Below are 57,671 nucleotides of genomic sequence, written 5' to 3' on the forward strand. Positions count from 1 at the left end.
ATCGTTGCCTGCAGACCCTGCTGTTACTGGCTATGGAAGATGAGCGTGATCCGTTGCAGTATCATCACGCTTTCCTGCGGATGTATGGTGAGAGCGCAATGGAAGCAGCCTCCGCCGCGATCAGTGGTGAGAATCCGTTTAACGGCCTTCAGGCTGTTGATGATGAGCTGCAGGCCTTCCCTGCCCATCAGTCGCTGCTTGCCGCCTACGAAAAACTGCAAAACGCCAAACGTCACTACTGGAAAAACGCGTAAGCCCTGACGCGTCAGACTGAAAGCAGACGGTTAAACATGGCACTGGATTTATCTGGTGCCATCCTTCCCCACTTTCTCTATGAAACATTAGCTACTTTAAAATTCCTTCCCATTACATCACATCATTTTAATTAACATATAAGCCATTAATTAATAACACAGGCTGAACTAAAAAAGTGGCGCATCACTTTATATTAAAATATTTTTGTATTTTTAAAATAAATTTATTTGTCTATATTCAGCTAGTTAACTCATTATTTTCTCATTAATTTGCGACCAGTGGGTTACCACCCTGGCAAACATGATCCATATCAATTACTGACCTATACTCCTTTGTTAGTATTTTTTCAGACAACTTCAGGAGTAAGTTAGTGTGAAAACTGACAACCCTTTTAATCTTTTATTACCCGCCGCGATGGCGAAAGTGGCCGAAGACGCGGGTATCTATAAAGCAACCAAACATCCTTTTACGACCTTCTTTCTGGCAATAAACGCCGGCGTATTTATCTCAATCGCATTCGTTTTTTATATTACAGCGACCACCGGTAGCGGCGCGATGCCATATGGCATAGCCAAACTGATTGGAGGTATCTGCTTTTCACTCGGCTTAATGCTGGTCGTGGTATGTGGTGCCGACCTTTTTACCTCTACTGTATTAATCGTTGTCGCCAAAGCCAGTGGCCGCATCAGCTGGGGACAGCTGGCCCGCAACTGGATTAACGTCTACGCCGGTAACCTTGCAGGTGCACTCTTCTTTGTCGCTCTGATGTGGTTTGCCGGACAGCACATGGTCGCGAATGGCGCCTGGGGATTGAATGTCCTGCAAACCGCCGATCACAAGATGCATCACACCTTCATAGAAGCGGTTTGTCTGGGTACATTGGCCAATCTGCTGGTCTGTCTCGCCGTCTGGATGAGTTACTCAGGCCGCACCCTGACCGATAAGCTGGTCGTGATGATTCTGCCTGTTGCGATGTTTGTCGCAAGCGGTTTCGAACACAGTATCGCCAACATGTTTCTTATACCCTATGCCATTGCTATTCGTGACTTCGCGACACCTGAATTCTGGCAGGCAGCTGGCACCACGGCGGCACAGTTTCACTCGCTGACCCTCAGTAACTTTATTATCGACAACCTGATTCCCGTGACCATCGGAAACATTATCGGCGGCGGCGTTCTGGTTGGGTTGACCTACTGGGTTATCTATCTCCGTAAAGGTGACCAGGTTCATTAAACGCATTTTTGACGGCACAGGAAGTTGGCTGTGCCCGACCGTAAAGTCTCCTCATATAAGGCAGGTATATTATGACCGAACTTAATGCAAAACTGGCTTCAGCATGGGAAGGATTTGCTGAAGGCGAATGGCAGAATAGCGTCAATGTGCGCGACTTCATTCAGAAAAACTACACCCCATATGAAGGTGACGAGTCATTCCTGGCGGGTGCCACCGAAGCGACCACCAAACTGTGGGAAAGCGTGCTGGAAGGCATCAAAATTGAGAACCGCACCCACGCGCCAGTCGACTTCGACACCGATCTCGCCTCAACCATTACCTCGCACGACGCGGGTTACATCATTAAGTCACTGGAAAAAATTGTCGGTCTGCAGACCGAAGCGCCATTAAAACGCGCCATCATTCCTTATGGCGGCATCAAAATGGTCGAAGGGTCATGCAAAGTGTATGGCCGTGAACTCGACCCTTCACTGAAAAAAATCTTCACCGAATACCGCAAAACGCACAACCAGGGCGTGTTCGATGTTTATACCCCGGACATTTTGCGCTGCCGTAAATCAGGTATCCTGACCGGCCTTCCTGATGCTTATGGCCGTGGCCGTATTATCGGTGACTATCGTCGTGTGGCGCTGTACGGCATCGATTTCCTGATGGCGGATAAATTCGCTCAGTTCGCCTCACTGCAGGAAGATTTAGAGAATGGCGTTAATCTGGAAGCGACCATTCGTCTGCGTGAAGAGATTTCTGACCAGCATCATGCGCTGGCCCAGATTAAAGAGATGGCAGCAAAATATGGCCATGACATCTCCGGTCCGGCTACCAATGCGGTTGAAGCAGTACAGTGGACTTACTATGGCTACCTGGCTGCAGTTAAATCACAAAACGGTGCTGCCATGTCATTTGGCCGCGTCTCAACCTTCCTTGATGTTTACATCGAACGTGACCTTAAAGCCGGCAAACTGACTGAAGAACAGGCACAGGAACTGATTGACCATCTGGTGATGAAACTGCGCATGGTTCGCTTCCTGCGCACACCTGAATATGATGAGCTGTTCTCAGGTGACCCAATCTGGGCAACGGAATCCCTGGCAGGTATGGGCGTTGATGGCCGTACTCTGGTCTCAAAAAGTACGTTCCGCTTCCTGAATACCCTCTACACCATGGGTCCTTCACCTGAGCCGAACATGACCATCCTGTGGTCAGAAAAACTGCCGATTAATTTCAAAAAATATGCCGCTAAAGTCTCTATCGATACCTCATCTTTGCAGTATGAGAACGATGACCTGATGCGTGCTGATTTCGACAATGATGACTACGCAATCGCCTGCTGCGTGAGCCCGATGATTGTCGGCAAACAAATGCAGTTCTTTGGCGCACGTGCCAACCTGGCGAAAACGCTGCTCTACGCAATCAACGGCGGCGTGGATGAAAAGCTGAAAATGCAGGTTGGACCGAAAGGCGACAAAATCAGCGACGACGTGCTGGATTTCGACACCGTCATGGAGCGTATGGATCACTTCATGGACTGGCTGGCAAAACAGTATGTGACTTCGCTGAACATCATTCACTACATGCATGATAAGTACAGCTACGAAGCGGCACTGATGGCCTTACATGATCGGGATGTCTACCGCACCATGGCCTGTGGTATCGCGGGTCTCTCCGTCGCTGCGGATTCACTTTCTGCCATTAAATATGCCAAAGTGAAACCGATTCGTGACGAAGATGGTCTGGCCATCGACTTCGACATTGAAGGCGAATATCCGCAGTTCGGTAACAACGACTCACGGGTAGATGACCTGGCCTGCGATCTGGTTGAACGCTTCATGAAGAAAATTCAGCAGCTGAACACCTATCGTAATGCCGTGCCGACGCAGTCTGTTCTGACCATTACCTCGAACGTGGTATATGGTAAGAAAACCGGTAACACACCAGATGGACGTCGCGCTGGCGCGCCGTTTGGACCAGGTGCTAACCCGATGCATGGTCGTGACCAGAAAGGTGCAGTTGCCTCACTGACTTCCGTCGCGAAACTGCCGTTTGCCTACGCGAAAGATGGTATCTCTTATACCTTCTCAATCGTACCAAACGCGCTGGGTAAAGATGATAACGTGCGGAAAACCAACCTTGCCGGTCTGATGGATGGTTACTTCCATCACGAAGCCAGCATCGAAGGCGGTCAGCACCTCAACGTTAACGTTATGAACCGTGAAATGCTGCTGGATGCGATGGAACATCCAGAGAAATATCCGCAGCTGACCATTCGCGTTTCCGGTTACGCTGTACGCTTTAACTCACTGACTAAAGAACAGCAGCAGGATGTGATTACCCGAACCTTCACTAAGTCACTGTAACTACTGCTCTACCCGATAAAAAAGGCTCCTCGCGGAGCCTTTTAATTAAAAGTCTGTTCTGGTGGTCATCTCCATCAAGGTTCCCACCAGAATCGATTTCCTGCCCTGAGCGCAACAGAGATTGCGCCGTCTGTCCCGGCAGACTCACTGGAGAAAACATCGCAATGTCAATTAACGGTCGTATCCACTCATTTGAATCCTGCGGCACCGTCGATGGTCCCGGTATCCGTTTTATCACCTTCTTCCAGGGCTGCCTGATGCGCTGCCTCTACTGTCACAACCGCGACACCTGGGATACGCACGGTGGCAAAGAGATCAGCGTCGAAGCGCTGATGGCGGATGTACTCTCCTATCGCCATTTTATGAACGCCTCTGGCGGCGGCGTCACGGCCTCAGGCGGTGAAGCCATTCTTCAGGCTGAATTTGTGCGCGACTGGTTCCGTGCCTGTAAGGCCGAAGGTATTCATACCTGTCTCGACACCAACGGCTTCGTACGCCGCTATGATCCGGTGATCGATGAACTGCTCGACGTTACCGACTTAGTGATGCTCGACCTGAAACAGATGAATGATGACGTCCATCAGATTCTGGTGGGTGTCTCTAATCACCGTACGCTGGACTTTGCCCGTTACCTGCAGAAAAAAGACAAACGGACATGGATCCGTTTTGTCGTGGTGCCCGGCTATTCCGACGATGATGACACCGCGCATCGCTTGGGTGAATTCACGCGTGACATGGAGAACGTTGAGAAGATTGAATTGCTGCCCTATCACGAGCTGGGTAAGCATAAATGGATTGCGATGGGTGAAGAGTACAAGCTGGACGGGGTGAAGCCACCGAGCAAAGAGACAATGGAGCGCGTGAAAAACATTCTCGCCAGCTATGGCCACGAAGTGATGTACTGAAGAATCTGCCACAAAAAAAGGGAGCTTAACGCTCCCTTTTTGCTGTTCAGCGATCAGGCATGTGCCACTGGCGTAGCCTGATGATTCGCTTTGCGCAGCAGCATCACCAGATAAATCAGCGCCACAGCAGCGATCATCACGAACAGTAGCTGGTCAGAATAATTCTGCATCAGAACAGAGGTCATTGCCGGTCCAGCCAGACTGCCCACGGTATAACTCATCAGCAGTGCCTGATTCATCGCTACCAGTTCATGATGTGCGACCGTCTCGCAAGCCCAGGACATCGCCACCGGATAGAGTGTGAAGCCTGCCAGTCCCAGAACAAATAGCGCTGGCGCCATCGCGGCATTGGTTAACATGGCCATCGCACCCAGGATAACCACAAATACCTGGACTCGCAGCACCAGCATGCGACCAAAACGATCGGCCAGACGGCCAATTGGCCACTGGCCCACAATGCCTGCGCTGACCAGCAACGCCATCCAGTAACCCACATTGGCATCACTCATTCCCTGATGTGACAGGTAAAGCGGCATCAGGCCATAAAGCGAGCCCAGAAGGATGCCAGAGATAATGCAGCCATTGATGCCCAGCCGTGAGCTACGGCGACGCAGCATCGGCCAGATGCGGGCCGGAGCGGCTTCTGTCGCTTCACCGCTGGCGGAGACGCGAGTAAAGACCAGCGGCAGCACGGCGCAGAAGACCAGTGACGTCACCCACGGAATCACGCTGAGTAATTCCGTAGACAGTTTGCTGACCAGCAACTGGCCTGTCACGGTGCCGATGTAATAGACAACCATATAGGCCGCCAGCAGCTGTCCCCGATTACGTACCGTTCCGCTGCACAGAAGTGCGCTCTCGACCACCACCCACATCAGCGCACAGCCGACACCGGCGATGAAACGCATTGAACTCCATGCCCAGAAACCCGACATCATCGCCAGGCACAGGGTTGCGACGGCAAACATCAAGGTAGCCAGGTAGTAGCTGCGGTTGAAGCCGTAATGCCTGATTAACCAGCCAGCCAGCAGAGTTCCTGCGAGATTACCGGTGTAATAGGAGGAGCTTACGATGCCCACCTGCCAGGTTGTCAGTAAGTCATGCGTCAGCCACAGTGGAACGAGCGTATTCAGCACGGCAATTGCGACAGTCATTAACATCAGGCCGCAAAGCAGCAATATCACGGGGCGTGACCAGGTTGACATAGGGGATAGAAACCAGAGCAAATGAAGGAAATTGCGCGCAGTTTGCCATTGGCTTTTTTAAAGTCAATGGGCGAATTTTAACGGCAGCACATTTTGCTGTGCGACAATTTAATTTACTAATCTTCAGTGGGTTACAATCGTAAGAAGCGGCAGGTCGCTAAATGCTATCTCTATGAAAAACTAGGTTTTTAGCCATTCCGGCCTGGCTGATATCGATAACGTTTATTTGTGATTAAAATGAGGCCTGACAGAACAGTTTTTCCGGAGCAATAACATAAAAAAACCCGGCCATGGCCGGGTTCAGAGAGTTACTGTTGCTTAGCCGATAATTTCGACGCCATTCATATAGGGGCGTAAAACCTCAGGCACAGTGATGCGGCCATCTTCCTGCTGATAATTTTCCAGCACCGCCACCAGGGTACGGCCTACGGCCAGCCCTGAGCCATTCAGGGTATGAACCAGACGCGGTTTCTTATCCTGTTTGTTGCGGCAACGCGCCTGCATACGACGCGCCTGGAAATCACCCATGTTGGAACAGGATGAAATTTCACGATAGGTATTCTGCGCCGGTAGCCAGACTTCCAGATCGTAAGTTTTAGTCGATCCAAAGCCCATATCGCCGGTGCAGAGTAAAACCTTACGATATGGCAGGTTCAGCAGCTGCAGCACTTTCTCAGCGTGCCCGGTCAGCTCTTCCAGGGCATCCATTGACTGCTCCGGCGTGACGATCTGCACCATTTCAACTTTGTCGAACTGGTGCATACGGATCAGGCCACGCGTGTCACGACCGTAAGAACCCGCTTCAGAACGGAAGCACGGCGTATGCGCGGTCAGTTTAACCGGCAGGCTATCCTCTTCGAGGATCTCATCGCGCACCAGGTTAGTCAGCGGCACTTCCGCAGTAGGAATCAACGCATAGTTGCTGCTGTCTGACTCCTCTTCCAGCGGACGGGTGTGGAACAGGTCTTCGCCAAACTTAGGCAGCTGTCCGGTACCGTAAAGCGTTTCGTGGTTAACCAGATAAGGCACGTAGGTTTCAAGGTAGCCATGCTGCTCGGTGTGCAGGTCAATCATAAACTGACTCAGTGCACGGTGCAGGCGGGCAATCTGCCCCTGCATGACCACAAAGCGTGAACCGGTCAGTTTCACGGCAGACGCAAAATCCAGGCCTTTAGCCGCTTCACCCAGCTCAACGTGATCTTTAACCTGGAAGCTGAACTCGCGCGGGGTACCCCAGCGGCTCACTTCCTGGTTTTCGCTGTCATCTTTGCCCAGCGGCACTTCATCGGCCGGAATGTTCGGCAGTGCCAGTGAGAAGTCACGGATTTGATTCTGCAGTTCATCCAGTTCTGCTTTTGCGGCATCCAGGCGTTCGCCCAGCGCGTTCACTTCCTGACGCAGCGGCTCGATGTCTTCCCCACGTGCTTTGGCCTGACCGATGGATTTGGATCGGGAGTTACGCTCTGCCTGCAGATTTTCTGTTTCCACCTGCAGCACTTTGCGACGCTCTTCAAGCGAACGCAGCGTTTCCACATCCAGTTTGTATCCCCGGCGTGCCAGTTTTTCTGCGACTGCGTCTGGCTCGTTACGCAGCAGATTGGGATCGAGCATGCTTATCCTGTGTATAAAAAGTTGGTTGAAAGAAGGGACGCATTCCAGCGGAATGCGTTGAAAACATTGCCCACATTACCGTAACGTCTGTTTCAGCGGTAGCGTTTTGTCGGGCTATTTTGATCCTGCTCAGCCAGCCAGCTTAGCTTTTCACCAATCTTGCCTTCAAGCCCGCGCTGGGTTGGGGTGTAATAGCGCGCGCTGGCCAGTTCCTGCGGAAAATAGACTTCACCCGCGGCATAGGCGTTGGTTTCATCATGGGCATAACGGTACTCTTTACCCAGGCCCATCTCTTTCATCAGCTTAGTCGGGGCATTGCGCAGATGTTCCGGCACATCGTAATCGGGATGGTCGCGCGCATCACGCATTGCGGCTTTAAACGCGTTGTAGACCGCATTACTTTTAGGCGCGCAAGCCAGATAAACAATGGCCTGGGCAATCGCACGCTCCCCTTCTGCCGGACCGACGCGCGTGAAGCAATCCCAGGCCGCAATCGCCACCTGCATACCGCGCGGATCGGCGTTGCCGACATCTTCGGAGGCGATTGCCAGCAACCGACGAGCCACATAGAGCGGATCGCCGCCCGCAGTGATAATGCGCGCATACCAGTAGAGCGCCGCATCCGGTGCCGAGCCGCGTACCGATTTGTGCAGTGCGGAAATCAGATCGTAAAAACGATCGCCTTTATTATCAAACCGCGCGGATCGCTCACCAGAGACTTCGTTAAGCAGCTGCGGCGTCAGTTCTCGCTGACCTGATGCGGTGATTTCGGCCATATCAGCCATCATTTCCAGCGTGTTCAGCGCCCGACGTGCATCACCATTAACCAGTTCAGCGATCATCCTGCGTGTGTTGTCCGGCAGCACGATGTCACTGTCGCCATAACCTCGCACTTTATCCTGCATCGCCTGATCCAGCACCTGTTCAATATCTTCCAGAGTCAGTGATTTCAGCAGGTAAACGCGGGCGCGTGACAGCAACGCTGAGTTAAGTTCAAAAGAGGGGTTTTCGGTGGTCGCACCAATAAAGGTAATGGTGCCATCTTCGATATGGGGCAGAAAGGCATCCTGCTGGCTCTTGTTGAACCGATGGACCTCGTCCACAAACAGGATCGTGCGCCGCCCGGCATGTTTATTCTGACGGGCCCGCTCAATCGCCTCACGGATCTCTTTTACGCCGGAGGTGACGGCCGAAATACGTTCCACATCGGCGTTACCGTAATGGGCAATGATCTCAGCCAGCGTGGTCTTGCCGGTCCCGGGAGGTCCCCACAGGATCATTGAATGCAGGTGCCCTGCTTCAATCGCGCGCGGCAGAGGTTTGCCTGCGCCCAGCAGATGTTGCTGACCAATGTACTGTTTCAATGTTTCTGGCCGCATACGCGCGGCCAGAGGTTTGAAATTTTCGGTGGAAAAATCCAGGGACAGGTTACTCACCGTGACCTCACTGACGTTGGTCGTCCACCGTCACGCCTTTTGGCGGTGTGAACGTGAATTTATCCGGGCTGATAGCGCCATTCTGCTGGCTTTTCAGCTGGTAATCGCTGCGCTGGCCATCCTGCTCGATAGCACTGAAGCGGTTGATGGTCCCGCTGGACGTCACCTGGATGGTGAACTGTTTCAGGTTGCCGTCGCTGTTCTTAGGTGTCAGTTCAAAATTGTTACCCTGCTGTTTGATATTGTACTGCTTCCAGTCATTTGACTGGTTGCGGGCAATCAGCATAAAGGGCGTGTTGCTGGTCGCATTCTGCAACAGGCTGACTGTCGCCTGCTCAACAAACGGGTTGTAGAACCACAGCGATTTACCGTCGGAGATGATGATGCTTTCGTCCGGCGCGGTCATGTGCCAGTTAAACAGGCTGGGACGTTTTACCCACAATTCGCCTTCGCCGTCCTGCACATTCGCGCCGCTGCTGTCGGTCACTTTTTGGGTGAAGCTGGCGTGGAAGCTGCTGACCTTGTTCAGGCGCTGTTGCAGATCACTGGAAGCATCAGCCAGAACGCTGGCTGAAGAAAAGGTGGCCAACAGGCCCAGAGCGATTACGCGTAATTTCATCTGCTTCAATTCCTTATTTAAACGTTCCCATCGATAACTGCATTAAGCCTGGCCGCCGTTCCGCCATCAGAACAGAGGAAAAAACCGAAAGCTGATTCAGATATGGGGTTTAACCGCATAAAAACAATGAGCCAGTCGGAACTGGCTCATTGCGTTGTGTTTCAAAACATTTAGCCACTACATATCGTGTGGCGGTGGCGACAGCACTTCACGGTTACCATTGTGTCCTGGTGCAGAAACGATGCCCTGCGCTTCCATCTGTTCAATGATACGTGCCGCGCGGTTATAGCCGATGCGGAACTGACGCTGAACACCTGAAATCGACGCACGGCGCTTATCGACCACAAAACCGACCGCCTGATCGAACAGCGGATCGAGCTCTTCATCACTGTCGATGCCACCGGCATTTTCGCTCTCTTCGCCCGCCGTAATGCTGTCGATATATTGCGGACGACCACGCGCTTTCCAGTCCTGAACCACTGCATGCACTTCCTGGTCACGAACAAACGCACCGTGAACACGAATCGGCAGCGAGGAGTTCGGCGGCATGTAGAGCATGTCACCCATACCCAGCAATGACTCCGCGCCGCCCTGATCGAGAATGGTACGTGAGTCAATTTTGCTGGAAACGGTAAAGGCGATACGCGTCGGAATGTTCGCTTTGATCAGGCCGGTAATGACATCCACAGATGGACGCTGTGTCGCCAGTACCAGATGGATACCGGCAGCACGGGCTTTCTGTGCCAGGCGGGCAATCAGCTCTTCCACCTTTTTACCGACTGCCATGATCAGGTCAGCAAACTCATCGACCATCACAACAATATAAGGCAGCTTCTCCAGAACCGGCGGCGTCATATCCATGCTGTCGCCCGGCTTCCAGAACGGATCGGGAATCGGACGACCCATCGCTTCGGCCTGTTCCACTTTTTCGTTGTAGCCCGCCAGATTACGCACGCCCAGCGCCGACATCAGCTTGTAGCGACGCTCCATTTCACCGACGCTCCAGCGCAGCGCATTGGCAGCATCCTTCATGTCTGTGACCACTTCGGTCAGCAGATGCGGAATACCTTCATAGACCGACAGCTCAAGCATTTTCGGGTCGATCATGATGAAGCGGACTTCTTCCGGCGTCGCCTTATACAGCATGCTGATAATCATGGCGTTCACGCCCACAGATTTACCGGAACCGGTGGTACCGGCGACCAGTAAGTGTGGCATTTTCGCCAGATCGGCCACCACCGGCTGACCGGCAATGTCTTTACCCAGCACGACGGCCAGTGGTGAAGGGTTGTCGCGGAATTTAGGGCAATCCAGCACTTCACGCAGATAGACGGTCTGACGATGCTTGTTTGGCAGTTCCAGACCTACGTAGGGTTTGCCTGGGATCACTTCCACCACACGAACCGCTACCGTCGACAGCGAACGCGCCAGATCGCGGGACAGATTGGAGATACGCGCCGCTTTCACGCCCGGTGCCAGGTCAAGTTCGAAACGGGTAATAACCGGGCCAGGCGAGATACCGACCACCTCCGCTTTGACGCGATAATCGCCTAAGCGCGACTCCACCAGACGGGCAGTCTGCTCCAGCGAGAACATATCAACCGGCTCTTCCTCTTCAGGCGGTGCGGTCAGCAGATCCAGCGAAGGCAGTGGCGTGGAAGGTTTTTCCAGCGGCTGCTCATGGCGCATCAGGAACGGATGAATCAGGCTGTCATGCAGTGAAGGTTTCGCCTCTTCCACCGGCTGAACCGGCGCTGCCGCTGGCGTGCCATAGGCAGGCGCAGCGTACGCCGGAGCCTGAGGAGCCGCAGGGGCACCATAAGCGGGCGCAGAGGTTGCCGCAGGCGCAGTATAGTCAGGTTCAGACGGTGCTGCCGGGGCGCTATAGGCAGGCTCTGTCGGGGCAAAGCTGGCTGGTGCAGGAACATGAGCCGGAGCCTGAGGTCTTGAAACCTCACTCACCTGCTGCCAGGGTTCGTGTGAAACCGCTGGAGCTTCAGGTTCTGGCGTCGCCGCAATGGTAAACAGCGGTTCAGAAGGACCGTCATCCACCAGATCTTTCATCGGTGAAAAATCAAACGCTGAGGCGGTATCAATATTGAATACCGGCTCTTTTTTCACTTCTGGCTCATAGCGCTGCTGTTGCTGCTCGGCGAACTGACGGGCCAGTGCATCTTGCTGCTGTGCATCCTGTTCATCTTCCTCGTCCTGCTGCCAGCTGGTGCCGTAACGCTGCTGCTGTTCAGACTGGAAAGCCTGTCGCAGTTCAGCCTGCTGCAGCGCCTCTTCAGCATCCGGAGCAGAGGAAACGGAGCCAGCACTAACCGGTTCGGTCTCTTCCGTTTTCGCTTTCTCTTCTGCCATGCGCTGAGAAGGCAGCTTAATGCCATAAGAGGCCAGCTCACGACGGGTTGGCAGTTTTACCGGGTTAGGACGCGGCAGTGCCGGACCGATACCTTGTTTAACCTGCGGATTGAGATTGGTTTCAGGGGCTAAATCAAAAACAGGCGCAGTACGCGTTGTTGCCTGGGCTGCCGTTGCAGCGGCTGCCGCTGCCGCCGATGCCGCAGGGATGGCTGACGTATCCCGCCAGTTACCCATTTTAGGTTCATCATCGTCGTAAGCACTGAACGACGGCGTAGCCGGAGCGTCGTCTGGCATTTCAAAATGATAAAGCGGTGGTGAGTCTGCGGGTGCAGAAGCACTCTGCGGCGGCGTCGGGGAATTCGCCACACTCTGCGGAGCTGGCGCGCTCTGTGCGTACGCAGGCGCAGGTTGTGCAGACGGCGATGCAGGAATGGATGTCGCTGACGCGGCAGGCGCCGAAGCTGAAACCACAGCAGCAGCAGATGCGGCGACAGGTGCAGGCGTCACCGTGGCTGCCGGGGCGAGGGTCACCTCGGCGGCTTCAGCGGTAGCCGCGACTGCCGCACTGGTGGCTGCTGCAGCTTTAGTCAGCAGCGGATCCTGTTGTGACGCCGCAGGCTCAGCAGCTGCACGTGGGGCAGAAAGCAGCACATCATCATCCTGATCGGCGGCATGAAGCTCAGGCACATCCGCGTATTCACGCGCGTCATCCTCTTCCTGCCAGGGTTCGTCGTGACGTGAGCGGTTGCTGGCAAACGTCAGTACGCCCATGACTACGCCACCAATTCTTTCTGCAATGGTGAGCCATGACCAGCCGGTGTAAAGGGTAATGCCCGCCGCCCAGACGCAGAGCAGCATCAGCGTGCCGCCAGCCGGACTGAACCAGGGTGCAATAGCATTACTGACCAGGCTGCCGATCACGCCGCCCGAGGCAAAGTACCAGATATCATCGGCATTCAGCGCCGCCATACCACAGGTTGTCACCACCAGCGCGAGGACGCCAATTAAGCGCAGCCCGACGGCAAAGTAGTCAAAGTAGTCCTGGCTGTCGCGCTGACGGAAAGCAATCCAGCACAGTCCCAGGATGACGGGCGGAATGGCATACGCCATCACACCAAAGATGAAGAGTAAGGTGTCAGCCAGCCAGGCACCGACGCTGCCGCCGATATTATGGATAGGTTCATGCCAGGCCGTTTGCGACCAGCTCGGGTCGGAAGGGTTAAAACTGACCAGAGAAACCATCAGGTAGATGGCAAACAGCGCCACCAGAATGAGCATTGCTTCCAGCAGACGACGTCCACTGCTCATCGATTGTAACGAAACGTCTTTATCTTCTGTATATTCCTGGCTCAAGAGGACTCTCCAGGTGCCTGTAAAGTAAGAAGCAACAGCGCCGGGCGAGCCCGACGCTGATCCTGTATGAATGCACAGGAGTGTACCGAAATCTCACAGGTTTTGCACCTGCCCCGCATCAGCGAGTTTTGATCACCAGCCGATTGCTCTGTTTAACCTCTTCCATCACCACATACGTACGCGTGTCGTTTACGCCCGGCAGGCGCAACAGGGTTTCACCCAGCAGCTTACGGTAGGCTGACATATCAGGTACGCGCGTTTTCAGCAGGTAGTCGAAATCGCCGGAAACGAGGTGACACTCTTGAGTTTCCTCAAGTTTTTGCACAGCGGCGTTAAATTGCTCAAACACATCCGGTGCACCACGATTCAGAGTAATCTCAACGAACACCAGCAGCGACGCATCCAGATAGTGCGGGTTCAACTGCGCGGTGTAGCCAAGAATAAATCCCTGACGTTCGAGACGACGCACGCGCTCAAGACATGGCGTAGGCGATAAGCCTACGCGTTTGGAAAGCTCTACGTTTGAAATGCGACCATCTTTCTGAAGTTCATTCAGAATGTTCCTGTCAATTCTGTCGAGGTCTTTCCCGGGGCGTTTCTTATTGTCTACCATTATTATTGTCTCTCTTAATTCCTTCCCTTTACCTGCCACGCCCTGAAAACGCTCATTGTTCGGGGTTCGGGGCATTTCTGAAGTGAGCTAACAGAGCCTGTGTTCTGACACCTATCGATATGACGCATGTTGTCTGTCCACATCATGCGTCATTATCCATATCAGGCTGCTTTTATTCGGCGTTACGTGCAAAACGGGCGATGAAAACCTGTTTTGTTCCGATAAATGTTATTCGCTTCTGATAATGTTTTCGCAAAAGCGCAGGCGATTGTCAAAGTAAAATCACCAAATTCAGGACAAGATGCCAGACAGTCCGCTGGGTATCTGTTTTTAAATGACTATTTTTCCACTATTGCACCCCTCTAACCCGAGTTTTGCCCCCTTTTGGCGCATTGGCCAGGCAAAACCGTCGCTCATCGTCTACGCCGTTTGCAGCTATCGTTAACAAAATTGCCTAAGCCTTGTCATTGTCGCCGGATATTCCCTACAATCGCAGGCTATGTCAGCCGAATGAAACTGAGGAACGCATGAGTACGGCCAAACACAGTAAGTTACTCATTCTGGGCTCCGGCCCAGCGGGTTATACCGCAGCCGTTTATGCTGCACGCGCCAACCTGAACCCGGTACTGATTACGGGTCTGGAAAAAGGCGGACAGCTGACCACTACCACCGAGGTGGAGAACTGGCCGGGCGACCCGCACGATCTGACAGGTCCATCGCTGATGGAGCGGATGCATGAGCATGCCGAAAAATTTAATACTGAGATCATTTTCGATCACATTCACACCGTCGATTTGCAGAACCGTCCGTTCCGCCTTACGGGTGACAGCGGCGAATACACGGCAGATGCCCTGATCATCGCCACCGGTGCGTCAGCGCGCTACCTCGGTCTGCCTTCCGAAGAGGCCTTTAAAGGCAAAGGCGTCTCTGCCTGTGCAACCTGTGACGGCTTCTTCTATCGCAACCAGAAAGTCGCGGTGATTGGCGGTGGCAACACGGCTGTGGAAGAGGCGCTCTACCTGGCGAATATTGCGGCTGAAGTGCACCTTATTCACCGTCGTGATAGCTTCCGCGCAGAGAAGATCCTGATCGACCGCCTGATGGAAAAAGTGCGCAATGGCAATATCGTGCTGCACACCCATCGCACGCTGGAAGAAGTGGTGGGCGATCAGATGGGTGTCACTGGTCTGACACTGCGTTCTACCCAGAACAGTGATGAGACAGAAGCGCTGGAGGTGGCGGGTCTTTTTGTTGCTATCGGACACAGTCCGAATACGGCCATTTTTGAGGGTCAGCTGGCGCTGGAGAACGGTTACATCAAAGTTCAGTCAGGTCTGCACGGCAACGCCACTCAGACCAGCATCCCTGGCGTCTTTGCGGCAGGCGATGTGATGGACCATATCTATCGTCAGGCGATCACCTCTGCGGGCACCGGCTGTATGGCCGCGTTAGACGCTGAGCGCTTTCTTGACGGACTGGTTAAAAACGATCAGTAAGTTGTTAACCCTCTGATCTCAAATGTTCCAGGCGACGGTTTTTCCGTCGCCTTTTTTATTGCTCTCATGCTAGATTCTTGCGCCTGAAGAGATGGAAATGTCTTTCCATTTTCACCCGTCATCGACATTCATCATGGTCTCGCATGGACAAATCGCGGCAGCAGCATCTTACCCGCTGGCTTCGTCAGCAACGTCATTTCGCCGGTCGCTGGTTGCGACTCAACACCCTGCTGGGCATGGCAAGTGCACTTCTGATCATTGCTCAGGCGGGTTTACTGGCCTCGCTGCTGCAGGCTCTGATTGTTGACCAGCAGCCGCGTGAATCTCTGACAGTCAGTATCCTGCTGTTACTGCTCTGCTTTGTGCTCCGCGCCCTGATTAACTATGCCCGTGAGCTGACCGGTTATCGTGCCGGACAGGCTATCCGTCAGGCTTTACGTCAGCAGGTATTAGATCGGTTATCTGATCTGGGGCCGGCTTGGATTCAGGGAAAGCCAGCCGGCAGCTGGGCGACGCTGCTGCTGGAGCAGATCGAAGAGATGCAGGAGTATTACGCGCGCTATCTGCCGCAGATGACCCTGGCGGTGCTGATCCCCTGCTGCATTCTGCTGACTATTTTTCCGCTCAACTGGACGGCGGGTCTGATCCTGTTTGCCACCGCGCCACTGATTCCGCTGTTTATGGCACTGGTCGGGATGGGTGCGGCCGAGGCCAACCGCCGGAACTTCCTGGTGCTGGCCCGCCTGAGCGGTAACTTTCTCGACCGCCTGCGCGGCAGAGAGACGCTGCGGCTGTTTCATCGTGGCGCAGCGGAGCAGCAGGCGGTTGCCGCCGCCACCACCGATTTTCGCCAGCGCACCATGGAAGTGCTGCGCTTAGCCTTTCTCTCCTCTGCCGTGCTGGAGTTTTTTGCCTCGCTGGCGATTGCCGTGGTGGCCGTCTACTTTGGTTTCTCCTATCTGGGCGAATTGCATTTCGGTGATTACGGCCAGGGCGTGACGCTGTTTGCCGGCTTTCTGGTGCTGATCCTCGCCCCGGAGTTTTTCCAGCCACTGCGCGATCTCGGCGCTTTCTATCACGCCAAAGCCCAGGCTGTAGGCGGTGCCGATGCCCTTGAAGCCTTTATGCAGGCGACGCCTGCCACCGCGCCGCAGGAAGGCCAGTTGCCCTTCACTGCCGATCGCTCAATCGCACTTACCGCCGAAGATCTGCGTGTCTGTGCGCCTGATGGTCAGGTGTTGTGCGGCCCGCTCTCTTTTACTGTCGCCCCTGGCGAACAGATTGCGCTGGTCGGTCAAAGCGGGGCCGGTAAAACGGCCCTGATGAACGCCCTGCTCGGTTTTCTGCCTTATCAGGGTTCGCTGAAAGCGAATGGCGTTGAACTTCGCGATATACGACGGAGTGACTGGCATCATCAGCTCAGTTGGGTAGGACAGAATCCTCAGTTACCGGCCGCCACCTTGCGCGACAATATCGTGATGAATGCGGCCTGGGATGACGAGCGTTTTGCGGCGCTGCTGGAGTCGTGCGGCATTAATGAGTTCCTGCCTCGTCTGCCCCAGGGCATTGACACCCTGCCAGGCGATGGCGGTAATCAGCTGTCGGTGGGTCAGGCGCAGCGGGTCGCGGTCGCGCGCGCACTCTATAAATCCTCGCATTTTTTGCTGCTCGATGAACCCGCAGCCAGCCTGGATGCGCTCAGTGAACGTCATGTGATGCTGGCACTTAACCAGGCGGCAGCCCGCCAGACCACGCTGATGATAACCCATCAGATTGATACGTTAAGTCACTGGCAGACCCTCTGGGTAATGGAAGCCGGTAAGCTGGTGCAACAGGGTAACTGGCAGCATCTGTCGCAACAGCCGGGTGCTTTCAGTGAGATGCTGAAGCATCGTCAACAGGAGATTCGTTGATGTCCGCCTTGCGTCCTTTTCTTCGTCTCTGGCTGCGCCACCCTTATCGCCTGGTGCTGGGCATCGTGCTGGCGATTGTTACCCTGCTGGCCAGCATCGGCCTGCTGACGCTTTCAGGCTGGTTTCTGGCCGCCTCGTCAGTGGCAGGCGTAGCCGGTCTCTATACCTTCAACTATATGCTGCCTGCGGCAGGCGTGCGTGGCGCCGCCATCATTCGCACTGCCGCACGCTATGCTGAACGGCTGGTCAGCCACGATGCAACATTCAGGGTTCTTCAGCATCTGCGTGTCCACACCTTCAGCCGCCTGATGGCCCTTTCGCCAGGCCAGCTTTCGCGGTTCCGGCAGGCGGACCTGCTCAACCGCTTCGTGGCCGATGTCGATACGCTGGATCACCTCTATCTGCGCGTCATCTCGCCGCTGATCGGCGCACTGGTGGTGATTGTCGTGGTTACCCTCGGAATGAGCTTCATCGATCTTCAGCTGGCACTGACGCTGGGCGGCATCATGCTGAGTACGCTGGTGGTGATGCCAGCGCTGTTTTACCGTCTGGGATCGCCCGCAGGCGGCGCGATTGCCCGTGGGCGCGCCCGCTGGCGCTTACAGCTGATGCAGTGGCTGGCGGCTCAGGCTGAACTCACCCTGTACGGTGCCTCGCGGGACTGGCGTCAGCAACTTGATGAAGATGAACAGCGCTGGCAGCAGGCTCAGAGCCAGCAACAGCGCTTGCAGGCTGCGGCACAGAGCCTGCTGCTGCTGATCAGCGGCGTAACCGTCACACTGTTGCTCTGGCTCAGTGCGGCGACAATCAGCCAGCAGCAGTTGCCCGGCTCGCTGATTGCCCTGGTGGTGTTTTGCGCGCTGGCTGCTTTCGAGGCGCTGGCACCGGTTGCAGGGGCCTTTCTGCCCATGTCGCAGGTGATAAATGCCGCTCAGCGGGTCAATGACATTATCGATCAGTCACCCGCTATCACCTTTCCGGCAGATTCAGATGCCCGGCCAGGACGTCTCGCAGTCGATATCGATCAGCTCGACTTCAGCTATCCCGACCGCCCGGATAAGGTGCTGAACCGCTTTACCCTTAAGGTGGCAGCCGGTGAACACATTGCACTGCTGGGGCCGACCGGCTGCGGCAAATCGACTCTGCTGGCGCTGTTGACCCGTAGCTGGGATAGCCAGCACGGTGTCATCAGCCTGAATGACCTGCCGATCACCGCATGGTCAGAGCCAGCGCTGCGTCAGCGCATCAGCGTGGTGACTCAGCGGGTTCATCTCTTCAGTCAGAGCCTGCGTGATAACTTACTGCTGGCCTGTCCCGATGCTACTGATGAGCAGTTACGCCGCGTGCTGAATGACGTCGGCCTGCAGCGCCTGCTTGAGAGCCCGGAAGGATTAAACGCCTGGATGGGAGAAGGCGGTCGCCCGCTGTCAGGCGGCGAACTGCGTCGGCTGGCGCTGGCGCGTGCGTTACTGCATGACGGCGATCTCTGGCTGCTGGATGAACCCACCGAAGGACTGGATGCCACAACCGAGCAGCATATCCTCACCCTGCTGCAGCGGCTGACCGCTGGCAAGACCGTAATAATGGTCACCCACCGTCTCAGCGGCCTGGAGCAGATGGATCGCATCTGCGTGATGGATAATGGCGTGATTGTGGAACAGGGAAGTCATGCCGAATTAATCTCAAAAGCGGGTCGGTACTGGCGTTTCCGACAGCGGATTGCGCTATAGTCTTAGCGAAATGCTGATAGGTAACAAAACGCGATGAGACTGGTACAACTGTCACGGGAATCTTTGCAATTTCCCCCACCGGAGATGGCGCTGCGCGAGCCAAACGGCCTGCTGGCCATGGGGGGTGATCTCTCCCCTGCCCGGTTACTTAACGCTTATCAGCGCGGCATCTTTCCGTGGTTTTCTTCTGGCGACCCGATTCTCTGGTGGTCGCCCGATCCCCGTGCAGTGCTGTTGCCTGAGCAGTTTCATCTCAGCCGGAGCATGAAGCGTTTCCACAGCCGTTCGCCCTATCGGGTGACGATGAATGAGTCATTTGCCGAGGTGATCGAGGGCTGTGCCACCGGTCGTGAGGAAGGCACCTGGATCACCTTTGAAATGAAGCGCGCCTGGTTGCGATTGTATGAACTGGGCCACGCCCACTCCATTGAAGTATGGGACGAACATCAGCTGGCAGGTGGCATGTATGGGCTGGCGATGGGGCAAATCTTCTGCGGCGAATCAATGTTCAGCCGTCAGCAGAATGCGTCAAAAACCGCACTTTGGGTATTTTGTCAGCATTTCCTCAGACATCAGGGCCGTCTGGTGGATTGTCAGGTACTTAACCCTCATACGGCCTCTTTGGGCGCGCAGGAGATCCCGCGCGCAGACTATCTGCAATATGTACAAAGCCTTGCGTGCCAGCCTGTCAGCGATGGCTGCTGGCAGACACAAACCCTTTTTTAGTCGCACAGAGATGTTTTGCACACATAAAGGCGTATTAAGTGGTATAATGGTCGAGTTTGGTATGTCGTCCGCGCTTCGCAATAACGAGCCGGAATTGCCAGGCTGGGAATCTCAACGCACTCTCGGAACTGTTTTCAATCGTGCGCGTGTAACCGGTTGATACAGATTCTTAGCCCGCTAATCCCCCGCAGACGTCACATAAACACCCTAATTTTACCGGATGCGCGCAACTGACGTGCACCCCGGCAAAGCGTTGGCAAAATCGCCGACGGTTCTTTACATAAATCGTTGAATTGGGCATTATCTTGCCGGTTCAACTGAAAGGTAGTACACCCAGAGGATTCGATGGCCAAAGAAGACAATATTGAAATGCAAGGTACCGTACTGGATACGTTACCTAACACCATGTTCCGCGTAGAACTTGAGAACGGACACGTGGTTACTGCTCATATCTCCGGTAAAATGCGCAAAAACTACATCCGCATCCTGACGGGTGATAAAGTGACCGTTGAGCTGACCCCGTACGACCTGAGCAAAGGCCGCATTGTCTTCCGTAGTCGCTAATTTGCAGTAATCTCATCGCTCTGCAATTTGCAGCGAAAAAAAAGGCCGGATTTTAATCCGGCCTTTTTCATATCTGCAGCAGGTGATTAATGCACAGTGCCTTCGGTTTTGCGTTTTTCAGCACTCAGGAAGTGATAGGTCAGTTCACCTTTCTCACGATCCAGCGCCACTGACACCGAGCCGCCATCCACCAGCGAACCAAACAGCAGTTCATTGGCTAACGGTTTCTTCAGGCTGTCCTGCACGGTGCGCGCCATCGGACGAGCGCCCATCGCTTTGTCATAGCCTTTCTCAGCAAGCCAGTCGCGTGCTTCATCGCTGACTTCCAGCGACACGCCTTTGGCATCCAGCTGCGCCTGCAACTCGACAATGAACTTGTCGACCACCTGATGGATCACCTCTGGTGACAGGTGACTGAACCAGATAATGTTGTCGAGACGGTTACGAAACTCTGGAGAAAACATCTTTTTGATCTCTTCCATGGCATCGGTGCTGTTGTCCTGATGAATCAGGCCAATCGACTTACGTTCAGTCTCGCGGACACCGGCGTTAGTGGTCATGACCAGCACCACATTGCGGAAGTCCGCTTTGCGACCGTTGTTGTCGGTCAGCATACCGTTATCCATCACCTGCAGCAGCAGGTTGAAGACATCCGGGTGTGCTTTCTCAATCTCATCCAGCAACACCACCGCATGAGGATGCTTAATCACCGCATCCGTCAGCAGGCCGCCCTGATCAAAGCCGACGTAACCCGGAGGCGCACCAATCAAACGGCTGACGGTGTGACGCTCCATATACTCGGACATATCAAAGCGCAGCAACTCAATGCCCAGCGCTTTCGCCAGCTGCACGGTGACTTCCGTTTTACCGACACCGGTAGGCCCGGCAAACAGGAAGGAACCGACCGGCTTACGATCCTGACCCAGACCTGCACGGCTCATTTTGATCGCTTCCGTCAGCGCCTCAATGGCGTTGTCCTGACCAAACACCAGCATCTTCAGACGATCGCCCAGATTTTTCAGCGTATCGCGGTCGCTTGCTGACACGCTTTGCTCAGGAATACGGGCAATACGGGCCACCACCGTTTCAATGTCAGAGACGTTGATGGTTTTCTTGCGCTTACTGGCTGGCATCAGGCGCGCTCGCGCACCCGCTTCATCAATCACATCAATCGCCTTGTCAGGCAGATGACGGTCGTTGATATATTTCACCGCCAGTTCCACGGCTGCGCGCACCGCTTTCGCGGTATAGCGCACATCGTGATGCGCTTCGTACTTGGTCTTCAGGCCATTCAGAATCTGCACGGTCTCTTCTGGTGAAGGCTCCGTGATATCGATCTTCTGGAAGCGACGCGCCAGGGCACGATCTTTTTCAAAGATGTTGCTGAATTCCTGATAGGTGGTAGAACCCATCACCCGAATCTTGCCAGAGGAAAGAAGAGGTTTGATCAGGTTCGCAGCATCGACCTGGCCGCCGGATGCAGCACCCGCACCGATGATGGTATGGATCTCATCGATAAACAGAATGCTGTGTTCGTCCTGCTCCAGCTGCTTCAGCAGCGCTTTGAAACGTTTTTCAAAGTCACCACGGTACTTGGTGCCGGCTAATAACGAACCGATATCCAGCGAGTAGATCGTGCAGTCTTTCATCACTTCCGGTACATCGCCCTGCTCTATGCGCCAGGCGAGACCTTCAGCAATGGCGGTTTTACCCACACCCGACTCACCCACCAGCAGCGGGTTATTTTTACGACGACGACATAGCACCTGAACGGTACGTTCCAGCTCTTTATCGCGACCAATCAGTGGATCAATACCACCGACGCGAGCAAGCTGATTAAGATTGGTGGTGAAGTTTTCCATACGCTCCTCCCCGCCTGCTTGCTCTTCGTTAACCGGATTTTCTGCGCCTGGCGCCTGGCCGGACTCATCTTTACGCGTACCGTGAGAGATGAAGTTCACCACATCAAGGCGGCTCACTTCATGTTTGCGTAGCAGATAAGCCGCTTGCGACTCCTGCTCGCTGAAAATGGCGACCAGCACATTCGCACCGGAGACTTCGCTGCGACCGGATGACTGGACATGGAAAACCGCACGCTGCAGGACGCGCTGGAAGCTAAGCGTGGGTTGTGTATCACGCTCCTCTTCGCTGGCAGGCAGCACGGGCGTAGTTTGTTCGATGAAGGCTTCGAGTTCCTGCCGCAGAGCCACAATGTCCACCGTACAGGCTTCCAGTGCCTCTCTGGCCGACGGGTTACTGAGCAACGCCAGTAACAGATGCTCGACGGTCATAAACTCATGACGGTGCTCACGCGCTCTGGCGAAAGCCATATTTAAACTGAGTTCCAGTTCTTGATTGAGCATTAGGCACCTCCCCCAATTATCGCCCTTACCTGTTTCCTATATGGAGACGGGTTCAGGCCTTTTCCAGCGTACACAGCAACGGATGATGATTTTCCCGTGCATAGTTGTTCACCTGGGCCGCTTTTGTTTCGGCGACTTCTGCAGTAAATACACCACAGATCGCCTTGCCGTGATAGTGAACTTTCAACATCAGCTGCGTTGCACGTTCAACATCATAAGAAAAGAACTTTTGTACAACGTCAATAACAAATTCCATAGGTGTATAATCGTCATTATTCAGAATGACTTTATACATAGAAGGCGGCTTTAACCCTTCACGTACTTTATCGTCGGCCAGATGTTCAAAGTTAAGCCAGTCGTTTGCGTTTGCCATAGTGTTCCGTTGAGATTTTGCTTTTAGCCTTTAAGTAGCTACATATTGAGAGTTTAACATGCCTGTCAAGCCGCATGCCGCTGCTGAAAATTTATTCAGAAATTCCCCTGCGCGACCTGCATCACAAAATTTGCAATAGCGTTAACTGCCTCAAATTTTGATGATTTTTTCCCCACCTGGCCCGGTGGTTTGCTTGACGTCAGCCGCGCTTTCTCTACATTCTAGCTGCACAGGCTGATTGAGTTTTAATCAAATCCGACTCACAGCTTCGATGACCTCACCTACTTATAAAATGTCTTGCGAGGGAAGTAAAAGCATGGAGACGGGCACAGTTAAATGGTTCAACAATTCCAAAGGCTTTGGCTTTATCTGTCCGATTGGCGGTGGCGAAGATATTTTTGCGCACTACTCCACCATTCAGATGGAAGGCTACCGCACGCTTAAGGCAGGCCAGCAGGTTCAGTTCGATGTCCACGAAGGCCCGAAAGGCAATCACGCCAGCCTGATCGTGCCGGTCGAGGTGCAGGCTGTGGCCTGACACATATCGCCTTTCTGAACAAAGACCCAAAAATGCCAGCCAGTGCCGCTGGCATTTTCCTGTTCGATGTCACCTAATCTGCCTGGCCCTGCGCCAGTCCAATCACCCGGGCAAACATCTGCCGCATCAATGGCGGGATGGCCTCTGGCCCGCGTTCCGCCGCCGACGTAGCCACTGCGATCGCCAGTTCCGGCTTGGAGCTCTGGTGAATCGCTTTAGTAATAATACGCCTGGAACTCATCGGAACGTTTAACGGCAGGTGCGCCATCTGATGATAGACATCCTGAAAGCCGTGCTGATAGAGAAAATTTTCCATATCCAGCGCCGGTAACTGCGTCAGAAAACGCGGCTCCGGTTCACCCGGCTGTAACTGAGTGCGTGCCGTACTGGCATATTTATTCCCGGCCTGATCACCGTCAGTCAGGACATGCCAGGCGATACCCATGCGCCGGGCAAACTTCAGTAGCGGCTTTAACCCCGACTGCGCAAACTCAATCACCTTCACACCTTCAGCGGCAAAGTTGTAACCGCACTGCTGCGCCAGCTCATTCATGATCCAGACTTCGGTTTCCCCCTCCACCAGCAGCCAGCAACGGGCAAACAGCGCAGCAGGCCGGTTGACCCGAATATGGAAGCCAATGCGCCGGCTCTCTTCGGCACTCAGTCCCTCCGGACCGATACGCCAGGCCGCTACGCGCGAGGGTCCTCGCACCAGACGACAGACGTTTTCCACCGGCACCTGCGACAGCAGCTCCGGCGAATTAGTGGTTGCGATTTTTTGCAGCGGCAGCAGCCTCAGCAGATTCCATGCTACCGACAGCATAATCGGATGCAGCCGGGTTTCCGGATCTTCAATCAGCAGCAGCGGGCGGGCACCGGCGGCCAGCGGGACGTCTCCTCGTGCCTCAATCAGCAGGGTAAACATCTGCAGCAGTATCAGCTGACGGCTGCGGGAGTCGGTTCCGGCAATCAGCTGATTCAGGTGATCCAGCGCCCGCCATCCCTGTTCCCCCTCACGCGTCTGAGGATCCCGTAGCCTGACCTCGTTGCCCGCATCGGGCGGCTGTACCAGGAAGTAGTGCTGCATCAGTTGCTGCATCGTCTTCAGCCCCTGCCGCAGCACCTCATCGCTGAGCTGTTGCGGATGGTGCTCCAGATCGCGCGCCAGCGTCTCCATACCCGCCAGTAACTCAGGATGTGCGGTGGGGAGCGGTGCACTACTCCGCGTCCGCTTACTGAAACGCGCATCGCGCAATCGCAGAACCGGATACCGTTTCAGCAAAAGATCGATGGCCGCCGCGCAGTTCTGCTCAGGCAACAGCTGATAGTTCAGGTCAACAAAACGGCGGCGGGTTTCGATACCGCTGTCACGCCAGGTGGCGCTGACGCTGTAACAGAGCTGACGCTGGCCCTGAGCATCACGCTGCCAGAAGGTCGAGAGCACCGCATCCGGGTCGTTGCCGTCATCGCGAAAGTGGAACACCACCGACAGACGGCGCATCGCATCGGTCACATCGCCTGGGGTGAAATGGAAATCAGCCTCGGTAAAAACATAGGCCGGTTCATGGGCCGAAAGTAACAGGCTCAGGGCATCCAGCAGACTGGATTTGCCCCAGGCGTTCTCACCAATCAGCAGATTGGTCTGGGTTAAAGGCAGTGAGAGCTTATTGATGCCGCGGAAACCGCGAATGTCGATATGTTCCAGAATCATAGGCGTCCATCCTCAGTTTATAAACAGCATGGTTGCCGCCAGCGAGCCGGTCAAGCCGCTTTATCAGGGTTTACTCCGTTACGCTTTTTCGCTAGCGTGTGGCCTCTTCCACCATGGATGGCCCTTATCGCTATGTACTCCGGACTCCTGATTATTCTTCTGCCGCTGATCGCCGGCTGGCTGCTACCGTTCCGTCAAACTTCAACCCTGCGCCGGGTCAATCAGCTGCTGGGCTGGATGGTTTACGTCATTCTGTTCTTTATGGGCATCAGCCTGGCCTTTCTCGACAACCTGAGCAGCAATCTGCTGGCGGTATTTCACACCGCGCTGGTAGCGGCCTTCTGTATTTTGCTGTGCAACCTGCTGGCGCTGCGCGGGCTGGAAAAATATGCCCCCTGGCAGCATGCACACCGGCAGGAGAAACTGCCCTCGCGGCTGCATATGGCGCTGGACTCTCTGAAGCTGTGCGGCGTGGTTGTCATCGGTTTTCTGCTTGGCCTGACCCAGTGGCCACTGCTGCACCACGCCTCAACGGCCAGCGAATATGCGCTGATCTTCCTGCTGTTTCTGGTGGGCATTCAGCTGCGCGGCAGCGGCATGACGCTGCGTCAGATTATCCTGAACCGTCGTGGCCTGCTGGTTGCCAGCGTGGTGCTGGTCAGCGCGCTTATCGGCGGCATGATTGCGGCGTTGCTGCTGGGCGTGCCGCTGAAAACCGGTCTGGCGTTAGCCAGTGGTTTTGGCTGGTACTCTCTCTCCGGCATTCTGATGACCGAAGCTTTTGGTCCGGTCATCGGCAGCGCCGCCTTCTTCAACGACCTGATACGTGAACTGGTGGCAATCATGCTCATTCCGGCGCTGATTGGCCGTCATCGCTCAAGCGCACTCGGCCTGTGTGGCGCCACTTCAATGGACTTTACCCTGCCGGTGCTGCAGCGGGCGGGCGGCAATGAGATCGTCCCGGCCGCCATTGTGCACGGCTTTGTGATGAGCCTGCTGGCCCCGATTCTTATCGCCCTCTTCTCCGCCTGAATCCTGTCTGATATGCGCTGAGCTCTGCCAGCGCATTTTTTCACGCCTGCTTTTCTGCCGTGTCGTCTACGCTTCTTTTTTCGGTTCTGGTCACGTCACTCTTCAGGGCGGGCCGACAAAGGAGAAGAGCATGAAACAAACCGTCGCGGCGCTGGTCGCCAAAACGCTGGAAAGCGCGGGCGTAAAACGCATCTGGGGCGTCACCGGGGATTCCCTTAACGGCCTGAGCGACAGTCTTAATCGCATGGGCACCATTGAATGGATGCCGACGCGCCATGAAGAAGTCGCCGCATTCGCAGCGGGCGCGGAAGCGCACATCAGCGGTGAACTGGCGGTCTGCGCCGGCTCCTGTGGGCCAGGCAACTTACATCTGATCAACGGTCTATTCGATTGCCATCGTAACCGCGTTCCTGTTCTGGCGATTGCGGCACATATTCCCTCCAGCGAAATCGGCAGCGGCTATTTTCAGGAAACCCATCCGCAGGAGCTGTTCCGCGAATGCAGCCACTACTGCGAACTGGTTTCGAACCCTGAGCAGCTCCCGCAGGTGCTGGGCATCGCGATGCGTAAAGCGATTCTGAATCGGGGCGTCTCGGTGGTGGTGCTGCCTGGGGATGTCGCGCTTAAACTGGCGCCAGAGAGCGCCAGCGCGGAATGGTATCCGCCACAGTTGCCGCAGGTCCTGCCACAGCCCGCCGAACTGGTGCAGCTGGCGCAGACGCTGAACGAAGCCAGCGATATTACGCTGCTGTGCGGCAGTGGCTGCGCCGGAGCGCATCAGGAGGTGGTAGCGCTGGCAGAAGCGCTGAAAGCCCCTATCGTCCATGCGCTGCGCGGCAAAGAACACATCGAATATGACAACCCTTATGATGTCGGCATGACCGGTCTGATCGGTTTCTCATCCGGTTTCCACGCCATGATGAATGCCGGGACGCTGGTGTTGCTGGGCACGCAGTTCCCCTATCGCGCCTTCTATCCGGAAAAGGCTAAAATCATCCAGATTGATATCAATCCGGGCAGCCTTGGGTCACATTGTCACGTCGATCAGGCCTATGTCGGCGATGTGAAAAGCACACTGCAGGCGCTGCTGCCTCAACTGACACACAAAAGCGATCGCAGCCATCTCGACAGCGCGGTTAAGCACTATGGCGAGGCGCGCAAAAGTCTGGACGAACTGGCGCAGCCCAACGATAAGCAGCCGATCCATCCGCAATATCTGGCACAGCAGATCAGCCACTACGCCAGTGATGACGCCATCTTTACCTGCGATGTCGGGACACCGACCGTCTGGGCGGCGCGCTATCTGAAGATGAACGGCAGACGTCGCCTGCTGGGTTCGTTTAACCACGGCTCAATGGCGAACGCGATGCCACAGGCGCTGGGCGCGCAGTCGATTGATCGCAATCGTCAGGTGGTGGCACTGTGTGGCGACGGCGGCTTCAGCATGCTGATGGGGGATTTTATCTCGCTGGCGCAACTGAAAATGCCGGTCAAACTGGTGATTTTCAACAACAGCGTGCTGGGCTTTGTGGCGATGGAGATGAAAGCGGGTGGCTATCTCACCGATGGCACCGAGCTGGAGAATCCTGACTTTGCCGCTATCGCCGAGGCCTGCGGTATCCGGGGTATCCGGGTGGACAAGGCATCCGATCTCAATGGCGCGCTGGAGCAGGCGTTTGCCCACGATGGCCCGGTGCTGGTGGATGTCATTACCGCCAAAGAGGAACTGGCGATGCCGCCCGAGATCAAAATGGAGCAGGCTAAAGGCTTCAGTCTCTACATGCTGCGCGCCATTATGAATGGTCGCGGTGATGAGGTGGTAGAACTGGCGAAAACCAACTGGCTGCGGTAAAACAGAGACTCCATCCAGGCGGGCGCGATGCCCGCCTTTTTTTTCTTCCGCCACGTTCAGGAGCATAGGGTGATCGATTTACGCAGTGATACCGTAACCCGGCCCAGCGCCGCCATGTTAAGCGCGATGATGTCTGCCGAAACCGGTGATGACGTCTACCGTGACGACCCCACCGTAAATGCGCTGGAGGCGGAAGCCGCACGGCTGAGCGGCAAAGCAGCGGCGCTGTTTTTCCCGACCGGCACCCAGGCGAATCTGGTGGCGCTACTCAGCCATTGCGAACGCGGCGATGAATATATCGTGGGTCAGCAGGCGCACAACTACAAATATGAGGCGGGCGGCGCGGCGGTGCTGGGTAGTATTCAGCCACAGCCGATTCTGGCCGCCGACGATGGTACGCTGCCGCTCGACGTAGTAGCGGCCGCCATCAAGCCGGACGACATTCACTTTGCCCGCACCCGCCTGCTGAGTCTGGAGAACACGCATCACGGTAAAGTTTTGCCGCTGGCGTATCTGGAACAGGCGTGGACCTTTACCCGCGAGCACCAGCTGGCGCTGCACATTGATGGCGCACGCATTTTCAATGCGGTAGTCGCGCAGCAGACCACGCTGGCGGCGATTGCCCGCTACTGCGACACCCTGACCATCTGTCTCTCTAAAGGTCTGGGCACGCCTGTCGGTTCTCTGCTGTGTGGCGACACGGCGCTGATTGAGCGCGCACGTCGCTGGCGTAAAATGACCGGCGGCGGCATGCGCCAGGCCGGTATTCTGGCAGCGGCGGGTCTCTATGCGTTAGAACACAATGTGGCGCGGCTGCAGGAGGATCATGACAATGCCGCCTGGCTGGGACAGCAGTTGCATGAGCTGGGCGTTCAGGTCATCGATCAGCAGACCAACATGCTGTTTGTGGCGGTGCCGGAAGCCCAGGTCAAACCATTAGGTGAGTGGATGAAGGCGCGCGGGGTGTTAATCAGCGCAGGAACCCGCACCCGTCTGGTCACCCATCTGGATGCTGATCGTGCGGCACTGGCGCAGGTCGTCGCCCACTGGAAGGCGTTTTTACACCAATAATCCGCTATTGCGCCGCGCCATATTTATCCAGTAGCGCGGCAGCTATCGCGGCGGTTTCTGCATCGGGCTGCCCGCGATAATCCGCAGGCCGGAAATGCATCTGAAACGCGGCGATCACCCTCTGCTGTTCACGCGCGCTCATCCCTGCCGTTACGGGATAGCCATAGCGCTGTAAACGTTCCAGTAGTGGCTCCACGGGTACCACCGCGTGCGGATCCTGACCCGCTAAATAAAACTGCACCCGTCCGGCATCGGGCCAGGCACCCATTCCGCGCTGCGCAAGCTGTTGCCACGGAAAGAGTGGGCCGGGATCCTGCTTACGCTGCGGCGCGATATCACTGTGACCGACAATATTTTCCGGTGTGATGCCGTAGCGCTGTGCAATATCGCGCAGCAGCGCCTCCAGCGTGGTGATCTGCTCGGCGGTAAACGGCTGCCATTCAAGACCGGTCAGGGTCCGGCGATAACCCTGGTTCACCAGTTCGATACCAATCGATGTGTCATTGATGCGGCTGGCTCCGCGCCAGAAGCTTGGACCGGCATGCCAGGCGAGCTGCTGCTCCGGCACCAGTTGCCAGATAACGCCTTTCCCGGCGCGCTGTGGCGGCTGGCGGGGGATCAGATAGTGGGCGCTGACTTCCCGATCGGTCAGGGTCGCCAGCGACGAAGAAAAATCTTCGGCGGTGTAGTGGATCACAATCACCTTCACCCGCGGTCGCGCGCCCTGCGCCGGATGCCGCACATCGGCCCAGTAGCCGTCACGGGATTCTATCCCGGACTGGCAGCCCGCCAGCAGCAGCGCCAGTATCAGCCACAGCCCCCGTTTCAACGAATGATCACCGCCGTGCCGCTGACGCTCACCATCAGCATGCTGCCATCTTTGCCGACCGTTTCGTAGTCAATATCGATACCGACCACGGCGTTGGCGCCCAGCGCTTTTGCCTGCTCCTCCAGCTCTTCAAACGCGATCTCTCGCGCTTTACGCAGCTCTTTCTCGTAAGCACCGGAGCGGCCACCGACCACATCACGGATGCCAGCGAAAAAGTCACGGAAGATGTTGGCACCCAGAATCGCTTCACCGGTGACGACGCCACAATATTCGCTGATGCTGTGACCTTCCAGCGTGGGGGTTGTTGAAAATTTCATCGCATTCTCCTTGTTGAAAACCGGGCTAAGGCTCTTTCGACTAAAAAGCACGGCTATACTCTATGCTAAAAAGGGCACCTTGCCAGAGAACCATAAGGAAATCGAGATGAGAAACAACGCGTTTGCGCTAATGATCCCGGCGGCCCTGCTGCTCAGCGCCTGTACCACCGTTGAGCCAGTGATTAAGGATAATGGCCCACGTACCGCACCGTGCATTGAAGGCGGTCCTGACCAGGTGGCCCAGCAGTTTTACGACCTGCGTATCGAACAGCCTACGCAGGGTCTGCCCGACAGCAACACCCTGGCAAAATATCGCCCTTACCTGAGTGATGCGCTGTACCACTCATTGCAGGCGGCCAGCGGCAGTAATGCAGGCGCACAGTGGCGCAATGGCGATCTCTTCTCCAGCCTGTCACAGGGTCCGACCGCCGCCAGCGTCGCTGATGCTTCCACCATTCCGAACCGCGATGCACGCAACATCCCGCTGCGGGTCGACCTGAGCCGCGACGGCAAGCAGTGGCAGGATGAAGTGCTGATGATCCATCAGGGCAGTTGCTGGGTGGTGGATGATGTGCGCTACATGACCAACCCTGCGCATGCAGAGGGTGGCAGCCTGAGCCAGATGCTTGAGAAATCGAAAAAATAACCTCAGGCTTAACCGTTCAGAGAAGCGCAGTCGCCCCCGGGCGCTGCGCTTTTTTTATTTCCGCCGCCCGTCCCGCTGCAGCGCGCTGCTCCCAGGCAGTGCATGATATTGTGCTAAGCTTTTGCGGTTAGCCTGCTGTTTTACAAATTTTAACCCACCTTATTTGCATAACTATTCTGGTGACGTTAAAATCTGCGACACTAATAGCTATTCAAATCTGGCGCATGAGTATTCAACTAAACGCAATAAACTGCTTCTACGGTGCTCATCAGGCGCTGTTCGACATTAACCTTGAGTGTCCGCAAGGCGAGACCCTGGTGCTGCTGGGTCCCAGCGGTGCGGGTAAGAGTTCGCTGCTGCGGGTGCTTAACCTGCTGGAGCAACCGCGTTCAGGTCAGTTGCAGATTGCCGGTAATCAGTTCGACTTCAGCCAGAAACCCTCCGATGCTGCGATTCGCGAACTGCGTCAGAACGTCGGTATGGTGTTTCAGCAGTACAATCTCTGGCCGCATCTTACCGTGCTGCAGAATCTGATTGAAGCGCCCTGCCGGGTACTGGGCCTCAGCAAAAGTGACGCCCGCGCCCGCGCCGACAAGCTGCTTGACCGGCTGCGCCTGACGCCCTACAGCGATCGCTTTCCGCTGCATCTCTCCGGTGGTCAGCAGCAGCGTGTGGCGATTGCCCGCGCGCTGATGATGGAGCCGCAGGTGCTGCTGTTCGATGAGCCGACTGCCGCGCTGGACCCTGAAATTACCGCACAGATTGTCAGTATCATTCGCGAACTGGCCCAGACCCGCATTACCCAGGTGATTGTGACCCATGAAGTGGAGGTGGCACGTAAAACGGCCAGCCGCGTCGTCTATATGGAGAACGGTCACATTGTGGAACAGGGCGATGCCAGCCGCTTTACACAGCCGCAAACCGAGGCGTTTGCTCACTATCTTTCGCACTAAGTCAGGATGCTAAAAATGAAAAAAATGGTACTTGCTGCACTGCTTGCTGGTTTTAGCCTGAGCGCTACGGCGGCTCAGACGATTCGTTTTGCGACCGAAGCCTCTTATCCTCCTTTTGAGTTTGTGGATGCGGACAACAAGATTCAGGGCTTTGATGTCGATCTGGCCAATGCGCTGTGTAAAGAGATTGACGCGACCTGCACCTTCACCAATCAGGCGTTCGACAGCCTGATCCCAAGCCTGAAATTCCGTCGTTTTGATGCGGTGATGGCGGGAATGGATATCACACCAGATCGTGAAAAACAGGTCCTGTTCACCAAGCCTTACTACGACAACTCCGCGCTGTTTGTTGCCCAGAAAGGCAAAGTTGCCAGCGTGGAAGCGCTGAAAGGCAAGCGGGTTGGCGTCCAGAACGGCACCACGCATCAGAAATACCTGACTGAGAAACACAGCGAGATCACCACCGTTCCTTACGACAGCTATCAGAATGCGGTGCTGGATCTGAAAAATGGCCGTATTGATGCTGTGTTCGGTGACACCGCAGTCGTCAACGAATGGCTGAAGCAGAATGCCGCGCTGGCTGCCGTTGGTGAGAAAGTCACGGACAAAGCCTACTTTGGTACCGGCCTGGGCATTGCGGTACGTACCGGTAACACCGATCTGCAGACCAGATTCAATGGCGCGCTGGATAAGATCAAAGCAGACGGCACGTACAAAACCATCTACAGCAAATGGTTCCAGCAGTAATCTCTGATGAATGAAATGATGACCCTCGCAAGCGCCGCCGGCATGACCGTCGGCCTTGCTGTTTGTGCTCTCATCGCTGGCCTGGTGCTGGCGATGATTTTCGCTGGCTGGGAGTCACTGCGCCTGAAACCGCTGGCGTGGATTGGCACCGGCCTGGTAACGCTGATCCGCGGCCTGCCGGAAATTCTGGTGGTGCTGTTTATCTATTTTGGCGCCTCACAGCTGCTGCTCACCCTCTCTGACGGCTTCACCCTGAATTTCGGCCTGTTTCAGTTACCGATTCAGGTTGAAATTGAAAACTTCGACGTCAGTCCGTTCCTGTGCGGTGTGATAGCGCTGGCGATGCTCTATGCCGCCTATGCCTCGCAGACGCTGCGCGGCGCGCTGAAAGCGGTGCCGATGGGTCAGTGGGAGTCGGGTCAGGCGCTGGGCATGAAAAAATCGGCCATCTTTCTCCGGCTGATTATGCCGCAGATGTGGCGTCACGCCCTGCCCGGTCTGGGCAATCAGTGGCTGGTGCTGCTGAAAGATACTGCGCTGGTCTCGCTGATTAGCGTCAACGATCTGATGCTGCAAACCAAAAGTATCGCCACCCGCACGCAGGAGCCGTTTACCTGGTTCCTGGTGGCGGCCGCTATCTACTTAGTGATCACGCTCTTCAGCCAGGCGGTGTTACGCCGCATCGAACTGCGCACCACCCGCTTTGAACGGGGGAACAGCTAATGCTGGCCTATCTGCCTGAACTCCTGAAAGGGTTGCATACCAGCCTGACGCTGACGGCAGCCTCGCTGGTCGTGGCCCTGCTGCTGGCGCTGCTCTTCACCGTGGTGCTGTCGCTGAAAACGCCGGTGTTCAACCCGCTGGTCAAAGGCTTTATTACGCTGTTTACCGGCACACCGCTGCTGGTGCAGATTTTCCTGATCTATTACGGTCCGGGACAGTTTCCCTCGATCCAGCAGATCCCCTGGCTGTGGCATTTACTGTCGCAGCCCTGGCTGTGCGCGATGCTGGCGCTGTCGCTGAACAGCGCGGCTTACACCACGCAGCTGTTTTACGGTGCGGTGCGTGCGATTCCTTCCGGACAGTGGCAATCGTGTGCCGCGCTCGGCATGAGCCGCAAAGATACCCTGCGCATTCTGCTGCCGTATGCATTTAAACGCGCCCTCTCCTCCTACTCCAATGAAGTGGTGCTGGTGTTCAAAGGCACCTCGCTGGCCTACACCATCACCCTGATGGAAGTCATGGGCCACGGTCAGTTGCTCTATGGCCGCACCTACGACATCACGGTCTATGCCGCGGCGGGTCTGGTTTATCTCTGCGTTAACGGTTTGCTGACGCTGATGATGCGGCTGATCGAAAAGCGCGCCCTGGCCTTCGAACGACGTAACTGATATCCGGGCGAGGCCCCTCGCCCTTTTCGCCTGAAAAATCACACTAATTGCATAAAAATGCATTTTATGGCAGGGTATCGCCTTCTCTGGCTGACCACATCACAGGAATCATAAAATGAAAAAATGGATTGTTGCCGCTGCGCTGGCTTCGCTGGCACTTACCGCCCAGGCAGCGGAAAAGATTCGCTTCGCCGCCTCAGCGACCTACCCGCCGTTTGAATCCCTGGATCGGGAAAATAACCTGGTGGGATTCGATATCGATCTGGCCAAAGCGCTGTGCCAGCAGATGAAAGCGGAGTGTACCTTTACCAACAATGCCTTCGACAGCCTGATCCCGTCACTGAAGTTCCGCCGCTATGACGCGGTGATTTCCGGCATGGATATCACCACTGAGCGCAGCAAGCAGGTCGATTTTACCCAGCCTTATTACGCTAACTCCGCCATCGTGATCGCCCGTAAAGGCCAGTTCAGCAGCTTTGCTGAGCTTAAGGGCAAGCGCATTGGCGTGGAAAACGGCACCACTCACCAGAAGTACCTGCAGGATAAGCATCCGGAAGTGAAAGTGGTGGCCTATGACAGCTATCAGAATGCGATTCTGGATATGAAGAGTGGCCGGCTGGATGGCGTGTTTGGCGACAGCGCGGTGGTGAATCAGTGGCTGAAGACCAATGCGGATCTCGCCACTGTCGGTGAACATGTTACGGATGCGGACTACTTTGGCACCGGTCTCGGCATTGCCGTGCGTAAAGGCAATACGGCGCTTCGCGATCAGTTCAATCAGGCGCTGAACGAACTGAAAGCCAACGGGAGCTGGCAGCAGCTTAATCAGAAGTGGTTCCCGGAGTAATCACCGGCTGAGGCAGCCTCTGCCGATGCTTTCCCGGACTCGTGCTGACGGCGGGTTAACAGCGTCAGCACTTCAAAATGGGCGGTGTGGGGAAACATATCGAACAGTTGCACCTTCGTCACCTCATAGGCGCTCAGTCGGGCAATATCCTGCGCCATGGTCTGCGGATTGCAGCTTGAATAGAGCAGATAATCCGGAGCCATCTGGCTGAGATAGTCACACAGCGCCTCACCAATCCCACGACGCGGCGGATTAACCAGCACCAGCTGCGGCACCGCATCGCGTCCGGTCGCAAACGCCGTAGAATCCAGCGCCGCAAACTGCACTTTTTCCAGTCCCAGCATCTCAGCGGAACGCTGGGCGCATTTTATCGCCTCGGCGCTGATCTCAATGCCCGTCAGTTCCATCTCCGCTGTCGCGCAGTGCAGACCAAAACCGCCTACGCCGCAGAAGAGATCCCACATGCTGTTGACCGGCAGCGCCCTGACCCAGTCGCGCGCGGTGGCATAGAGTGCGCTGGCAACCTGCGGGTTGGTCTGGAAGAAGCTTTGCGGGCGGATCCACAGCGGCACGCCGTTGAAGTTCTCTGCCAGCGACTGCGCGGGCGTCAGCGCAATCTCCTCTTCCCCCTCCAGAATCGCCATATGCACCGGCTGAATATTGGCAGAGATCACCGCCAGCTGCGGCAGTTGCTGTTGCAGCCACGGCAATGCGGCGCGCAGCTGTTCCAGTTTCGCGGTTGAACGCAGGACAAAGCGCAGCATCACGCCGCCCTGCTGGCTTTCGGTTATCAGCAGGAATTTGAGTTCGCCGCGTTTGCGCGCCACGTTATAGGGCGTCAGTCCGGCACGGGCGATAAAGGGCTTAAGTGCAGCAAAAACCGGCTGGAAGCTGGCGGGATAGAGCGGACAATCGCACAGATCCACAGCTTCACCATCACGATGGATTAATCCCAGCACCGGACGCTCGACGCTGCCACTCACCACCATTTTGGCTTTATTACGAAATGCCTGCTGCGGTGATGCGATCGGCGGCAACCAGGCAGCGACCGGCTGCTCAGCCAGTAACTGTTCCAGCAGCGACTGTTTGTCGTTCAGCTGAGTGGGATAGGGTTTTTCCAGCCACTGACAGGAGCGGCAACGGTTAGCGTCATAAAGCGCGCAGTGCATGGTAAAGCCTTAACGATCGGGTCGGGCGGAGCGCGATTGTATCATCGCTTCCTGAAAAAAGCGCGGCTGCTGGCAGGCAGAAACAGCAGCAGGAGCACCAGCAGATCGGGGATTTTCTGCGACAGGGTATGGTGGATAATCTGGACGTTATTGTCGCCATCAATGCTGAAAATCTCGGGGTAGATCCAGCCCAGCGAGGCGACCAGCATATAGCTGAGCACAATCACCTGCGTCGCCACATAGCCCCAGCGTCCACGGTTACTGCCGCGCATCAGGGTAAAGGCGCAGCGCAGTTCGAACAGGAAGATCAGCTGGCTGGCGACAAAGATGAGTGTCGCGTCCCAGGACTGGGCGCTGCGGTGAACAAAGTTGGCGAGTTCACTGTAACCCAGCTCGTTTGCCAGCATCAGGACGCTCAGGCATCGGGTCGCAATAATAGCAATGCCCGCAACCGTCACCGGAACCGGCGCGATTGAAAGCGTGGCACTGCATTTGAAGATTTCTGACATAGTCCGTGACTCCACCTGATCGAAAAACGGGCCGGTCAGACCGGCCCGTTCATATAGTGGCAAAGGTTACGGATTTCAGCCACGTTTAGCTTTCTGAATATCGCTTAAACGTTGTTTTTCTTCGTGTGCCATCACCCGCCAGGCGATAAAACCCACTAAACCGACCACAAACAGGATCAATGAAGCCAGCGCATTGATTTCCGGGTTAACGCCGCGTCGCACGGTGGCGAAGATCGCCATCGGCAATGTGGTGGCACCCGGCCCGGTCACAAAGCTGGCGATCACCAGATCGTCGAGTGACAGGGTAAACGCCAGCAGCCAGCCGGTCACAATAGCCGGTGCAATCATGGGCACGGTAATCACAAAAAAGACCTTCAGCGGCGTTGCGCCTAAATCCATCGCCGCCTCTTCGATGGAGCGGTCCAGCTCACGCAGACGCGAGTTGATCACCACGGCCACATAGGCGGTACAGAAGGTGACGTGGGCCAGCCAGATGGTCAGCATGCCGCGTTCACTCGGCCAGCCAAAGGCGTTACCCATTGCCACGAACAGCAGCAGCAGCGACAGACCGGTGATGACGTCGGGCATCACCAGCGGCGCGGTCAGCATAAAGGCAAAACCGTTGTGGCCGCGGAAGCGACCAAAGCGCACGATAATCACCGCCGCCAGCGTGCCCAGTACCACCGCCATGGTGGCGGAGAGACCGGCAATGCTCAGACTCAGCAGCACGGCGTCAATCATCGCGCTGTCCTGGAAGAGCACCCTGTACCAGTGGAACGAGAAGCTCTCCCACACCGTCACCAGCGGTGAGCTGTTGAAGGAGTAAACCACCAGCAGCAGCATCGGCGCATAGAGGAACAGGAAGCAGCAGACCAGAATACCGGTACGCCAGGGTGAGCGAATGGTTGGCAAATTATTCATGCCTTCTCTCCCATTTCACGGTTTTGATGCTTATGGAACCAGATGATCGGCAGAATCAGGATCAACAGAATGATAACCGCCAGCGCGGAGGCCACCGGCCAGTCGCGGTTGTTAAAGAACTCCTGCCACAGGATACGGCCAATCATGATGCTGTCCGGGCCACCCAGCAGTTCAGGGATCACGTACTCCCCCACCGCCGGGATAAACACCAGCATCGATCCGGCGATAATGCCCCCTTTTGTCAGCGGGACAATCACGCTGAAAAAGGTCTTCAGCGGACGCGCACCCAAGTCCAGTGAGGCTTCCACCAGCGAGTAATCAATGCGGGTCAGCGCGGTGTAGATTGGCAGCACCATAAACGGCAGATAGCAGTAGACGATACCGATATAGACCGCTGTATTGGTGTAGAGGATCACCAGCGGATGATCGATCACACCCAGCCACAGCAGGAACCGGTTCAGGATACCGTTGTTGTTAAGCAGCCCCATCCAGGCGTAGACGCGCACCAGAAATGAGGTCCACGACGGCAGGATCACCAGCAGCAGCAGAATGGTGCGCATGGATGGCTTGCTGTGCGCCACGGCCCAGGCAAGCGGGTAGCCAATCAGCAGACAGATCACCGTGGAGATCGCCGCCACTTTCAGCGACTGCAGATAGGCATCGACGTAGAGCGGATCGTCGGTCAGCGTCAGGTAGTTGCCGAAATTGAGCACAATGCTGAACTGGTCATCAGCCCAGCTCACCAGCTCGGTGTAGGGGGGAATCGCACGCGCAATGTCCGCGAAGCTGATCTTCAGCACCGTCAGAAACGGCAGCAGAAACAACAGCACCAGCCAGACATAAGGCAAGGCGATCACCAGCTTGCGGCCATGCTGCATTTTTATCCGCGTGGCCCAGCGTTGCAGCGGCGTGCCGACCAGTCGGGCAGGCGCTTTAGCGCGTTGGAAAATCTGGCTCATAGCCGCTCCTTAAACCGTCAACACCACGCAGCTGTCGCATTCCCAGCAGAGGCGGACTTCATCACCCCAGGTCGGCAACCCTTTGCGGTAGCGATGTGCGTTTTGCAACTGTGCGCTGATCATCTGTCCGCTGTGCAGACGGACATGGAAGATAGAGAGGTCGCCGAGATAGGCGATGTGGACCACTTCACCCACCGCAAAGTTACAGCCATCGGCAGGCACCTCATCGCACAGCATCACTTTTTCCGGGCGCAGCGCGACATGGACCGGAACGTTATCCACCACCGAGACATCGGAGTCGACTTTCAGCGGATGCATCAGGCCGGGACTGTCGATCACCAGGCCATCCGCCTGACGTTCACGCAGTAAGCCTTCGAAGACGTTAACCGAACCGATAAATTCCGCGCTGTAGCGGCTGGTAGGATGCTCGTAGATCTCCTCCGGCTCGCCAATCTGCACGAACTTGCCGCGATTCATAATCGCGATACGGCCCGCCATGGTCATCGCCTCTTCCTGATCGTGCGTCACCATCACACAGGTGGCGCCAACACGCTCCAGAATATCGACCACTTCCAGCTGCATCCTGTCGCGCAGCTTCTTGTCCAGTGCCCCCATCGGCTCATCCAGCAGCAGCAGTTTTGGCCGTTTCGCCAGGCTGCGGGCCAGCGCCACACGCTGACGCTGACCACCGGAGAGCTGGTGCGGTTTGCGTTTAGCAAACTCCTGCATATGCACCAGCGCCAGCATCTCTGCTACCCGGCTGGTGATCTCCCCTTTCGGCAGCCGATCCTGTTTCAGACCAAAGGCGATATTCTGCTCCACCGTCATGTGGGGAAACAGCGCGTAGGACTGGAACATCATGTTGATCGGGCGCTGATAGGGAGCAACGTGGGACAGATCCTGGCCATCCAGCACAATCTGCCCGCTGGTTGGCGGCTCAAAACCGGCCAGCATGCGCAGCAGCGTTGATTTACCACAGCCCGATGCGCCCAGCAGGGCAAAGATCTCACCTTTATAAATAGTCAGGCTGACATCATCCACGGCGTGTTGCCCGTCAAAGGATTTGGTCAGATTGCGAATTTCCAGCAGTGGCGTTAACGCCTTTGCGGTTTTATTTTGAGGACGGGGAATGGCATCGTTCACAAAGGTTCTCTCCGGAGCCAGGCGGAACATGGCGACAAAATTTGCCGCTAAAAATGGCACAACAGAGGCCGACACCGCGCCTCTGTTGCTGATTCATGACAGGTCAATCCGTTAAGGACGAATTACTTACCACTTTTTACTTTAGTCCATGCGCGCGTACGCACACGATCCAGTTTAGGATCCTGGACTTTCAGCACAAACAATTTCGACATCGCTTCTGGCGTCGGGAAGATACCCGGGTTGTTGCGGACGTCGGCATTGATCAACGGCAGCGACGCTTTGTTGCCGTTGGCGTAGTTCATTTTGTTGGAGACATCGGCGATCACTTTCGGATCCATGATGTAGTTCAGCCAAGCGTAAGCACCATCGAGGTTTTTCGCATCTTTCGGGATCGCCATCATATCGAAGAAGGCCAGTGCGCCCTCTTTCGGTACGCTGTAGCCCAGATGCACGCCATTTTTCGCCGCATCAGCACGGTTTTTCGCCTGCAGAATATCGCCCGACCAGCCAATGGCGACGCAGATATTACCGTTGGCCAGATCGTTGATGTACTGCGACGAATGGAAGTAGCGGATATTCGGACGCAGTTTCAGCAGCAGGTCAGTGGCCGCGCCGGAATACTCTTTGGCATCAGAGGTATTAGGATCTTTGCCCAGGTAGTTGAGCACCGTGGCGAAAATCTCTTCTGGCGCATCCAGGAAGGAGACGCCGCAGCTTTTCAGCTTCTCCAGATTTTCCGGCTTCAGCACCAGATCCCAGCTGTTGACCGGCGCATCGGCGCCCAGTGCGGCTTTGACCTTGTCGACGTTGTAGCCGATACCGGTGGTGCCCCACAGATAAGGAATGGCATATTTATTACCCGGATCGTGCTGCGCCACTTTTTCCATCAGCGCCGGATCGAGGTTTTTGTAGTTAGGCAGTTTGCTCTTATCCAGCGGCTGGAATACCCCGGACTGCAACTGACGCGCCAGGAAGCTGGAGGATGGCACCACCACATCATAGCCGGTGCTGCCCGCCATCAGTTTGCCTTCCAGGACTTCGTTGGAGTCAAACACATCGTAGACCACTTTGATGCCGGACTGCTTTTCAAAGTTCGGCACGGTATCTGGCGAAATATAATCGGACCAGTTGTAGACGTGCAGCGTTTTATCTTCCGCCATGCTGCTGGCCGATGCGGCCATCAGCGCAGCAGCTACCACAGCTGACAGCCATTTCTGACGTGAGTTGAACATATTTTTCCATCCTCCTGAGCGGGTCATTACAACGCTGCAAACCAGAGATCCCTGCATTGCGTTCTGTACAAGACGTCAGTGACACAATGAATCATTATTCAGCGGGAGTTTAATAGCAAAAACCTATAGCTGAGGCGCAGTTACGCGCCTGTTACAGCCCCGCAAGCATAGCCCCCCCGGTCAGGCTTCACCAGACCCCAGCGTAAAAAACGCCTGAAAGCGATATTTTATGCATGTTTGAGCTATGAGGTTCGGCTTTGATGGCATAAACCACGACTAATATCTGGCGTTAAAGGGCAAAATGCAGAATAAAAAATTATCGCGGCAGCGGATGGCGGGCATAAAAAAGCCGTCTCAGGGACGGCTTAGTGTGTGACCATGTCGGGCTTAGTGCAGCACAGAATGAACGCTGGTCACCGGAACGTGCTCTTCTTCTTCGCCCACGATCAACAGATTGTTGGCAAAGGCTTCCAGGATCACCATGGAGATCTGCTCTTCACTCTGTTTCATAAAGTGCGAGAACTGACCAAAGGTTAACCCGGCGGTGGTAATCATTGACTGACAGACAATGAGTTTCGGCAGATTATCATCCTGAATGTCGATAAATGCTTTCACCGTCAGCGAACTGGCATTGATCTGCGACAAATCGCCAACCAGTGGAATCAGCGCCGTCGGCTTCACTTCAGCCAGCGCCGAAAACAGAATGACGTTGTCGACCAGATCGATTTTGGCGTCAAACACCCCATCGAAGTTTTGCATGTGCGGCAGATGAAGTGCCTGACAGGCATCGCATTCGAACCAGGTGATATTTTGCTGATCCAGCCAGCGACGCAGCAGGTCGATATCAGGAACGACAAGAGAATCCATCGTAAAATCCCAGTGGGGTGATAAACAGGCGACTTAGCTTACGGAAAAATGCGCGACGATGCCATGAAAACCGCTGAAAAGCGCGTGTCAGCCAGCGGTTTTAGGACGGAGCCCGGGGATGGCCTGCTGCTCAATCCGTTCGATCATCAGGACGGCGATGTTAAGGTCAGTGCTGGTTTCAATGCCTTCAAGACCGGGCGAGGCGTTAACTTCCATCACCAGCGGGCCGCGATGGGCGCGCAGAATATCGACGCCCGCCACTTCCAGCCCGAGCGTAGCCGCCGCTTTCACGGCGATCTGGCGCTCCTGTTGCGTAATGACGACGGGATAAGCTTTGCCGCCGCGATGCAGATTAGAGCGGAAGTCGCCCTCTTTCGCCACCCGCTCAATCGCTGCCACCACCTGATTGCCAATCACCAGACAGCGAACATCACGACCCTGCGCTTCTTTAATAAACTCCTGCACCAGAATATGGGCATTCAGGCCGCGAAAGGCATCGATAACGCTTTCTGCCGCCTGCCGCGTTTCCGCCAGCACCACGCCAATGCCCTGGGTGCCTTCCACCAGCTTGACCACCAGCGGCGCACCGCCGACAAGGGCGATCAGATCAGCGGTGTCATCGGGTGAGGAGGCAAAGCCGGTGACCGGCATGTCGATGCCTTCCCGTGCCAGCAGCTGCAGCGAGCGCAATTTGTCACGGGTGCGGGTAATGGCGGCGGACTCATTCAGCGGATAACTGCCGCACATCTCAAACTGTCGCAGCACGGCCGTGCCATAAAAAGTGATAGGGTTGCCGATGCGCGGGATAACCGCATCAAAATGGCCCAGCGGTTCACCACAGTAGTGAACCGCCGGTGAGGCGGGATTAATATTCATATAGCAGGAGAGCGGATCGAGGATCCGGACCTGGTGGCCGCGCGCGGCGGCCTCCTCACGCAGTCGCCGACTGGAGTAGAGCGTCTCATCACGTGACAGGATAGCTATCTTCATCGCTGCTCTCCCTTACTGGCTTAACGCGTGGCCCAGCCCTGCTGATGCAGATAATCGAGCATAAACGGACGCGTCTCTTTAATGATCAGGCGCTGGATCAGCTCACTCCAGGTTTCGCTACGCTGGTTGCTGCCGCGCTGCTGATAATAGAGCTCTGTGCGGCTATCGTATTCGGCCAGTACCGCCGGATCCAGCGGCTGATAGCGGTTCTCATGCACCAGCATCGCGTGCGGCATACGCGGTTTGACGTCCGGCTTTGACTCCGGATGGCCCAGGCAAAAACCAAACAGCGGCAGGACAAATTTCGGCAGGCCCAGCAGTTCTGTCACTTCCGCGATGCTGTTACGAATTCCGCCGATAAAGACGCCGCCCAGATCCAGCGATTCCGCTGCGACCATAGCATTCTGACCCATCAATGCGGTATCGACGCAGCCCAGCAGCAACTGCTCAGCACGACCCAGCTGCGCATCAGGGCAAATCTGCAGGTGGCGATTAAAGTCAGCACAGAAGATCCAGAACTCAGGCGCATCCGCGACCCAGGTCTGTCCGCCCGTCAGCGTCACCAGCTTGTCGCGCAGGGCTTTATCGGTGATACGGATAATGGAAGAACACTGTAAAAAACTGGATGTGGACGCCGATTGCGCCGCAGTAATAATCGCTTCACGCTGTGCTTCGCTGACCGGCTGGTCAGTAAAGGCGCGGATTGAACGATGGCTGCACAGTAAATCAATGGTCGGTGTCATAAAGTCTCCAGCAATATTATCTTTTTTTGTCAGTTTGATTAAACAGCTGTGGTGCTATCGCTTTCGCGGTGCGCCACATTAACAGCCAGGCAGCAGGCAGCATCAGAACCACGCCAGCAATAAACAGCACAGTGGCCAGCGTTTTTACATCCGCCTTGTCTGGCAGCGGAAGCCAGTGGTTAATCATCAGCAGCGCGGCCACGATTAACAGGCCGCCAGCCGCCTCCAGCACCACCACAAACCGGGGTAATCTGGCTACACTCTGCATGATATCCTCCTGCCTAAGCGGCTGACTGAGCGTCAATTATGGTCAACAACCCAAAAATTGCGCGAGATACACGGACTGCCGGCGCGAAAAAGCCTCTGATTCAGAGGCTTCCTGACCGGGCAGCGATAGCGTGCGGGCATCAGACTAACAGGCAAATCCTGCTTTCCTTAAGCGATACGAGCGGGCATCATGGTTGCCATTCTCTGTTTCATTGTGTGATACACATCACATAATAGTCGCTGCAAGGAGTTTTCAATGATTGCTGTTATTTTTGGTCGTCCGGGCTGTCCCTACTGTGTGCGTGCCCATGAACTGGCCGACAAGCTGACCGCTGAACGTGATGATTTTAGCTATCAGTATGTCGATATCAACGCAGAAGGCATTACCAAAGCCGACCTGGAAGCGAGCGCCGGTAAACCGGTCAGCACCGTGCCACAGATTTTCGTCGACGAAAAACATATCGGTGGCTACACCGAGTTTGCGGCCTGGACCAAAGAGAATCTGGGATTTGCCGCGTAAGCGCTGATAGCCGGAATGAAAAAGGCGAGCCAGGATTTTCCTGTCTCGCCTTTTTGCGCTCTGCCTGACACCCGTCACCCGGCACTGTTTAATTGAGTGAGGCCATCACTATCTGCATCAACCGCACCAGCAAAGCCCCGCAGCCTGCCCAGAACAGCGCGCTAAGGCTCCATGCGACCACAAAAAGTGCATTGCTGTGGATAAACAGGCTGCTGTTTAACAGCAGTGCTGCCAGTAACGTTCCCCACAGTCCCATCAGCAGAGTGCTTTTTAACGGGCTTTCCACCTGCACCAATGCCATCACGATACCGGGCAACATAAAGAGCAGTAATTCGGGCTGACCGCGAAGCGGGCCGGGACCGACCTGCCAGAAATGACAGGTAAAGACAAACACCAGACTGTACAACACCACGCCGCACAGGCGGGTAGTCCAGAGATAAGAACGCTGCGGCATACCACCCCACTGATTAAAAGTAACCCCGACAATAACCTGCTGATAACCCTGATGCGTTCAGATGGAAATAAAAAGAAACAGTTCGCTGTGGCAACGAATGAAAACAGCCAATGGCTGTGAAAGATATTTGTGATTAGAATAGCGCCGCGGTAAAGGTTCCATTTGCAGTACTGATGCAACAGCACCTCAACGGCCTGCTCACGATAGCGAAAAACAGGCTACTCTTCAATAGGTTACATGTAAACAAGAAGTTAAACAGTGAATATTAACGTCGCAGGATTGTTAAGCGGAAATGACATTTTGTTATTGTTTGTCGTTTTAGCGCTCGGCCTCTGTCTGGGTAAGTTGCGTCTGGGCTCGGTTCAGCTGGGAAATTCGATTGGCGTATTAGTGGTTTCGCTCTTATTAGGCCAGCAGCACTTTACGATCAATACCGATGCATTGAGTCTGGGCTTTATGCTGTTTATTTTTTGTGTCGGCGTCGAAGCCGGTCCCAACTTTTTTTCCATTTTCTTTCGCGACGGCAAAAACTATTTCATGCTCGCCATCGTCATGGTGGTCAGCGCACTGTTGCTGGCGCTGGGACTGGGCAAACTCTTTGGCTGGGATATCGGTCTCACCGCCGGCATGCTGGCCGGGTCGATGACCTCAACGCCGGTGCTGGTCGGAGCGGGCGATACCCTGCGGCAAAGCATCAGCGATCCGAAGCAGCTTGGACTGATGCAGGATCAGCTGAGCCTCGGTTATGCCGTGACCTATCTGATAGGCCTGGTCAGTCTGATTTTCGGCGCACGTTATCTGCCCCGTCTGCAACATCAGGATCTGCCCACCTGCGCCCAGCAGATCGCCCGGGAGCGCGGTCTGGATGCGGACAGCCAGCGCAAAGTTTTCCTGCCGGTGATCCGCGCCTATCGCGTCGGTCCGGAACTGGTGGCATGGAGCGGCGGCAAAAACCTGCGCGAACTGGGTATCTATCGTCAGACCGGTTGCTACATTGAGCGCATCCGCCGCAACGGCATTCTCGCCAGTCCCGATGGCGATGCGGTGTTACAGCTCGGTGATGATATCTCGCTGGTGGGCTATCCCGATGCTCACGCCCGGCTCGACCCCAGCTTCCGCAACGGCAAAGAGGTTTTTGACCGCGACCTGCTGGATATGCGCATCGTCACTGAAGAGATCGTGGTGAAAAACCACAATGCGGTAAATAAACGCCTCAGCAAGTTAAACCTCACCGATCACGGCTGCTTCCTGAACCGGGTGATACGCAGTCAGATTGAGATGCCGATCGACGACAGTATCATGCTGAACAAAGGTGATGTGCTGCAGGTCAGCGGCGAGGCACGACGAGTGAAAAGCGTGGCGGATCGCATTGGCTTTATCGCGATTCACAGTCAGATGACCGATCTTTTAGCCTTCTGCGCCTTCTTTATCGTGGGTCTGATGATTGGTCTGATCACCTTCCAGTTCAGCAATTTCAGTTTTGGTATTGGTAACGCAGCGGGCCTGCTGTTTGCCGGTATTATGCTCGGCTTCCTGCGTGCCAACCATCCGACCTTTGGTTATATTCCGCAGGGCGCGCTCACTATGGTGAAAGAGTTCGGTCTGATGGTGTTTATGGCGGGTGTGGGATTGAGTGCCGGTAGCGGCATTAATCACGGCCTGAGCAGCGATGGTGCGCTGATGCTGCTGTGCGGCCTGCTGGTCAGCCTGATTCCGGTGATCATCTGCTATCTGTTTGGTGCTTATGTGTTGCGGATGAACCGCGCCCTGCTGTTTGGCGCCATCATGGGCGCACGTACCTGCGCACCGGCCATGGAGATCATCAGTGATACGGCACGCAGCAATATCCCGGCGCTGGGCTATGCCGGGACCTATGCCATCGCCAACGTGTTGCTGACGCTGGCGGGAACGCTGATTGTGATTATCTGGCCGATATTGCCCCTATAAAATTTTTTTGCCTGCGTCCAGAACTTTATTGTTAAGGGATAGTCATAATAAGTGCCACTGCTTTTCTTTGAAATCCCCAAATTGTGGAGCCCGCTGGTCTTTTTCCCGGCGGGTTTTTTTATGCCCTTTTTTCGTCCCTGCCCGTCATTCCCCCCTGATTCGCAACTGCATGTGTCATAAAACTTAAACCGTTACACAACTCAACGGCAGATTAAGAGCCTTTCTATAGACGAACAAAACGGTAAAAAGCAGGATAGACCGCTGTTTAGTTAGCAATTTGTGCTGACTGATTGGGTGAGCGAGTTGTCGCTGACCGTTTTTTTGCCGCTGTTATCGGGCCGGGCTGGCGGGATGCTGCCAGCTGCCGTTAACCGGACTGTCTGCTGAGGAATTTATCCCGAAATGGAAGAGCTGAACCATTCACTGTTTACTGCCATTAATGCCACACCGGCTTCACCCGCCTGGTTACTGCAGCTGGCGACGTTTTTTGCCAAAGATCTGATCGCCATCGTGCCGCTGTTAATCGTAGCGATGTGGCTCTGGGGACCGCGTGATCAGGTGTCTTCGCAGCGGGTGCTGGTACTGAAAACCGGTGTGGCGCTGATCTATGCGCTGGCGATCTCCTGGTCTGTGGGCCAGCTGTTGCCGCATCCCCGCCCTTTCGCTATCGGTTTTGGTTATCAGTTCCTGCATCACGCCGCCGATGACTCCTATCCCAGCGATCACGGCACGACGATATTCACCTTTGCACTGGCCTTTATCTTCTGGCATCGCCTCTGGTCAGGTGTGGTTCTGATGGTGGCCGGTTGCGCTATTGCCTGGTCGCGGGTCTACCTTGGCGTTCACTGGCCAATGGATATGCTGGGCGGGTTCCTGGTGGGGCTGCTGAGCTGTCTGGCTTCGCATCTGGCGTGGCAGTTCTATGGCGAGCGGATGCTGGCAGTGATCAATCCACTCTATCGGTCGCTATTTGCCGTGCCGATTCGCAAAGGCTGGACGCAGGATTAAGAAAGGGACGCGTTAGCGTCCCTGAAGCTGTCGGAAAAAAACTGCACCTGACAGCGGTGAGATCGAGCCTGCGCAGGGAACTGGGTCAGATCGGAAAGACGCAAAAACCGCCATCCATGGCATGCTCGGCCCGCGCCATCCCTGGCGCGGGACGCTTTCCTCTTCTGACCCAGCTCCCTGCGCGCTGAGCTAATGCGTTGCGGTTAGATCCTGTTTTAGAAACAGCGCTCGTCTGAGAGGAACATATCAGCGTCCCTGCTTACTTATGAAAACCACTTCCCGAACCAGCCATTGAATTTCATCATCACGAAATCAATCATCCGGCTGAAGAACCCGCCTTCCGGCACATCCTGCATCACCACCAGCGGCCGCTGCTCAATCGTTTTTCCGTCCAGCTGGAAATCGATGGTGCCGACCACCTGATTCTTCTTCAGCGGGGCTTCGAGCTGCGGCGTAGTGAGTCTGAAACTCGCCTTCAGATTCTTCATCTGCCCTTTAGGGATGGTCAGCGCAGCATCTTTCGCTACGCCCAGATTGACCTGGCTGCGATCACCGAACCAGACCCGCTGCTGCGCAAACGGCGCATCCGCTTTAATCGGCGTGACCGTTTCAAAGAAACGGAAGCCCCATGTCAGCAGCTTTTCACTTTCGCGGAAACGAATCGCATCGCTGGCGGTGCCCAGCACCACCGAGATCAGACGCATATCCCCTTCGGTTGCTGAAGCGACCAGATTATTCCCCGCGCCTGAGGTGTGGCCGGTTTTGACGCCATCAACCTTGAGATTGGTGCTCCACAACAGGCGGTTGCGGTTGATCTGGCGAATATTATTGAAGGTGAACTCTTTCTCTTTATTCAGCGCGTACTCTTCGGGCACATCGCGGATTAGCGCCTGAGCAATCAGCGCCATGTCACGCGCGGTACTGTACTGCCCTTCTGCATCCAGACCATGCACCGTCATAAAGTGGGTATTCTGCAGTCCCAGCGCCTTCACGTAGTTGTTCATCAGGCCGATAAACGAATCCTGACTGCCCGCGACATAATCCGCCAGCGCAATACAGGCGTCATTGCCGGACTGGATCACGATCCCCTTATTCAGCTCATGCACCGGAATACGATCGCCCGGCTTGAGGAACATCAGCGACGAGCCGCGCAGCTTAGGATTGCCGGTGGCCCAGGCATCCTGTCCGACGGTAACCAGGTCATCCGGCTTGATTTTCCCCGCTTTAATCGCCTGACCCACAACATAGCTGGTCATCATTTTAGTCAGACTGGCGGGGTCGAGGCGCTGATCGGCACTGGATTCGGTTAACACCTTACCGCTGGCGTAGTCGATCAGAATCCACGCTTTAGCATCAATGCCTGGCGCGGCGGGAGCCTGCTCAGCAAAAACGCTGACGGGGGCAAGAATCAGTAATGAAGTGGCAGCAAGGTGCCGCAGGCGAGATGTGAAGCGAGTGTTTGTCATGGGCTTGGCCGGATTGTCCTTGTTAAATCGAAATTCCAGGGGCAGAAAATTCTCACTCAAACGCTAACCCTTGACGGCAGCGAAAAAAACCGTCGAATCGTAAAGTTTTTTAGAGTTTAGTAGAGTAACCCTGGCATAAGTGCCGCGCGCGTGCCGCTTTTCCCCGATTCTGTCGCTATCAAAACTGCGTGAAATTCCGATTTTTCGCAGAAGAGTTAAGCCCGTCACAAATATCAGTTAACCTGAACGCCAGTCAGCCGAGGAGACCGACCATGGACTTAGCCCTTTTTGATCTGGATGAAACACTCATTTGTGAAGACAGCACCAGCCTGTGGCTGCGCTGGCTGGTATCACAGGGATTCGCTCCCAGTGAACTGATTGATCAGGAACAGGCATTAATGAGCCAGTACTATGCCGGTACGCTGTCGATTGAAGAGTATATGAATAAAACACTCTCCCCCCTGGCGGGCATGGCCACGCTTACCGTTGAAGGCTGGGTGCGCCGCTTCATTCACCGCGACATCATGCCACGCGTTTATCCTGCAGCCCGCGAGCGGATTGAGTGGCACCGGGCGCGTGGCGACAAGGTCATGATCATCTCCGCCAGCGGCGAGCATCTGGTGGTGCCGATTGCAGAAAAGCTGGGTGCCTGCGGCGCGCTGGCGATTGGCGTTGAAATCGTGGACGAGCGCTACAGCGGCAACACTTACGGCACCATGACCTATAAAGAGGGCAAAGTCACGCGACTGGGTGACTGGAAAGCGCTGCAGCAGGACGAGGCCTTTGACCGCACCTGGGCCTACAGCGATTCGATGAACGACCTGCCGCTACTGGAACAGGCCGATCATGCCCATGTCATCAACCCTGACGAACAGTTACACAAGGAAGCGTTAAACCGCGGCTGGCAGGTTTATCACTGGGCGCGCTGACTCAGAGCCTGGTCCATCAGGCGTAACTGTTGCTGGCAGCCTGGACACGGACAGCGCGGAACAATCCGTAGTACACGTAGTCCGTGAGGATTACTCGCTGCGCTCGCCCCTTCAGGGCCGCCCTGACGGGCGTTCAGGTTGCTAAAGCAGCCTGTGTGAGCACTGCCCAGGCCCAGACTGACCAATAAAATAGCCCGGGGACAGGCTCTTAGCCGCGGGACGCACCAGCGTCCTGCGCTAATCCCACTTTCAGCAGCTTGCCATTGGCCTCATCGGTCAGCACATAGAGCCAGCCATCCGGCCCCTGACGCACATCGCGAATGCGCGCCTTCTGATCGTCCAGCAGACGCTGCTCTTCCACCACTTTCTCGCCGTTGATACTCAGACGAATCAGGTTTTTCTCTTTCAGAGCGCCGATAAACAGCGAGTTTTTCCACTGCGGAAAACGGGCGCTATTGTAGAACGCCATGCCGCTGATGGCCGGAGAATCCTTCCAGTGATAAAGCGGCGGTTCGGTACCCGCAACCTGTGTGCCTTGTGACTCCGGCACTTTGTCACCGCTATAGTCGATGCCGTAGGTTGCCAGCGGCCAGCCGTAATTCTTGCCCCGCTCCATGATATTCACTTCATCGCCGCCGCGCGGGCCATGTTCATTTTCCCATATCTTGCCGGTCCAGGGGTTAAGCGCCAGCCCCTGCGGATTACGCAAACCATAGGCCCAGATCTCTGGCCGTGCGCCGCGCTGTTTCGCAAAGGGGTTATCGTCCGGCACGCTGCCATCGGCGTTGAGCCGCAGCAGTTTGCCCTGCAGCTTATCGAGATCCTGCGCAGCGCTGCTGGCAAAGTTATCGCCGAAGGCGATCCAGAGATAGCCCTGGGTATCAAACGCCAGCCGGGTACCGATGTTGTTGCCGCTGGAGAGCATCGGCGTCTGCCGAATCACCTCGCGGAAATCGCTGAGTTGCCGGTTATCCTTGCTCAGCGTGCCCACGCCTACCACCGCGCCCGCTTTGCCACTGCTGTTCGCTTCGGTATAGCTAAGCCAGACGCGACGACTGGTGGCAAAATCGGGTGCCAGCACCACGTCCAGCAGGCCACTCTGCCGTTCTGCCCAGACCTTTGGCACGCCCTGGATCGGCTGCGACAGGCCGCTCTCCGGGCTCCAGCTGCGCAGTTGTCCGCTACGTTCGGTAATCAGCAGCGTTTTGTTGTCGGGCAGGAAGGCGACGGACCATGGATGTTGTAACTTATCCTGTAATACCTCGACCTTTACGTCGGCGGCAAACAGGGGGGCGGTACAGAACAGGGAGCCACTTAGCAACAAGGCAGTTGAGAAACGGGCCATAACGATCTCCTGACGGGATAGAATGCCCTTAAGCGTAGTCAGCCCCTCTGCAATGATGTTGAGGATTTACAAAAGATTAATCAGGGCGACAGCGCTCTGCTGTCGCCCGTCAGAGTCAGGGCGCGTTAAAACTTACCGTGTCACGCACCATCGTATCGATACCAGGCTTCAGCTCGTCAAAGGTGATCGGCGTATTGCTGTTACTGACCGTTTTGCCAAAGGCTTTGCGAACCACCCGGATCATCGGTTTGCCCGTCACCGCATCGCTGGCTTCTATCTCCAGAAACAGTTCGCTGTTCTGAGTACGATGCCCTGACGCCGCCATGGTGCTGGCAACGACCGCGGCAACCGGTACCACTTCATAAAACTGCACGCCCTGATTTTCTGCTGACACGGCGGTAATGGCGGCCCTTACCTTCAGAGTATGCGGCGTAGCCTGATTCACCAGCGGCAGGCGGGTGGCTATCGCGCCTTTTAGCTGGATCTCGGTGTAACTGAGCACCTGATCCAGCGTTTGCTGAGTGATGCGTGGCGTGGGGTGCGCCGCCGGGTAGTAGATCAGCGATGTATAAAGCACATCTTTATAATGGCTGCTTTGATAGTCGGGTGATATCCAGCGCAGAGTCGGTTCACCACTGGCTGACGACGTCGGTTGCAACTGGCTGTAATCGCTTAAAAAACCTGAATATTGCTGCTTATCAGCAACATGAGAAGTACAACCACTGAGCAGCACGGCAGAGACCGCCAGAAGAGCAGCAACGGAAGTTTTACGCATCATCAACTCGCTTGTATCAGGAAGGTTTAAGCAAGCATAGATAAGCCAGAGGGGAAATGCAGAATAACAGAGGCGATTTAACGCTGTTATGCAGAATAAATAGCAGGAAAACCCGCTGCAGAGCACAGCGGGCGAAAAAGATTACTCAAAGCAGGTATCAGGATTCTCAGACAGGGTGATGAACTGTTTGCCACCCTGGGTCAGCGCCATAATGGTGCCGCTTTCGATATCGTAAACCCAGCCGTGCAGACGCAGCTTACCGTTACGCAGCGCGACGGAGACGGAAGGATGGGTTTTCATGTTGTTCAGCTGGGCGATGACGTTCTCTTTGACCATCTCGTTCAGCTTCTTCTCTGGCGAGTCATACTCACGCTGCTCAACCACCGCTTTTGCCGCATCGGCATAGCGCAGCCAGTGCTCAACCGCAGGCATGGTATCCATGCAGGCGCAGGAGGCGATGGCGTTCATGGCACCACAGTTAGAGTGACCACAGATGATGATGTCGGAGACGCCCAGCGCGACCACCGCATATTCGATAGTGGCGGAGACACCGCCTGGCTCCGGGCCGAATGAGGGAACGATGTTGCCCGCATTGCGGATAACGAACAGCTCTCCTGGCTCCTGCTGCGTCACCAGTTCAGGCACCAGACGGCTATCTGAACAGGAGATGAACAGCGCTTTCGGATTTTGATTTGATGCCAGGCTTTTGAAAAGATCCTTCCTTTCAGGAAACACATTCTGCTGGAAATTCAGAAATCCGTTGATGATCTCTTTCATTATTTAGCTCTCACATTATCCATTTCATTACCTGAGGGGCATAGCCCCCTCAGTGGGGTTTGCCCGTTTATTATTAATGAAAACAAGTGAATATCAACCCGCCTTTTACCGGATGCTCTAAACAGCGGCCACTGTCAGCGTTTCGCTTGTTCATCAGTCAGAGGCTCCGCAGCCAATTTCTTTTTATAGCACGGGAAGTTATTGGAAAAAGCACGGTTTGAACCGCCCGTTTTTTTGCCTGTGCTGTGGATCGGCTTTTACGCGTTTTTTCACTACTTTACGCCCCCGGCTCGCCAGCAGAAAAGGTTTCTCTTCTGCTGCTGCCTGAGCTTATCTGGCAAGCGTGGCGGGCTATGGCGTTTTAGGGCGTAGCGAAACGGCTGCGCATCTGGCAGCACGGGCGCTGCAGCAGAACCGTTGCAGGCAAGGAATGAGGGATAAGATTGAGCAGGACGGGTTCATTAAAACAACCCCGGCAGCAGGAGGTAACAGCTGCCGGGAGAGCAGGATTAACGCTTAGCCATACTGCTGCTGATGCGCTTTTTTACGTCGCAGATAGTCTTCATCTGCACGAAGTTTGTCCCAGTAGCCTTTGAAAACAGCCGCCGCCGCGGCTTTTTCCTCGTTGACGCCGCGCGGCAGCTCCTTGCCATCCGCATCATATTTGCGTCCGCCCTTGTGGTTGCTGTAACGGCGCGCACGGGTATACCCCATCTGAATAAATTTGCGCGCCATATCCATGCCGACAAAATCATCTTTGCGCCGATACTCCTCAAACAGCGCCATGATTTTCTCAGCCGACTCTTCAGCAATGGGAACGGTACGAAAACGCCAGTGTGGCAGTATTTCGCCTTTATAAGGCTCGACCATCAGCACACCCTGCTCACCACGCCCGACCTGATAAAGCTCGGGGTGCTGGCGGAAGTCGATAGTGCTGAAGTCCTGATCATAATCGAAAGGTTTCATCTCTTTAGTTTAGGATCAAGTGCGTCGCGCAGCCCGTCTCCGAGTAAATTAAATGCCAGAACGGTGAGGAAGATGGCCAGGCTGGGGAAAATTGCCACGTGAGGCGCGATAACCATGTCGGCCCGCGCCTCATTCAGCATTGCACCCCACTCCGGCGTAGGCGGTTGTGCGCCCAGCCCCAGAAACGACAGGCTGGCCGCGGTAATGATTGAGGTACCGACCCGCATGGTGAAATAGACCACAATCGGCGATACCGTGCCGGGCAGGATATGCCGCATCAGGATAGTCCAGTCAGAAGCGCCGATGCTGCGTGCCGACTCAATATAGGTCTGATGCTTCAGCACCAGCGTATTGCCGCGAACCAGCCGGGCAAAAGCCGGGATACTGAAGATAGCGACCGCCACAATCACATTACTCATGCCGCTGCCCATAATCGCCACCACCGCAATCGCCAGCAGAATGCCGGGAAAGGCAAACAGCACATCGCAGATACGCATGGTGATGCGGTCCCACCAGCCTTCGTAATAGCCGGCTAACAGACCAAAGAATGTGCCGATCAGCGCGCCGATCACTACCGAAAAGAAGCCCGCAATCAGGGAAATCCGCGTGCCGACCAGCACCCGACTGAAAATGTCACGCCCCAGCGAATCGACGCCAAACAGATGCATCAGCGAGGGGCCGTCATTGAGCCGGTCATAATCGAAGTAGTTCTCTGCGTCGAACGGCGCAATCCACGGGGCAATAACCGCCAGCACAATCAGTACCAGCACAAACAGCCCGGCCAGCAGCGCCACCGGCTGCCCTCTGAAACGCCGCCAGAATTCACGCCACGGCGTTCGCACCCGATTCTCCGCAATCAGCGGCATCGTTTTCAGTGCCGCTTCGCGTCGCCAGTTTTTCATCGCGACTCCTTAAAGCGAATAGCGGGATTAATCACCGCATAGAGCATGTCGACAAACAGGTTGATCAGAATAAACTCCAGTGAAAACAGCAAAACTTCCGCCTGAATAACCGGGTAGTCGCGCATCGCCACGGAATCGACCAGCAGTCGCCCCAGGCCCGGCCAGTTAAACACCACCTCGACCACGATCGAGCCGCCCAGCAGGAAACCAAACTGCAGCCCCATCATCGTTACCACCGGGATCATGGCGTTGCGCAGGCCATGCTTGACCACCACCAGCGACTCGCGCACCCCTTTGGCCCGGGCGGTCCGCATATAATCTTCCTGCATCACCTCCACGAACGAGGCACGGGTAAAGCGCGCCATCACCGCCGCCACCGCCGCACCCAGGGTGATGGAGGGCAGAATGTAATGTTTCCAGCTCTCTGCACCGACGGTTGGCAGCCATCCCAGTTCAACTGAGAAGACCTGCATCAGCAGCATGCCCAGCGCAAAGGCGGGAAACGAAATGCCCGACACCGCCAGCGTCATCCCCAGTCGATCGGGCCAGCGATTGCGCCAGACAGCAGAAACGATGCCGATTGCCATGCCAAAAATCACGGCCCAGATCATGCTGACCAGCGTCAGCCACAGGGTCGGCATAAAGCGTGAGGCGATCTCCTCCGCGACCGGCCGCTTCGAGACCATCGACTGGCCGAAATCGCCCTGCAGCGCATTCAGCATAAAGTGCCAGAACTGCTGCGGCAGCGGCAGGTCGAGTCCTAGCTCCTGACGCACCAGCGCCACAACCGAGGCATCGGCTTCCGGCCCGGCGATCAGACGCGCCGGGTCGCCCGGCAGCAGGTGAACAAACAGGAACACCAGCACCGCCACAATCAGCAGCGTGGGGATCAGCCCAAAGAGTCGTTTGAGAAAATAGTTAAACATGCAACATCCTGCAGCTGCGGCCAGCCTCACGGGCTGGCCGGCTCCGTTACTTCAGAGTTGCCTCATCGAAATTGAATGAGGTATCGGGCATCACATAAAAACCGCTGAGGTTTTTGCTGTTGGCAGAAACCAGCTGCTCAACTACCAGTGGGATCCATGGGTGATCCTGCCAGATGGTATCCTGCGCATCTTTGTAGAGACGCGCTTTCTCGGCACGATCGGTGGTTTTCAGCGCATCAGCCAGATCTTTATCGACCTTAGGATTGCTGTAAAACGCGGTATTGAAGATCGCCGGTGGCCAGGCCGTAGTAGCAAACAGTGGCGTCAGTGCCCAGTCCGCTTCGCCGGTTGAGGCGGACCAGCCGGTGTAGAACATGCGCACGCCGCTCTCTTTCTGGCCCTTGCCTTCTACTTCAGCGGCACGCTGACCCGCATCCATCGCCGTAACTTTAACTTTCACGCCAACCTGCGCCAGCTGCTGCTGGGTGAACTGCAACACTTTCTGCGCGGTGCTGTGGTTATGTGACGACCAGAGCGTGGTTTCAAACCCGTTCGGGTAACCCGCCTCTTTCAGCAGGGCTTTCGCTTTGGCCGGATCGTAGCTGATGGCCGGATAGGTCTGAGCGAAGTCGATGGTGGGCGGCACGATGCCGGTAGCAGGCGTGGCGTAACCGGAGAACGCCACTTTCGCCAGCGCCTGACGGTTGATGGCATACTCCAGCGCTTCACGCACCTTCGGATTATCGAACGGCTTCTGAGTGACGTTAAGGCTGATGTAACGCTGCATAATCGATGGCGTGGTTACCACAGCAAGCTTGCTGTTCTTCTCCAGCAGTTTTGCCTGCTCATAGGGCACCGGGAAAGCAAAGTTCGCTTCGCCGGTCTGCAGCATCGCCGCGCGGGTGTTGTTATCCACCACCGGTCGCCAGGTAATGCTGTCCAGCTTCGGATAGCCCGGCTTCCAGTAGCCGTCCCACTTCTTCACCTTCACAAAATCGGTCTGGTTCCAGGTTTCAAACACAAACGGGCCGGTTCCTACCGGATGGAAACCGATCTCTTTGCCATATTTTTTCAGCGCGGTAGGCGAAATCATCGCTGCCGCCGGATGGGCCAGGATGTTGATAAAGGCGGAGAACGGCTCTTTCAGCGTTACTTTTACCGTAGTTGGATCCACCACTTCGGTGCTGGCGATATGTTTAAACAGGTTGTAGCGCTTGAGATGGTTATCCGGGTTGCTGGCACGATCGAGGTTGACCTTTACCGCTTCCGCATTGAAGTCAGTGCCATCCTGGAATTTAACTCCGGAACGCAGCTTAATGGTGTAGGTCAGGCCGTCGGCGCTGGCCTGATAGCTCTCAGCCAGCACGTTAGTGAGCTTCATCTCTTTATCAAAGCCAAACAGGCCCTGATAGAAGGATTTCGCGACCGCCTGCGACAGCGTGTCGTTGGCGTCATAGGGATCGAGAGTGGTGAAGTTGGACGCGACGGCAATCACCGCATCCTGTGCTGCCCAGGCGGGCAATGCCATTGCGCTGCTTAACACGCCAGCCGCCAGTAACCCTTTACGCATCGTAATCTGCATCTTGTTCTCCTGTAATCCCTGTCGGGTTGGTCGCCGGGGCGACATCGTCACTGTTCAGGTCGCACTGATAACGTGGCGGGCGACGAAATGGCCCGGAGCCACCTCCATCAGCGGCGCCACTTCAGGTTCATCCCCTAACGCATGAATCGGGCTGGGGATCTCATCGACCAGTAAGGCTCGTTCGCGACGCCGGTGAGCCGGATCGGCTACCGGCACCGCCGCCA

54 protein-coding genes (2 of these 54 only partly in view) are annotated in these 57,671 nt (G+C 55.6%); 23 read left to right on the top strand and 31 right to left on the bottom strand.

Going from position 1 to position 57,671, the window contains the following annotated elements:
• From ycaO to pflA, 4 genes are all read left to right on the top strand, one after another.
• Positions 1 to 254 carry the end of a 30S ribosomal protein S12 methylthiotransferase accessory factor YcaO gene (gene ycaO, locus HFD87_RS01400; RefSeq protein WP_010254940.1) on the top strand. Its footprint begins 1,510 nt before the window's first position, so the window shows 254 of its 1,764 coding nt (coding positions 1,511-1,764); the start codon falls outside the window, past its left edge; its stop codon occupies positions 252 to 254.
• Positions 255 to 627: 373 nt separating this feature from the next.
• Entirely contained in the window at positions 628 to 1,488 is an 861-nt protein-coding gene (gene focA / locus HFD87_RS01405) for a formate transporter FocA (protein WP_010254939.1), read from the top strand.
• Positions 1,489 to 1,559: 71 nt separating this feature from the next.
• Positions 1,560 to 3,842 (top strand): formate C-acetyltransferase, encoded by a 2,283-nt coding sequence (pflB, locus tag HFD87_RS01410; RefSeq protein WP_167422846.1) that lies wholly within the window; start codon positions 1,560 to 1,562, stop codon positions 3,840 to 3,842.
• Positions 3,843 to 4,006: 164 nt separating this feature from the next.
• Positions 4,007 to 4,747 (top strand): pyruvate formate lyase 1-activating protein, encoded by a 741-nt coding sequence (gene pflA / locus HFD87_RS01415; protein ID WP_167422847.1) that lies wholly within the window; start codon positions 4,007 to 4,009, stop codon positions 4,745 to 4,747.
• 53 nt (positions 4,748 to 4,800) lie between these two features.
• On the opposite strand, the gene HFD87_RS01420 is transcribed toward pflA, so the two are convergent.
• From HFD87_RS01420 to lrp, 6 genes are all read right to left on the bottom strand, one after another.
• Positions 4,801 to 5,952 (bottom strand): MFS transporter, encoded by a 1,152-nt coding sequence (locus HFD87_RS01420; protein ID WP_010254932.1) that lies wholly within the window; start codon positions 5,950 to 5,952, stop codon positions 4,801 to 4,803.
• Between the two features lie 318 nt (positions 5,953 to 6,270).
• Entirely contained in the window at positions 6,271 to 7,563 is a 1,293-nt protein-coding gene (serS, locus tag HFD87_RS01425; RefSeq protein ID WP_039387614.1) for a serine--tRNA ligase, read from the bottom strand.
• Between the two features lie 92 nt (positions 7,564 to 7,655).
• Complete coding sequence (locus tag HFD87_RS01430) at positions 7,656 to 8,999, bottom strand: replication-associated recombination protein A (RefSeq protein WP_111533577.1); 1,344 nt, start codon at positions 8,997 to 8,999, stop codon at positions 7,656 to 7,658.
• A 7-nt stretch (positions 9,000 to 9,006) separates the two neighbouring features.
• Positions 9,007 to 9,618 carry an outer membrane lipoprotein chaperone LolA gene (gene lolA, locus HFD87_RS01435; protein WP_167422848.1) on the bottom strand — a complete coding sequence of 204 codons (612 nt, stop codon included), beginning with the start codon at positions 9,616 to 9,618 and terminating at the stop codon, positions 9,007 to 9,009.
• 177 nt (positions 9,619 to 9,795) lie between these two features.
• The gene (locus HFD87_RS01440) at positions 9,796 to 13,338 is read right to left on the bottom strand and encodes a DNA translocase FtsK 4TM domain-containing protein (protein ID WP_167422849.1); all 3,543 of its coding nucleotides are present in this window, start codon (positions 13,336 to 13,338) and stop codon (positions 9,796 to 9,798) included.
• A gap of 118 nt (positions 13,339 to 13,456) precedes the next feature.
• Positions 13,457 to 13,951 carry a leucine-responsive transcriptional regulator Lrp gene (gene lrp, locus HFD87_RS01445; RefSeq protein ID WP_006118610.1) on the bottom strand — a complete coding sequence of 165 codons (495 nt, stop codon included), beginning with the start codon at positions 13,949 to 13,951 and terminating at the stop codon, positions 13,457 to 13,459.
• A 527-nt stretch (positions 13,952 to 14,478) separates the two neighbouring features.
• Here lrp and trxB point away from each other — a divergent pair.
• The 5 genes from trxB (at position 14,479) to infA (ending at position 20,380) form a co-directional block, all read left to right on the top strand.
• Entirely contained in the window at positions 14,479 to 15,447 is a 969-nt protein-coding gene (trxB, locus tag HFD87_RS01450) for a thioredoxin-disulfide reductase (protein WP_003849329.1), read from the top strand.
• 143 nt (positions 15,448 to 15,590) lie between these two features.
• The gene (cydD, locus tag HFD87_RS01455) at positions 15,591 to 17,360 is read left to right on the top strand and encodes a cysteine/glutathione ABC transporter permease/ATP-binding protein CydD (protein WP_167422850.1); all 1,770 of its coding nucleotides are present in this window, start codon (positions 15,591 to 15,593) and stop codon (positions 17,358 to 17,360) included.
• Positions 17,360 to 19,090 carry a cysteine/glutathione ABC transporter ATP-binding protein/permease CydC gene (gene cydC / locus HFD87_RS01460; protein WP_060679857.1) on the top strand — a complete coding sequence of 577 codons (1,731 nt, stop codon included), beginning with the start codon at positions 17,360 to 17,362 and terminating at the stop codon, positions 19,088 to 19,090. Before cydD ends, cydC begins: the two co-directional genes overlap by 1 nt.
• A gap of 33 nt (positions 19,091 to 19,123) precedes the next feature.
• Entirely contained in the window at positions 19,124 to 19,816 is a 693-nt protein-coding gene (aat, locus tag HFD87_RS01465; RefSeq protein ID WP_010254921.1) for a leucyl/phenylalanyl-tRNA--protein transferase, read from the top strand.
• A 345-nt stretch (positions 19,817 to 20,161) separates the two neighbouring features.
• Entirely contained in the window at positions 20,162 to 20,380 is a 219-nt protein-coding gene (gene infA, locus HFD87_RS01470; protein WP_002211347.1) for a translation initiation factor IF-1, read from the top strand.
• 86 nt (positions 20,381 to 20,466) lie between these two features.
• Here the strand turns inward: infA and clpA are convergent, their stop codons facing one another.
• Both clpA and clpS read right to left on the bottom strand, forming a co-directional pair.
• On the bottom strand, positions 20,467 to 22,743 hold the full coding sequence (gene clpA / locus HFD87_RS01475; RefSeq protein ID WP_010254457.1) for an ATP-dependent Clp protease ATP-binding subunit ClpA: 2,277 nt from the start codon (positions 22,741 to 22,743) through the stop codon (positions 20,467 to 20,469).
• A gap of 52 nt (positions 22,744 to 22,795) precedes the next feature.
• On the bottom strand, positions 22,796 to 23,116 hold the full coding sequence (gene clpS, locus HFD87_RS01480; protein ID WP_010254453.1) for an ATP-dependent Clp protease adapter ClpS: 321 nt from the start codon (positions 23,114 to 23,116) through the stop codon (positions 22,796 to 22,798).
• 316 nt (positions 23,117 to 23,432) lie between these two features.
• Between clpS and cspD the strand changes: the two genes are divergently transcribed.
• Positions 23,433 to 23,654 (top strand): cold shock-like protein CspD, encoded by a 222-nt coding sequence (cspD, locus tag HFD87_RS01485; protein WP_010254451.1) that lies wholly within the window; start codon positions 23,433 to 23,435, stop codon positions 23,652 to 23,654.
• 73 nt (positions 23,655 to 23,727) lie between these two features.
• Here cspD and HFD87_RS01490 read toward each other — a convergent pair whose 3' ends face one another.
• Positions 23,728 to 25,365 (bottom strand): ATP-dependent endonuclease, encoded by a 1,638-nt coding sequence (locus HFD87_RS01490; RefSeq protein ID WP_167422851.1) that lies wholly within the window; start codon positions 25,363 to 25,365, stop codon positions 23,728 to 23,730.
• A gap of 132 nt (positions 25,366 to 25,497) precedes the next feature.
• Between HFD87_RS01490 and HFD87_RS01495 the strand changes: the two genes are divergently transcribed.
• The 3 genes from HFD87_RS01495 to ltaE all read left to right on the top strand — a co-directional run bounded on the left by HFD87_RS01495 (position 25,498) and on the right by ltaE (position 29,320).
• Positions 25,498 to 26,397 (top strand): lysine exporter LysO family protein, encoded by a 900-nt coding sequence (locus HFD87_RS01495; RefSeq protein ID WP_010669750.1) that lies wholly within the window; start codon positions 25,498 to 25,500, stop codon positions 26,395 to 26,397.
• Positions 26,398 to 26,527: 130 nt separating this feature from the next.
• On the top strand, positions 26,528 to 28,249 hold the full coding sequence (poxB, locus tag HFD87_RS01500; protein WP_010669749.1) for a ubiquinone-dependent pyruvate dehydrogenase: 1,722 nt from the start codon (positions 26,528 to 26,530) through the stop codon (positions 28,247 to 28,249).
• Positions 28,250 to 28,318: 69 nt separating this feature from the next.
• Complete coding sequence (gene ltaE / locus HFD87_RS01505) at positions 28,319 to 29,320, top strand: low-specificity L-threonine aldolase (protein ID WP_010254443.1); 1,002 nt, start codon at positions 28,319 to 28,321, stop codon at positions 29,318 to 29,320.
• Positions 29,321 to 29,324: 4 nt separating this feature from the next.
• Here ltaE and HFD87_RS01510 read toward each other — a convergent pair whose 3' ends face one another.
• Both HFD87_RS01510 and HFD87_RS01515 read right to left on the bottom strand, forming a co-directional pair.
• Complete coding sequence (locus tag HFD87_RS01510; protein ID WP_167422852.1) at positions 29,325 to 30,149, bottom strand: N-acetylmuramoyl-L-alanine amidase; 825 nt, start codon at positions 30,147 to 30,149, stop codon at positions 29,325 to 29,327.
• A complete protein-coding gene (locus HFD87_RS01515) occupies positions 30,146 to 30,466 on the bottom strand; it encodes a heavy metal-binding domain-containing protein (RefSeq protein ID WP_003849304.1) in 321 nt (106 codons plus the stop codon). Before HFD87_RS01515 ends, HFD87_RS01510 begins: the two co-directional genes overlap by 4 nt.
• A gap of 106 nt (positions 30,467 to 30,572) precedes the next feature.
• On the opposite strand from HFD87_RS01515, the gene HFD87_RS01520 reads away from it, so the two are divergent.
• The 6 genes from HFD87_RS01520 (at position 30,573) to HFD87_RS01545 (ending at position 35,050) form a co-directional block, all read left to right on the top strand.
• Positions 30,573 to 31,112 carry a lipoprotein gene (locus tag HFD87_RS01520; RefSeq protein WP_167422853.1) on the top strand — a complete coding sequence of 180 codons (540 nt, stop codon included), beginning with the start codon at positions 30,573 to 30,575 and terminating at the stop codon, positions 31,110 to 31,112.
• A 224-nt stretch (positions 31,113 to 31,336) separates the two neighbouring features.
• Positions 31,337 to 32,065, top strand: coding sequence for an arginine ABC transporter ATP-binding protein ArtP (gene artP / locus HFD87_RS01525; protein WP_010254433.1), 729 nt, complete (start codon positions 31,337 to 31,339; stop codon positions 32,063 to 32,065).
• 15 nt (positions 32,066 to 32,080) lie between these two features.
• Complete coding sequence (artJ, locus tag HFD87_RS01530; protein WP_031593157.1) at positions 32,081 to 32,812, top strand: arginine ABC transporter substrate-binding protein; 732 nt, start codon at positions 32,081 to 32,083, stop codon at positions 32,810 to 32,812.
• Positions 32,813 to 32,818: 6 nt separating this feature from the next.
• Positions 32,819 to 33,535 carry an arginine ABC transporter permease ArtQ gene (gene artQ, locus HFD87_RS01535; RefSeq protein WP_010254430.1) on the top strand — a complete coding sequence of 239 codons (717 nt, stop codon included), beginning with the start codon at positions 32,819 to 32,821 and terminating at the stop codon, positions 33,533 to 33,535.
• Positions 33,535 to 34,203, top strand: a complete 669-nt coding sequence (gene artM, locus HFD87_RS01540) for an arginine ABC transporter permease ArtM (protein WP_031593159.1) — start codon at positions 33,535 to 33,537, stop codon at positions 34,201 to 34,203. The genes artQ and artM overlap by 1 nt, the downstream gene beginning before the upstream one ends.
• A 115-nt stretch (positions 34,204 to 34,318) precedes the next feature.
• Entirely contained in the window at positions 34,319 to 35,050 is a 732-nt protein-coding gene (locus tag HFD87_RS01545; protein ID WP_010254425.1) for an arginine ABC transporter substrate-binding protein, read from the top strand.
• Here the strand turns inward: HFD87_RS01545 and rlmC are convergent.
• The 10 genes from rlmC to HFD87_RS01595 form a co-directional block, all read right to left on the bottom strand.
• The gene (gene rlmC, locus HFD87_RS01550; protein ID WP_010254424.1) at positions 35,029 to 36,219 is read right to left on the bottom strand and encodes a 23S rRNA (uracil(747)-C(5))-methyltransferase RlmC; all 1,191 of its coding nucleotides are present in this window, start codon (positions 36,217 to 36,219) and stop codon (positions 35,029 to 35,031) included. The genes HFD87_RS01545 and rlmC overlap by 22 nt on opposite strands.
• Positions 36,220 to 36,260: 41 nt before the next feature.
• The gene (locus HFD87_RS01555; protein ID WP_167422854.1) at positions 36,261 to 36,728 is read right to left on the bottom strand and encodes a YbjO family protein; all 468 of its coding nucleotides are present in this window, start codon (positions 36,726 to 36,728) and stop codon (positions 36,261 to 36,263) included.
• Between the two features lie 75 nt (positions 36,729 to 36,803).
• Positions 36,804 to 37,649 (bottom strand): putrescine ABC transporter permease PotI, encoded by an 846-nt coding sequence (potI, locus tag HFD87_RS01560; RefSeq protein ID WP_010254422.1) that lies wholly within the window; start codon positions 37,647 to 37,649, stop codon positions 36,804 to 36,806.
• Positions 37,646 to 38,608 (bottom strand): putrescine ABC transporter permease PotH, encoded by a 963-nt coding sequence (potH, locus tag HFD87_RS01565; RefSeq protein WP_010254421.1) that lies wholly within the window; start codon positions 38,606 to 38,608, stop codon positions 37,646 to 37,648. The genes potI and potH overlap by 4 nt, the downstream gene beginning before the upstream one ends.
• 9 nt (positions 38,609 to 38,617) lie before the next feature.
• A complete protein-coding gene (gene potG, locus HFD87_RS01570) occupies positions 38,618 to 39,751 on the bottom strand; it encodes a putrescine ABC transporter ATP-binding subunit PotG (protein WP_010254420.1) in 1,134 nt (377 codons plus the stop codon).
• A gap of 122 nt (positions 39,752 to 39,873) precedes the next feature.
• Positions 39,874 to 40,983, bottom strand: a complete 1,110-nt coding sequence (potF, locus tag HFD87_RS01575; RefSeq protein WP_010254418.1) for a spermidine/putrescine ABC transporter substrate-binding protein PotF — start codon at positions 40,981 to 40,983, stop codon at positions 39,874 to 39,876.
• Positions 40,984 to 41,370: 387 nt separating this feature from the next.
• A complete protein-coding gene (locus tag HFD87_RS01580; protein WP_022625960.1) occupies positions 41,371 to 41,850 on the bottom strand; it encodes a YbjN domain-containing protein in 480 nt (159 codons plus the stop codon).
• An 87-nt stretch (positions 41,851 to 41,937) separates the two neighbouring features.
• Positions 41,938 to 42,840, bottom strand: a complete 903-nt coding sequence (rimK, locus tag HFD87_RS01585) for a 30S ribosomal protein S6--L-glutamate ligase (RefSeq protein WP_167422855.1) — start codon at positions 42,838 to 42,840, stop codon at positions 41,938 to 41,940.
• Positions 42,841 to 42,860: 20 nt separating this feature from the next.
• On the bottom strand, positions 42,861 to 43,583 hold the full coding sequence (nfsA, locus tag HFD87_RS01590; RefSeq protein ID WP_158149446.1) for an oxygen-insensitive NADPH nitroreductase: 723 nt from the start codon (positions 43,581 to 43,583) through the stop codon (positions 42,861 to 42,863).
• Positions 43,584 to 43,599: 16 nt separating this feature from the next.
• Complete coding sequence (locus tag HFD87_RS01595) at positions 43,600 to 43,851, bottom strand: DUF1418 family protein (protein WP_010669739.1); 252 nt, start codon at positions 43,849 to 43,851, stop codon at positions 43,600 to 43,602.
• Between the two features lie 255 nt (positions 43,852 to 44,106).
• On the opposite strand from HFD87_RS01595, the gene HFD87_RS01600 reads away from it, so the two are divergent.
• A complete protein-coding gene (locus tag HFD87_RS01600) occupies positions 44,107 to 44,370 on the top strand; it encodes a GrxA family glutaredoxin (RefSeq protein WP_010254413.1) in 264 nt (87 codons plus the stop codon).
• 88 nt (positions 44,371 to 44,458) lie between these two features.
• Here HFD87_RS01600 and ybjM read toward each other — a convergent pair whose 3' ends face one another.
• Positions 44,459 to 44,824, bottom strand: coding sequence for an inner membrane protein YbjM (gene ybjM, locus HFD87_RS01605; protein ID WP_010254412.1), 366 nt, complete (start codon positions 44,822 to 44,824; stop codon positions 44,459 to 44,461).
• A 258-nt stretch (positions 44,825 to 45,082) separates the two neighbouring features.
• On the opposite strand from ybjM, the gene HFD87_RS01610 reads away from it, so the two are divergent.
• Both HFD87_RS01610 and ybjG read left to right on the top strand, forming a co-directional pair.
• Positions 45,083 to 46,771, top strand: coding sequence for an aspartate:alanine antiporter (locus HFD87_RS01610; RefSeq protein WP_010254410.1), 1,689 nt, complete (start codon positions 45,083 to 45,085; stop codon positions 46,769 to 46,771).
• A 402-nt stretch (positions 46,772 to 47,173) separates the two neighbouring features.
• Positions 47,174 to 47,779, top strand: coding sequence for an undecaprenyl-diphosphate phosphatase (ybjG, locus tag HFD87_RS01615; RefSeq protein ID WP_167422856.1), 606 nt, complete (start codon positions 47,174 to 47,176; stop codon positions 47,777 to 47,779).
• A 263-nt stretch (positions 47,780 to 48,042) separates the two neighbouring features.
• Here the strand turns inward: ybjG and HFD87_RS01620 are convergent, their stop codons facing one another.
• Complete coding sequence (locus tag HFD87_RS01620; protein WP_010254406.1) at positions 48,043 to 49,245, bottom strand: serine hydrolase; 1,203 nt, start codon at positions 49,243 to 49,245, stop codon at positions 48,043 to 48,045.
• Between the two features lie 272 nt (positions 49,246 to 49,517).
• Here HFD87_RS01620 and HFD87_RS01625 point away from each other — a divergent pair, with 272 nt between their 5' ends.
• On the top strand, positions 49,518 to 50,174 hold the full coding sequence (locus HFD87_RS01625) for an HAD family phosphatase (protein WP_022625965.1): 657 nt from the start codon (positions 49,518 to 49,520) through the stop codon (positions 50,172 to 50,174).
• Positions 50,175 to 50,382: 208 nt separating this feature from the next.
• Here the strand turns inward: HFD87_RS01625 and HFD87_RS01630 are convergent, their stop codons facing one another.
• The 8 genes from HFD87_RS01630 to HFD87_RS01665 all read right to left on the bottom strand — a co-directional run.
• Positions 50,383 to 51,519 (bottom strand): PQQ-dependent sugar dehydrogenase, encoded by a 1,137-nt coding sequence (locus HFD87_RS01630; protein ID WP_010254401.1) that lies wholly within the window; start codon positions 51,517 to 51,519, stop codon positions 50,383 to 50,385.
• Between the two features lie 115 nt (positions 51,520 to 51,634).
• Complete coding sequence (locus HFD87_RS01635; protein ID WP_167422940.1) at positions 51,635 to 52,294, bottom strand: DUF3313 domain-containing protein; 660 nt, start codon at positions 52,292 to 52,294, stop codon at positions 51,635 to 51,637.
• A gap of 141 nt (positions 52,295 to 52,435) precedes the next feature.
• The gene (locus HFD87_RS01640; protein WP_010254395.1) at positions 52,436 to 53,071 is read right to left on the bottom strand and encodes a carbonic anhydrase; all 636 of its coding nucleotides are present in this window, start codon (positions 53,069 to 53,071) and stop codon (positions 52,436 to 52,438) included.
• A 516-nt stretch (positions 53,072 to 53,587) separates the two neighbouring features.
• Positions 53,588 to 54,037 (bottom strand): DUF4385 domain-containing protein, encoded by a 450-nt coding sequence (locus HFD87_RS01645; protein WP_010254385.1) that lies wholly within the window; start codon positions 54,035 to 54,037, stop codon positions 53,588 to 53,590.
• On the bottom strand, positions 54,034 to 54,939 hold the full coding sequence (gsiD, locus tag HFD87_RS01650) for a glutathione ABC transporter permease GsiD (protein WP_010254377.1): 906 nt from the start codon (positions 54,937 to 54,939) through the stop codon (positions 54,034 to 54,036). Before gsiD ends, HFD87_RS01645 begins: the two co-directional genes overlap by 4 nt.
• Entirely contained in the window at positions 54,936 to 55,865 is a 930-nt protein-coding gene (gsiC, locus tag HFD87_RS01655; protein WP_010254376.1) for a glutathione ABC transporter permease GsiC, read from the bottom strand. Before gsiC ends, gsiD begins: the two co-directional genes overlap by 4 nt.
• 46 nt (positions 55,866 to 55,911) lie before the next feature.
• On the bottom strand, positions 55,912 to 57,447 hold the full coding sequence (gene gsiB, locus HFD87_RS01660) for a glutathione ABC transporter substrate-binding protein GsiB (protein ID WP_010669736.1): 1,536 nt from the start codon (positions 57,445 to 57,447) through the stop codon (positions 55,912 to 55,914).
• Between the two features lie 54 nt (positions 57,448 to 57,501).
• Positions 57,502 to 57,671 carry the final stretch of a dipeptide ABC transporter ATP-binding protein gene (locus HFD87_RS01665; protein WP_167422857.1) on the bottom strand. Its footprint extends 1,687 nt past the window's final position, so 170 of the gene's 1,857 nt are visible here — the last part of the coding sequence; its start codon lies off the right edge, out of view — the gene reads right to left on this strand; its stop codon occupies positions 57,502 to 57,504.

The sequence above is a fragment of the Pantoea sp. EKM21T genome, assembly GCF_011800405.1.
Lineage (GTDB): Bacteria > Pseudomonadota > Gammaproteobacteria > Enterobacterales > Enterobacteriaceae > Pantoea > Pantoea agglomerans.

Bases quoted from the DNA above. Each gene is read 5' to 3' on its own strand.
- pflB (WP_167422846.1), top strand. From the start codon at position 1,560: ATGACCGAACTTAATGCAAAACTGGCTTCAGCATGGGAAGGATTTGCT.
- pflA (WP_167422847.1), top strand. From the start codon at position 4,007: ATGTCAATTAACGGTCGTATCCACTCATTTGAATCCTGCGGCACCGTC.
- HFD87_RS01420 (WP_010254932.1), bottom strand. From the start codon at position 5,952: ATGTCAACCTGGTCACGCCCCGTGATATTGCTGCTTTGCGGCCTGATG.
- serS (WP_039387614.1), bottom strand. From the start codon at position 7,563: ATGCTCGATCCCAATCTGCTGCGTAACGAGCCAGACGCAGTCGCAGAA.
- lolA (WP_167422848.1), bottom strand. From the start codon at position 9,618: ATGAAATTACGCGTAATCGCTCTGGGCCTGTTGGCCACCTTTTCTTCA.
- lrp (WP_006118610.1), bottom strand. From the start codon at position 13,951: ATGGTAGACAATAAGAAACGCCCCGGGAAAGACCTCGACAGAATTGAC.
- trxB (WP_003849329.1), top strand. From the start codon at position 14,479: ATGAGTACGGCCAAACACAGTAAGTTACTCATTCTGGGCTCCGGCCCA.
- cydD (WP_167422850.1), top strand. From the start codon at position 15,591: ATGGACAAATCGCGGCAGCAGCATCTTACCCGCTGGCTTCGTCAGCAA.
- cydC (WP_060679857.1), top strand. From the start codon at position 17,360: ATGTCCGCCTTGCGTCCTTTTCTTCGTCTCTGGCTGCGCCACCCTTAT.
- aat (WP_010254921.1), top strand. From the start codon at position 19,124: ATGAGACTGGTACAACTGTCACGGGAATCTTTGCAATTTCCCCCACCG.
- infA (WP_002211347.1), top strand. From the start codon at position 20,162: ATGGCCAAAGAAGACAATATTGAAATGCAAGGTACCGTACTGGATACG.
- clpA (WP_010254457.1), bottom strand. From the start codon at position 22,743: ATGCTCAATCAAGAACTGGAACTCAGTTTAAATATGGCTTTCGCCAGA.
- clpS (WP_010254453.1), bottom strand. From the start codon at position 23,116: ATGGCAAACGCAAACGACTGGCTTAACTTTGAACATCTGGCCGACGAT.
- cspD (WP_010254451.1), top strand. From the start codon at position 23,433: ATGGAGACGGGCACAGTTAAATGGTTCAACAATTCCAAAGGCTTTGGC.
- HFD87_RS01490 (WP_167422851.1), bottom strand. From the start codon at position 25,365: ATGATTCTGGAACATATCGACATTCGCGGTTTCCGCGGCATCAATAAG.
- HFD87_RS01495 (WP_010669750.1), top strand. From the start codon at position 25,498: ATGTACTCCGGACTCCTGATTATTCTTCTGCCGCTGATCGCCGGCTGG.
- poxB (WP_010669749.1), top strand. From the start codon at position 26,528: ATGAAACAAACCGTCGCGGCGCTGGTCGCCAAAACGCTGGAAAGCGCG.
- HFD87_RS01515 (WP_003849304.1), bottom strand. From the start codon at position 30,466: ATGAAATTTTCAACAACCCCCACGCTGGAAGGTCACAGCATCAGCGAA.
- HFD87_RS01520 (WP_167422853.1), top strand. From the start codon at position 30,573: ATGAGAAACAACGCGTTTGCGCTAATGATCCCGGCGGCCCTGCTGCTC.
- artP (WP_010254433.1), top strand. From the start codon at position 31,337: ATGAGTATTCAACTAAACGCAATAAACTGCTTCTACGGTGCTCATCAG.
- artJ (WP_031593157.1), top strand. From the start codon at position 32,081: ATGAAAAAAATGGTACTTGCTGCACTGCTTGCTGGTTTTAGCCTGAGC.
- artQ (WP_010254430.1), top strand. From the start codon at position 32,819: ATGAATGAAATGATGACCCTCGCAAGCGCCGCCGGCATGACCGTCGGC.
- artM (WP_031593159.1), top strand. From the start codon at position 33,535: ATGCTGGCCTATCTGCCTGAACTCCTGAAAGGGTTGCATACCAGCCTG.
- HFD87_RS01545 (WP_010254425.1), top strand. From the start codon at position 34,319: ATGAAAAAATGGATTGTTGCCGCTGCGCTGGCTTCGCTGGCACTTACC.
- rlmC (WP_010254424.1), bottom strand. From the start codon at position 36,219: ATGCACTGCGCGCTTTATGACGCTAACCGTTGCCGCTCCTGTCAGTGG.
- HFD87_RS01555 (WP_167422854.1), bottom strand. From the start codon at position 36,728: ATGTCAGAAATCTTCAAATGCAGTGCCACGCTTTCAATCGCGCCGGTT.
- potI (WP_010254422.1), bottom strand. From the start codon at position 37,649: ATGAATAATTTGCCAACCATTCGCTCACCCTGGCGTACCGGTATTCTG.
- potH (WP_010254421.1), bottom strand. From the start codon at position 38,608: ATGAGCCAGATTTTCCAACGCGCTAAAGCGCCTGCCCGACTGGTCGGC.
- potF (WP_010254418.1), bottom strand. From the start codon at position 40,983: ATGTTCAACTCACGTCAGAAATGGCTGTCAGCTGTGGTAGCTGCTGCG.
- HFD87_RS01580 (WP_022625960.1), bottom strand. From the start codon at position 41,850: ATGGATTCTCTTGTCGTTCCTGATATCGACCTGCTGCGTCGCTGGCTG.
- rimK (WP_167422855.1), bottom strand. From the start codon at position 42,840: ATGAAGATAGCTATCCTGTCACGTGATGAGACGCTCTACTCCAGTCGG.
- nfsA (WP_158149446.1), bottom strand. From the start codon at position 43,583: ATGACACCGACCATTGATTTACTGTGCAGCCATCGTTCAATCCGCGCC.
- HFD87_RS01595 (WP_010669739.1), bottom strand. From the start codon at position 43,851: ATGCAGAGTGTAGCCAGATTACCCCGGTTTGTGGTGGTGCTGGAGGCG.
- HFD87_RS01600 (WP_010254413.1), top strand. From the start codon at position 44,107: ATGATTGCTGTTATTTTTGGTCGTCCGGGCTGTCCCTACTGTGTGCGT.
- ybjM (WP_010254412.1), bottom strand. From the start codon at position 44,824: ATGCCGCAGCGTTCTTATCTCTGGACTACCCGCCTGTGCGGCGTGGTG.
- ybjG (WP_167422856.1), top strand. From the start codon at position 47,174: ATGGAAGAGCTGAACCATTCACTGTTTACTGCCATTAATGCCACACCG.
- HFD87_RS01620 (WP_010254406.1), bottom strand. From the start codon at position 49,245: ATGACAAACACTCGCTTCACATCTCGCCTGCGGCACCTTGCTGCCACT.
- HFD87_RS01625 (WP_022625965.1), top strand. From the start codon at position 49,518: ATGGACTTAGCCCTTTTTGATCTGGATGAAACACTCATTTGTGAAGAC.
- HFD87_RS01630 (WP_010254401.1), bottom strand. From the start codon at position 51,519: ATGGCCCGTTTCTCAACTGCCTTGTTGCTAAGTGGCTCCCTGTTCTGT.
- HFD87_RS01635 (WP_167422940.1), bottom strand. From the start codon at position 52,294: ATGCGTAAAACTTCCGTTGCTGCTCTTCTGGCGGTCTCTGCCGTGCTG.
- HFD87_RS01640 (WP_010254395.1), bottom strand. From the start codon at position 53,071: ATGAAAGAGATCATCAACGGATTTCTGAATTTCCAGCAGAATGTGTTT.
- HFD87_RS01645 (WP_010254385.1), bottom strand. From the start codon at position 54,037: ATGAAACCTTTCGATTATGATCAGGACTTCAGCACTATCGACTTCCGC.
- gsiD (WP_010254377.1), bottom strand. From the start codon at position 54,939: ATGAAAAACTGGCGACGCGAAGCGGCACTGAAAACGATGCCGCTGATT.
- gsiC (WP_010254376.1), bottom strand. From the start codon at position 55,865: ATGTTTAACTATTTTCTCAAACGACTCTTTGGGCTGATCCCCACGCTG.
- gsiB (WP_010669736.1), bottom strand. From the start codon at position 57,447: ATGCAGATTACGATGCGTAAAGGGTTACTGGCGGCTGGCGTGTTAAGC.